This is a genomic window from Kocuria sp. SM24M-10 (genome assembly GCF_001027955.1).
GTDB lineage: Bacteria > Actinomycetota > Actinomycetes > Actinomycetales > Micrococcaceae > Kocuria > Kocuria oceani.
This window is the reverse complement of record NZ_LDNX01000048.1, coordinates 1-55020: the sequence shown is the minus strand read 5'-3', so window position 1 is coordinate 55020 and position 55020 is coordinate 1. Positions and strand designations below refer to the sequence as shown.

At 72.3% G+C, this 55020-nt stretch carries 56 protein-coding genes, 1 other RNA gene and 2 pseudogenes; 17 read left to right on the top strand and 42 right to left on the bottom strand.

What is annotated here, in order from left to right; translation table 11 throughout:
- Positions 1–94: 94 nt before the first annotated feature.
- Positions 95–1552 (bottom strand): GuaB1 family IMP dehydrogenase-related protein, encoded by a 1458-nt coding sequence (locus tag ABL57_RS05790; RefSeq protein WP_047802495.1) that lies wholly within the window; start codon positions 1550–1552, stop codon positions 95–97.
- Positions 1553–1822: 270 nt separating this feature from the next.
- Here ABL57_RS05790 and ABL57_RS05785 point away from each other — a divergent pair, with 270 nt between their 5' ends.
- The 3 genes from ABL57_RS05785 (at position 1823) to ABL57_RS23500 (ending at position 6649) form a co-directional block, all read left to right on the top strand.
- A complete protein-coding gene (locus tag ABL57_RS05785) occupies positions 1823–5710 on the top strand; it encodes a multifunctional oxoglutarate decarboxylase/oxoglutarate dehydrogenase thiamine pyrophosphate-binding subunit/dihydrolipoyllysine-residue succinyltransferase subunit (RefSeq protein ID WP_047802494.1) in 3888 nt (1295 codons plus the stop codon).
- Between the two features lie 127 nt (positions 5711–5837).
- Positions 5838–6437 carry a GDSL-type esterase/lipase family protein gene (locus ABL57_RS05780; RefSeq protein ID WP_047802493.1) on the top strand — a complete coding sequence of 200 codons (600 nt, stop codon included), beginning with the start codon at positions 5838–5840 and terminating at the stop codon, positions 6435–6437.
- Between the two features lie 137 nt (positions 6438–6574).
- Positions 6575–6649: a 50S ribosomal protein bL37 gene (locus ABL57_RS23500; protein WP_095343185.1), complete on the top strand. Its 75-nt coding sequence runs from the start codon at positions 6575–6577 to the stop codon at positions 6647–6649.
- 94 nt (positions 6650–6743) lie between these two features.
- Here the strand turns inward: ABL57_RS23500 and rsrA are convergent, their stop codons facing one another.
- Together rsrA and ABL57_RS05770 are read right to left on the bottom strand one after the other, a co-directional pair.
- Positions 6744–7010: a mycothiol system anti-sigma-R factor gene (rsrA, locus tag ABL57_RS05775; protein ID WP_047802492.1), complete on the bottom strand. Its 267-nt coding sequence runs from the start codon at positions 7008–7010 to the stop codon at positions 6744–6746.
- A 2-nt stretch (positions 7011–7012) separates the two neighbouring features.
- Entirely contained in the window at positions 7013–7681 is a 669-nt protein-coding gene (locus ABL57_RS05770) for a sigma-70 family RNA polymerase sigma factor (protein WP_047802491.1), read from the bottom strand.
- A 336-nt stretch (positions 7682–8017) separates the two neighbouring features.
- On the opposite strand from ABL57_RS05770, the gene ABL57_RS05765 reads away from it, so the two are divergent.
- From ABL57_RS05765 to hisN, 4 genes are read left to right on the top strand one after another with little or no spacing between them, the layout of a single operon-like run.
- Positions 8018–8557, top strand: coding sequence for a DoxX family membrane protein (locus ABL57_RS05765; RefSeq protein ID WP_047802490.1), 540 nt, complete (start codon positions 8018–8020; stop codon positions 8555–8557).
- A 38-nt stretch (positions 8558–8595) separates the two neighbouring features.
- On the top strand, positions 8596–9951 hold the full coding sequence (gene aroA, locus ABL57_RS05760) for a 3-phosphoshikimate 1-carboxyvinyltransferase (RefSeq protein ID WP_047802525.1): 1356 nt from the start codon (positions 8596–8598) through the stop codon (positions 9949–9951).
- Positions 9941–11050 (top strand): ribosome small subunit-dependent GTPase A, encoded by a 1110-nt coding sequence (locus tag ABL57_RS05755; RefSeq protein WP_047802489.1) that lies wholly within the window; start codon positions 9941–9943, stop codon positions 11048–11050. The genes aroA and ABL57_RS05755 overlap by 11 nt, the downstream gene beginning before the upstream one ends.
- Before the next feature lie 53 nt (positions 11051–11103).
- On the top strand, positions 11104–11901 hold the full coding sequence (gene hisN, locus ABL57_RS05750; protein ID WP_047802488.1) for a histidinol-phosphatase: 798 nt from the start codon (positions 11104–11106) through the stop codon (positions 11899–11901).
- A 135-nt stretch (positions 11902–12036) separates the two neighbouring features.
- Here the strand turns inward: hisN and ABL57_RS20630 are convergent, their stop codons facing one another.
- From ABL57_RS20630 to prfB, 4 genes are all read right to left on the bottom strand, one after another.
- The gene (locus ABL57_RS20630) at positions 12037–12795 is read right to left on the bottom strand and encodes a DUF4190 domain-containing protein (protein ID WP_053004778.1); all 759 of its coding nucleotides are present in this window, start codon (positions 12793–12795) and stop codon (positions 12037–12039) included.
- A gap of 187 nt (positions 12796–12982) precedes the next feature.
- Positions 12983–13365: a transfer-messenger RNA gene (gene ssrA / locus ABL57_RS21150) on the bottom strand.
- Positions 13366–13451: 86 nt separating this feature from the next.
- Positions 13452–13928, bottom strand: coding sequence for an SsrA-binding protein SmpB (gene smpB, locus ABL57_RS05740; protein WP_047802487.1), 477 nt, complete (start codon positions 13926–13928; stop codon positions 13452–13454).
- A 395-nt stretch (positions 13929–14323) separates the two neighbouring features.
- Entirely contained in the window at positions 14324–15445 is a 1122-nt protein-coding gene (gene prfB, locus ABL57_RS05735) for a peptide chain release factor 2 (protein ID WP_047802486.1), read from the bottom strand.
- An 88-nt stretch (positions 15446–15533) separates the two neighbouring features.
- Here prfB and ABL57_RS05730 point away from each other — a divergent pair, with 88 nt between their 5' ends.
- Complete coding sequence (locus ABL57_RS05730) at positions 15534–16694, top strand: glucose-1-phosphate adenylyltransferase family protein (RefSeq protein ID WP_047802485.1); 1161 nt, start codon at positions 15534–15536, stop codon at positions 16692–16694.
- Positions 16695–16736: 42 nt separating this feature from the next.
- Here the strand turns inward: ABL57_RS05730 and ABL57_RS05725 are convergent, their stop codons facing one another.
- The 8 genes and pseudogenes from ABL57_RS05725 to ABL57_RS05690 all read right to left on the bottom strand — a co-directional run.
- A complete protein-coding gene (locus tag ABL57_RS05725; RefSeq protein WP_047802484.1) occupies positions 16737–17882 on the bottom strand; it encodes a glycerol dehydrogenase in 1146 nt (381 codons plus the stop codon).
- Between the two features lie 169 nt (positions 17883–18051).
- The gene (locus ABL57_RS05720; protein WP_152683294.1) at positions 18052–18549 is read right to left on the bottom strand and encodes a pilus assembly protein TadG-related protein; all 498 of its coding nucleotides are present in this window, start codon (positions 18547–18549) and stop codon (positions 18052–18054) included.
- Entirely contained in the window at positions 18546–19001 is a 456-nt protein-coding gene (locus ABL57_RS05715; protein ID WP_047802483.1) for a hypothetical protein, read from the bottom strand. Before ABL57_RS05715 ends, ABL57_RS05720 begins: the two co-directional genes overlap by 4 nt.
- On the bottom strand, positions 18982–19413 hold the full coding sequence (locus tag ABL57_RS05710) for a TadE family protein (protein WP_082157250.1): 432 nt from the start codon (positions 19411–19413) through the stop codon (positions 18982–18984). The genes ABL57_RS05715 and ABL57_RS05710 overlap by 20 nt, the downstream gene beginning before the upstream one ends.
- Before the next feature lie 2 nt (positions 19414–19415).
- On the bottom strand, positions 19416–19640 hold the full coding sequence (locus ABL57_RS05705; RefSeq protein WP_075872031.1) for a hypothetical protein: 225 nt from the start codon (positions 19638–19640) through the stop codon (positions 19416–19418).
- Between the two features lie 50 nt (positions 19641–19690).
- Entirely contained in the window at positions 19691–20635 is a 945-nt protein-coding gene (locus ABL57_RS05700; RefSeq protein WP_047802482.1) for a type II secretion system F family protein, read from the bottom strand.
- On the bottom strand, positions 20632–21489 hold the full coding sequence (locus ABL57_RS05695; RefSeq protein WP_047802481.1) for a type II secretion system F family protein: 858 nt from the start codon (positions 21487–21489) through the stop codon (positions 20632–20634). Before ABL57_RS05695 ends, ABL57_RS05700 begins: the two co-directional genes overlap by 4 nt.
- Positions 21486–21854: pseudogene (locus ABL57_RS05690) on the bottom strand (CpaF family protein); the annotation flags it as partial. The pseudogene ABL57_RS05690 and the gene ABL57_RS05695, both read right to left, overlap by 4 nt.
- 114 nt (positions 21855–21968) lie before the next feature.
- Between ABL57_RS05690 and ABL57_RS20625 the strand changes: the two are divergent.
- The 3 genes from ABL57_RS20625 (at position 21969) to ABL57_RS21705 (ending at position 24175) form a co-directional block, all read left to right on the top strand.
- On the top strand, positions 21969–22706 hold the full coding sequence (locus ABL57_RS20625; RefSeq protein ID WP_053004776.1) for a hypothetical protein: 738 nt from the start codon (positions 21969–21971) through the stop codon (positions 22704–22706).
- 106 nt (positions 22707–22812) lie between these two features.
- Positions 22813–23145 carry a DUF4241 domain-containing protein gene (locus ABL57_RS05675; RefSeq protein ID WP_047802478.1) on the top strand — a complete coding sequence of 111 codons (333 nt, stop codon included), beginning with the start codon at positions 22813–22815 and terminating at the stop codon, positions 23143–23145.
- 151 nt (positions 23146–23296) lie between these two features.
- The gene (locus ABL57_RS21705) at positions 23297–24175 is read left to right on the top strand and encodes a hypothetical protein (RefSeq protein WP_152683293.1); all 879 of its coding nucleotides are present in this window, start codon (positions 23297–23299) and stop codon (positions 24173–24175) included.
- A 22-nt stretch (positions 24176–24197) separates the two neighbouring features.
- Here the strand turns inward: ABL57_RS21705 and ABL57_RS05665 are convergent, their stop codons facing one another.
- The 12 genes and pseudogenes from ABL57_RS05665 to ABL57_RS05615 form a co-directional block, all read right to left on the bottom strand.
- The gene (locus ABL57_RS05665; protein ID WP_152683292.1) at positions 24198–24656 is read right to left on the bottom strand and encodes a hypothetical protein; all 459 of its coding nucleotides are present in this window, start codon (positions 24654–24656) and stop codon (positions 24198–24200) included.
- Positions 24657–24893: 237 nt separating this feature from the next.
- The gene (locus tag ABL57_RS05660) at positions 24894–25736 is read right to left on the bottom strand and encodes a phage major capsid protein (RefSeq protein WP_047802476.1); all 843 of its coding nucleotides are present in this window, start codon (positions 25734–25736) and stop codon (positions 24894–24896) included.
- Between the two features lie 219 nt (positions 25737–25955).
- A complete protein-coding gene (locus ABL57_RS05655; protein ID WP_047802475.1) occupies positions 25956–26441 on the bottom strand; it encodes a hypothetical protein in 486 nt (161 codons plus the stop codon).
- A 2-nt stretch (positions 26442–26443) separates the two neighbouring features.
- Positions 26444–26788, bottom strand: coding sequence for a hypothetical protein (locus tag ABL57_RS05650; RefSeq protein ID WP_047802474.1), 345 nt, complete (start codon positions 26786–26788; stop codon positions 26444–26446).
- A complete protein-coding gene (locus tag ABL57_RS05645; protein ID WP_047802473.1) occupies positions 26788–27048 on the bottom strand; it encodes a hypothetical protein in 261 nt (86 codons plus the stop codon). The genes ABL57_RS05650 and ABL57_RS05645 overlap by 1 nt, the downstream gene beginning before the upstream one ends.
- 2 nt (positions 27049–27050) lie before the next feature.
- On the bottom strand, positions 27051–27233 hold the full coding sequence (locus ABL57_RS05640; protein ID WP_047802472.1) for a hypothetical protein: 183 nt from the start codon (positions 27231–27233) through the stop codon (positions 27051–27053).
- A gap of 2 nt (positions 27234–27235) precedes the next feature.
- Complete coding sequence (locus tag ABL57_RS22200) at positions 27236–27400, bottom strand: hypothetical protein (protein ID WP_160310775.1); 165 nt, start codon at positions 27398–27400, stop codon at positions 27236–27238.
- Positions 27397–27627 carry a hypothetical protein gene (locus ABL57_RS05635; protein ID WP_047802471.1) on the bottom strand — a complete coding sequence of 77 codons (231 nt, stop codon included), beginning with the start codon at positions 27625–27627 and terminating at the stop codon, positions 27397–27399. Before ABL57_RS05635 ends, ABL57_RS22200 begins: the two co-directional genes overlap by 4 nt.
- 233 nt (positions 27628–27860) lie before the next feature.
- Entirely contained in the window at positions 27861–29885 is a 2025-nt protein-coding gene (locus tag ABL57_RS20620; protein ID WP_082157249.1) for an AAA family ATPase, read from the bottom strand.
- On the bottom strand, positions 29882–30097 hold the full coding sequence (locus ABL57_RS05625; protein ID WP_047802470.1) for a hypothetical protein: 216 nt from the start codon (positions 30095–30097) through the stop codon (positions 29882–29884). Before ABL57_RS05625 ends, ABL57_RS20620 begins: the two co-directional genes overlap by 4 nt.
- A 289-nt stretch (positions 30098–30386) precedes the next feature.
- Positions 30387–31775 carry a recombinase family protein gene (locus tag ABL57_RS05620; RefSeq protein WP_047802469.1) on the bottom strand — a complete coding sequence of 463 codons (1389 nt, stop codon included), beginning with the start codon at positions 31773–31775 and terminating at the stop codon, positions 30387–30389.
- A gap of 21 nt (positions 31776–31796) precedes the next feature.
- Positions 31797–32717, bottom strand: a pseudogene (locus ABL57_RS05615) (CpaF family protein); the annotation flags it as partial.
- A gap of 392 nt (positions 32718–33109) precedes the next feature.
- Here ABL57_RS05615 and ABL57_RS05610 point away from each other — a divergent pair.
- On the top strand, positions 33110–34057 hold the full coding sequence (locus tag ABL57_RS05610) for a glycerophosphodiester phosphodiesterase (protein WP_053004773.1): 948 nt from the start codon (positions 33110–33112) through the stop codon (positions 34055–34057).
- 10 nt (positions 34058–34067) lie between these two features.
- Here ABL57_RS05610 and ABL57_RS05605 read toward each other — a convergent pair whose 3' ends face one another.
- Both ABL57_RS05605 and ABL57_RS05600 read right to left on the bottom strand, forming a co-directional pair.
- Positions 34068–34484 carry a DUF2304 domain-containing protein gene (locus ABL57_RS05605; RefSeq protein ID WP_047802468.1) on the bottom strand — a complete coding sequence of 139 codons (417 nt, stop codon included), beginning with the start codon at positions 34482–34484 and terminating at the stop codon, positions 34068–34070.
- A gap of 53 nt (positions 34485–34537) precedes the next feature.
- Positions 34538–35203: a glycosyltransferase family 2 protein gene (locus ABL57_RS05600; protein ID WP_238985988.1), complete on the bottom strand. Its 666-nt coding sequence runs from the start codon at positions 35201–35203 to the stop codon at positions 34538–34540.
- 140 nt (positions 35204–35343) lie between these two features.
- Here ABL57_RS05600 and ABL57_RS05595 point away from each other — a divergent pair, with 140 nt between their 5' ends.
- Entirely contained in the window at positions 35344–37416 is a 2073-nt protein-coding gene (locus ABL57_RS05595; protein ID WP_047802466.1) for a DUF6541 family protein, read from the top strand.
- A 76-nt stretch (positions 37417–37492) separates the two neighbouring features.
- On the opposite strand, the gene ABL57_RS05590 is transcribed toward ABL57_RS05595, so the two are convergent.
- The 6 genes from ABL57_RS05590 to ABL57_RS05565 form a co-directional block, all read right to left on the bottom strand.
- The gene (locus ABL57_RS05590) at positions 37493–38260 is read right to left on the bottom strand and encodes an ABC transporter ATP-binding protein (protein WP_047802465.1); all 768 of its coding nucleotides are present in this window, start codon (positions 38258–38260) and stop codon (positions 37493–37495) included.
- Positions 38261–38262: 2 nt separating this feature from the next.
- The gene (locus ABL57_RS05585) at positions 38263–39123 is read right to left on the bottom strand and encodes an ABC transporter permease (RefSeq protein WP_047802464.1); all 861 of its coding nucleotides are present in this window, start codon (positions 39121–39123) and stop codon (positions 38263–38265) included.
- On the bottom strand, positions 39123–41126 hold the full coding sequence (locus tag ABL57_RS05580; RefSeq protein WP_047802463.1) for a glycosyltransferase: 2004 nt from the start codon (positions 41124–41126) through the stop codon (positions 39123–39125). Before ABL57_RS05580 ends, ABL57_RS05585 begins: the two co-directional genes overlap by 1 nt.
- Complete coding sequence (gene glf / locus ABL57_RS05575) at positions 41123–42310, bottom strand: UDP-galactopyranose mutase (protein WP_047802462.1); 1188 nt, start codon at positions 42308–42310, stop codon at positions 41123–41125. The genes ABL57_RS05580 and glf overlap by 4 nt, the downstream gene beginning before the upstream one ends.
- Before the next feature lie 105 nt (positions 42311–42415).
- Complete coding sequence (locus tag ABL57_RS05570) at positions 42416–43594, bottom strand: glycosyltransferase family 4 protein (protein ID WP_047802461.1); 1179 nt, start codon at positions 43592–43594, stop codon at positions 42416–42418.
- A 102-nt stretch (positions 43595–43696) separates the two neighbouring features.
- Complete coding sequence (locus ABL57_RS05565) at positions 43697–44095, bottom strand: hypothetical protein (protein ID WP_047802460.1); 399 nt, start codon at positions 44093–44095, stop codon at positions 43697–43699.
- A 313-nt stretch (positions 44096–44408) separates the two neighbouring features.
- On the opposite strand from ABL57_RS05565, the gene ABL57_RS05560 reads away from it, so the two are divergent.
- On the top strand, positions 44409–44657 hold the full coding sequence (locus ABL57_RS05560) for a WhiB family transcriptional regulator (RefSeq protein ID WP_017833636.1): 249 nt from the start codon (positions 44409–44411) through the stop codon (positions 44655–44657).
- A gap of 72 nt (positions 44658–44729) precedes the next feature.
- On the opposite strand, the gene ABL57_RS05555 is transcribed toward ABL57_RS05560, so the two are convergent.
- The 3 genes from ABL57_RS05555 to ABL57_RS05545 are packed head-to-tail and all read right to left on the bottom strand — an operon-like array spanning position 44730 to position 48376.
- Positions 44730–46295, bottom strand: coding sequence for a sensor histidine kinase (locus ABL57_RS05555; RefSeq protein WP_047802459.1), 1566 nt, complete (start codon positions 46293–46295; stop codon positions 44730–44732).
- A 48-nt stretch (positions 46296–46343) separates the two neighbouring features.
- A complete protein-coding gene (locus tag ABL57_RS05550) occupies positions 46344–47726 on the bottom strand; it encodes a P-loop NTPase (protein WP_238985987.1) in 1383 nt (460 codons plus the stop codon).
- Positions 47723–48376 carry an SAF domain-containing protein gene (locus ABL57_RS05545; protein ID WP_047802458.1) on the bottom strand — a complete coding sequence of 218 codons (654 nt, stop codon included), beginning with the start codon at positions 48374–48376 and terminating at the stop codon, positions 47723–47725. The genes ABL57_RS05550 and ABL57_RS05545 overlap by 4 nt, the downstream gene beginning before the upstream one ends.
- A 238-nt stretch (positions 48377–48614) precedes the next feature.
- On the opposite strand from ABL57_RS05545, the gene ABL57_RS05540 reads away from it, so the two are divergent.
- Entirely contained in the window at positions 48615–48830 is a 216-nt protein-coding gene (locus ABL57_RS05540) for a helix-turn-helix domain-containing protein (RefSeq protein ID WP_047802457.1), read from the top strand.
- 34 nt (positions 48831–48864) lie between these two features.
- On the opposite strand, the gene ABL57_RS05535 is transcribed toward ABL57_RS05540, so the two are convergent.
- A complete protein-coding gene (locus ABL57_RS05535; RefSeq protein ID WP_047802456.1) occupies positions 48865–49428 on the bottom strand; it encodes a hypothetical protein in 564 nt (187 codons plus the stop codon).
- Positions 49429–49572: 144 nt separating this feature from the next.
- Here ABL57_RS05535 and ABL57_RS21700 point away from each other — a divergent pair, with 144 nt between their 5' ends.
- On the top strand, positions 49573–50463 hold the full coding sequence (locus ABL57_RS21700; RefSeq protein ID WP_053004771.1) for a LysM peptidoglycan-binding domain-containing protein: 891 nt from the start codon (positions 49573–49575) through the stop codon (positions 50461–50463).
- Between the two features lie 73 nt (positions 50464–50536).
- Positions 50537–51052, top strand: a complete 516-nt coding sequence (locus ABL57_RS05525; RefSeq protein ID WP_047802455.1) for an Rv3235 family protein — start codon at positions 50537–50539, stop codon at positions 51050–51052.
- A gap of 26 nt (positions 51053–51078) precedes the next feature.
- Here the strand turns inward: ABL57_RS05525 and secA are convergent, their stop codons facing one another.
- The 3 genes from secA to ABL57_RS05510 all read right to left on the bottom strand — a co-directional run.
- A complete protein-coding gene (gene secA, locus ABL57_RS05520; RefSeq protein WP_047802514.1) occupies positions 51079–53820 on the bottom strand; it encodes a preprotein translocase subunit SecA in 2742 nt (913 codons plus the stop codon).
- 191 nt (positions 53821–54011) lie between these two features.
- Entirely contained in the window at positions 54012–54698 is a 687-nt protein-coding gene (hpf, locus tag ABL57_RS05515; RefSeq protein WP_047802454.1) for a ribosome hibernation-promoting factor, HPF/YfiA family, read from the bottom strand.
- Positions 54699–54787: 89 nt separating this feature from the next.
- Positions 54788–55020 (bottom strand): phosphoribosyltransferase family protein (locus ABL57_RS05510; RefSeq protein WP_047802453.1); only part of this gene is annotated, 233 nt, incomplete at its 5' end.

The window sequence follows — 55020 nt, the reverse complement described above, 5'->3', positions numbered from 1 at the left end:
GGGCCGCGGCGGGGGCCGCCGCGGCCGGGCCGGCAACTACTGAAGGAGTCCATGAGGTCTCCAGGGTACCGGAGCGGGACCCGCCGGCGCGTGCTCAGGACCAGCTGACCGGGCGCGCCCTGCCCTCCTCGTAGCCGGAGGCGGACTGGATGCCGACCACCGCGCGCGCCGCGAACTGCTCGAGGCTGGTGGCCCCCGCGTAGGTCATGGAGCTGCGCACGCCCGCGGTGATCTGGTCCACGAGGTCCTCCACGCCGGGGCGCTCGGGGTCCAGGTACATCTTGGAGCTGGAGATGCCCTCCTCGAACAGGCCCTTGCGGGCCCGGGCGAAGGCGCCCTCGCCCCGGGTGCGCTCGCGCACGGCGCGGGTGGACGCCATCCCGAAGCTCTCCTTGTACGCGCGCCCGTCGGCGTCGACGTTGAGCTCGCCCGGTCCCTCGTGCGTGCCGGCGAACCAGGAGCCGACCATGACCTGGCTGGCGCCCGCCGCGAGCGCGAGGGCGACGTCGCGGGGGTGCTTCACCCCGCCGTCGGCCCACACGTGCCGGCCCAGGCCGGCGGCCGCGTCCGCGCACTCGAGCACCGCGGAGAACTGGGGCCGGCCCACGGCCGTCATCATCCGGGTGGTGCACATCGCCCCGGGGCCGACGCCGACCTTCACGATGTCCGCCCCGGCGTCCACGAGGTCCTGCACGCCGTCGGCGGTGACCACGTTGCCCGCCACGACCGGCACGTCCGGCGCCGCCGCGCGGACCTGGCCGAGGGCCTCGATCATCTTGCGCTGGTGGCCGTGGGCGGTGTCCACCACCAGCACGTCCACCCCGGCGTCCAGCAGCGCCCGTGCCTTGCCCCGGACATCGCCGTTGATGCCCACCGCCGCGCCGACCCGGAGCCGGCCGGCGCCGTCGAGGGCGGGGGTGTAGATCGTCGAGCGGACGGTGCCCTTGCGGGTCAGCACGCCCACCACGGTGTCGCAGTCGAGCACCGGGGCCACGTGCGCCCGCGTCTGGGTGAGGCGGTCGTAGGCGGCGGCCAGGACGTCCTCGCCGGAGCGCGCCGAGACCTCCGCGAGCGAGAACACCGGCGCGTCGGTGCGCATGATCGAGCCGAGCTGGGTGAAGCGGTCCACCTCCGTGCAGTCCGCGGCGAGCACCACCCCGCGATAGGCACGGTCCGGGCCGCACACCACCACGGCGCCGTGGGGGCGCTTGTGCATGATGCCGAGGGCGTCGTGGACCGTGTCCTCCGCGCCCAGCACCACGGGCGTCTCGAAGCGCGGGGAGCGGTTCTTCACCCAGGAGGTCACCTCGGCGATGACGTCGAGCGGGATGTCCTGCGGAAGGATGCCCAGACCGCCCCGCCGGGCCAGCGTCTCGACCATGCGGCGGCCGGTGACCGCCGTCATGTTCGCCGCGACCAGGGGGATCGTGGCGCCCGTGCCGTCGCGGGGCGTCAGGTCGACGTCGAAGCGGGAGGTGACCCGGGAGCTGGCGGGGACCAGGAAGACGTCGTTGTAGGTCAGGTCGGACGTGGGGGTGTTGAGGAAGCGCACGCGGACCAGTCTAGCGGGGGGCCCGCGACACGCGCCGCGGCACGGGAGGCGCGGACTAGCCATGCCGCCGCGCAGATCACTAGACTCGCCGGAGGTACGGCCGCGCCCGGTTCACGACCGTCCGGCAGGTCCGGAGGACGTCGTCGGCTGTCGCGGGAGACGGCCGGCGACGAACACCGGCGGCGGGACCGGATGCTGCTGGGACCGACAACGCGGGGACCGGAGAGCCGGTCCTGCGCGCGATCAACCTATGGAAGAGGCGTATTCCCCGTGCCACATCAGCCACAGCACCCCATCCCTGAAGAATTCGCAGGTAACGAGTGGCTCGTCGACGAACTGTTCGAGAAGTACCGGTCGGACAAGAACTCGGTGGACGAGAAGTGGTGGCCCATCTTCGAGGCGATGAGCGCTGACAACGGCACTGCGACGGAGCAGCCGGGCGCCCAGTCCTCCACCGAGCGGACCCCCGCCGCGGCCCCGGCCCAGGAGGCCCCCACCCCGAAGGACCCGGCCCCGAAGGCGCCCGCCCCGCGGGAGGCCCCCGCCCAGCCCAAGGCCGCGGCCGCCCCCCGGCCGCCCGCCGCCCAGCAGAGCGCCCCCAGGGCCGCGTCGACGTCGGCGCCGGCCGCGGCCCCGCCCGCCACGAAGTCCGGCGCGAAGGCCGAGGGCCGCCCCGAGAGCGGCCAGGGCGAGACCGAGTCGCGCCGGCCCATCCCGGCCCAGCCCGCCCGGGCCCGCGCCAGCGCCCCCAGCACGGACGCCCCCGCGGAGGACAAGGTCGTCAAGCTCCGCGGTCCCGCCAAGGCGGTGGCCGCCAACATGGACGCCTCGCTCACGGTGCCGACCGCCACGACCGTGCGCGCGGTCCCCGCGAAGCTGCTCATCGACAACCGGATCGTGATCAACAGCCACCTCGCCCGCAACCGCGGCGGCAAGGTCTCCTTCACGCACCTGATCGGCTACGCCGTGATCAAGGCGCTGGCGAACTACCCGTCCCAGAACGTCGTGTACGACGAGCAGGACGGCAAGCCGGTGGCCGTGCACCCCGCCCACGTCAACTTCGGGATCGCCATCGACATCCCGAACAAGGACGGCTCCCGCAACCTCGTGGTGCCCAACATCAAGGGCGCGGAGGCGATGTCCTTCCTGCAGTTCTGGAACTCCTACGAGGACATCGTGCGCCGGGCGCGCACGAACGAGCTGACCATGGAGGACTACCAGGGCACCACGGTGTCCCTGACCAACCCCGGCGGCATCGGCACGGTGCACTCCGTGCCGCGGCTGTCCAAGGGACAGGCCTGCATCGTCGGCGTGGGCGCCCTGGACCACCCGGCGGAGTACCGGGGCTCCTCCCCGAAGACCATCGCCCGGCACGCCGTCTCCAAGATCATCACGCTGACCTCGACCTACGACCACCGCGTGATCCAGGGCGCGGGCTCCGGCGAGTTCCTGCGCCTCATCGAGTCCTACCTGCTGGGCGGGGACGACTTCTACGACGAGATCTTCGAGGCCCTGCGGATCCCCTACGAGCCCGTGCGCTGGGCCGTGGACAACCAGGTCAACCCCGAGATCCAGGTCAACAAGGTCGCCCGGATCCAGCAGCTCATCCACGCCTACCGCGTGCGCGGGCACCTCATGGCGGACACCAACCCGCTCGAGTACGTGATGCGCAAGCACCCCGACCTCGACATCCGCACCTACGGGCTGTCCCTCTGGGACCTGGAGCGCGAGTGGCCCACCGGCGGCTTCGGCGGCGCGGACGTGCTGAGCCTGCGCACCATCCTGGGCCGGCTGCGGGACGCCTACTGCCGCACCCTCGGCGTGGAGTACATGCACCTTCAGGAGCCCGAGGAGCGCGAGTGGTTCCAGGACCAGCTCGAGCACGGCTACCAGAAGCCCAGCCGCGAGGAGCAGTTCCGCATCCTGGGCCGGCTCAACGCCGCCGAGGCCTTCGAGACGTTCCTGCAGACCAAGTACGTGGGCCAGAAGCGCTTCTCCCTGGAGGGCGGTGAGTCCCTGATCCCGCTGCTCGACGAGATCATCGCCGACGCCGCCGACGCCGGGCTCGCCGGGGTGGGCATCGCCATGGCCCACCGCGGCCGGCTCAACGTGCTCACCAACATCGCCGGCAAGTCCTACGCCCAGGTGTTCCGCGAGTTCGAGGGCAGCCAGGACCCGCGCACCACCGAGGGCTCCGGCGACGTGAAGTACCACCTCGGCACGGAGGGCACCTTCACCTCCGACAACGGCAACGAGACCCAGGTCTACCTCGCCGCCAACCCGTCCCACCTCGAGGCGGCGGACCCGGTCATCGAGGGCATCGCCCGCGCCAAGACCGACGTCCTCGGCGCCGGCCCGGAGGGCGACGGCACCTACCCCGTGCTGCCCATCCAGGTGCACGGCGACGCCGCGTTCGCCGGCCAGGGCGTCGTGGCCGAGGTCCTGCAGATGGCGCAGCTGCCCGGGTACACGGTGGGCGGCACCGTCCACGTCATCGTGAACAACCAGGTGGGCTTCACGACCTCCCCCGCGGCGGCGCGCTCCACGACCTACGCGACCGACATCGCCAAGGGCCTGCAGGCGCCGATCTTCCACGTCAACGCGGACGACCCGGAGGCCGTCACGCACGTGGGGCAGATGGCGTTCGCCTGGCGCCAGGCGTTCCACAAGGACGTCGTGATCGACCTCATGTGCTACCGCCGCCGCGGCCACAACGAGGGCGACGACCCCTCGATGACCCAGCCGCTGATGTACAACCTCATCGAGGAGAAGCGCTCGACCCGCAAGATCTACACCGAGAACCTGGTGGGCCGCGGCGACATCACCCAGGAGGAGGCCGACCGGGCGCTGAAGGACTACCAGGAGCGCCTGGAGCGGGTGTTCGCGGAGACCCACGAGGCGCAGACCTCGTCCATCCCGCTGGTCACCGGCGACTCCGCGGCGATCTCGAACATCGAGCGGCCCTCCGCCCAGCAGGCGGACTCCGGGATCTCGGTGCCGCGGACCACGGCGATCTCCGCGGAGGCCGCCCAGCGCCTGGGAGCGGTGCACGTGGAGGTCCCCGAGGACTTCACCGTGCACAAGAAGCTGCGCAAGCTGCTCGAGCGCCGGGAGGCGATGACCCGCGAGGGCGGCGTGGACTGGGGCATGGGCGAGCTCATGGCCTTCGGCTCCCTGATGATGGAGGGCATCCCGGTGCGCATGTCCGGCCAGGACGTGCGGCGCGGCACCTTCACCCAGCGGCACGCGGTGTTCTTCGACGCCGACACCGGGGCGGAGTGGACCCCGCTCAACCACCTCTCCGGGGACCAGGCCAAGCTGGCGATCTACAACTCCCTGCTGTCCGAGTACGGCGTGCTGGGCTTCGAGTACGGCTACTCCGTGGAGCGGCCCGACGCCCTGACCGTGTGGGAGGCCCAGTTCGGGGACTTCGTCAACGGCGCGCAGACCGTGGTCGACGAGTTCATCTCCTCGGCCGAGCAGAAGTGGGGCCAGCGCACCTCGCTGGTCATGCTGCTCCCCCACGGCTTCGAGGGGCAGGGCCCGGACCACTCCTCGGCCCGGATCGAGCGGTTCCTGCAGCTGTGCGCCGAGCAGAACATGATCGTGGCCAACCCGTCCACCCCGGCCAGCCACTTCCACCTGCTGCGCCGGCAGGCCTACAGCCGCCCGCGCAAGCCGCTGGTCGTGGCCACGCCCAAGCAGCTGCTGCGGCTCAAGGCGGCGGCCTCCCCGATCGAGGAGTTCACCTCCGGCGCGTTCCGCCCGGTGATCGGCGACCAGGGCAGGCTCAACGCCTCCGAGGTCACCGACGTGGTGCTGGTCTCGGGCCGGCTGTACTACGACCTGGCCGCCGCGCGCGAGCAGCGCCAGGACCGCAACACCGCGATCGTGCGCGTGGAGCAGCTCTACCCGCTGCCGCTCGCGGAGATCCGGGAGGAGCTGGCCAAGTACCCGGAGGCCCGTCTCACCTGGGCCCAGGACGAGCCCGCCAATCAGGGCGCCTGGCCGTTCATGGCGGTCAACCTGGTGCCGGAGCTGGACCGCAGGGTGCGCCTGGCCTCCCGGCCCGCCTCGGCCTCCCCGGCCAACGGCTCGGCCAAGCGCCACGCCGCCGAGCTGGAGACCCTCGTCCAGACGGCCTTCGAGCGGGACTGAGCCCGCCCGGGACGGCGGGGGCCGCGGCCCCCGCCGTCCCGCACGTTCCCAGCGAGTCCGGCGCCGGCCCGTGCCCCACGGGCCGGCGCTGCCCATGACCACCGCACCCCCGACCAGAAAGAACGACGTGGAGCAACGAAGGATCAGAATTGTCGCAGTCGGTGACGAGCTGCTGGCCGGCGAGGGCGACCCGCGAGGCCTCGGCTGGTTCGGGCGCGTCATGGCCCGCACCCCGCACCACGTGGCCCCCGTGGCGGCCTACAACCTCGCCGCCCCCGGCGAGGGCAGCGAGTCCCTCAACGAGCGCTGGTTCGAGGAGGCGGCCCGCCGCTTCTCCCCCGGCCACGACAACCGCCTCGTCATCGCGCCCTCCACGCTGGACATCGACCTGTCCATCACGAGCGCCCGCTCCCGGCTGAACATGGCCAACATCATCGACACGGCGTCCCAGCACAACGTGCGGGTGCTCGTCGTCGGGCCCCCGCCCACGCTGGACGGCGAGCGCAACCGGCGCATCGCGGACCTCTCGGCCGCCTACGCCGACGTCACGACCCGCCGCAACCACGTCTACGTCGACACCTTCAACCCTCTGCAGCACCACGAGCAGTGGCGCAAGGACCTGGCCGCGAACCACGGCCACCCGGGACAGGCCGGCTACGGGCTGATGGCCTGGCTCGTGCTGCACCGCGGCTGGTACAACTGGCTGGACCTGCCCCAGCCCCAGTGACCCCGGCCTCCCGCGCATGTGAGACAATGGCGGGCAGTGCCTCGTCCGGCCGCCGCTGAAACTCACCTGAGCACGCGGGAACGGACGCCGACACCCACGATCCGCCGCGGACGGCCGCGGACAGACAGGAGGCTCGTATGAGCAAGCGCGGACGCAAGCGCAAGGACCGCCGCAAGGGCGGCGCCAACCACGGCAAGCGCCCCAACGCCTGAGGTCCCCGGACCCGGCAACGCCGTGACGGAAGGGCCCCGGACCGCTCAGCGGTCCGGGGCCCTTCCGTGTGCCCGGGTCCCGGGGCGGCGGCGCTCAGGCCGCGGGGGGCTCCTGTCGCTGGGCGTGCAGGCGGGCGAGGATCGAGACCCGCAGGTCGGCGGGAGCGGTCTCCGCGCAGGACCGGCGGACCACGGAGCGGATCACGCACTCCAGGTCGTACTCGCGCGCGCACTCCCGGCACTCGAGGAGGTGGCCGTGGATCTCGTCGAGGTCCTGCGCCGGGAGCACCCCGTCGAGGTACTCGTAGATCCGGCGGATCCGCTCGTCCGTGCAGTGTCCGAGGCTCTCGCAGTCGGCCATGTCTACTTGTCCTTTTCCTTCTTCTTGTCGCCGGTCACCTTGGACGTGTCGAAGCCGCGCTCGGCCGCGTAGTCGGCAAGCTTCTCGCGCAGCAGCTTCCGCCCGCGGTGCAGCCGGGACATCACCGTTCCGATCGGCGTGTCCATGATCTCGGAGATCTCCTTGTAGGCGAAGCCCTCCACGTCGGAGAAGTACACGGCCAGGCGGAACTCCTCGGGCAGCTCCTGGAGGGCCCGCTTGACGTCGCTGTCCGGCAGGTGGTCGAGGGCCTCCACCTCCGCCGAGCGCAGTCCCGAGGACGTGTGGGACTCGGCGCGGTGCAGCTGCCAGTCCTCCACGGTGTCGGTGTTCGCCTGCTGCGGCTCGCGCTGGCGCTTGCGGTAGAGGTTGATGTACGTGTTCGTGAGGATCCGGTACAGCCAGGCCTTGAGGTTCGTGCCGGGCCGGTACTGGTGAAACGCCGAGAACGCCTTGGTGTAGGCCTCCTGCACCAGGTCCTCGGCGTCGGCGGGGTTGCGGGCCATCCGCAGGGCAGCGGCGTAGAGCTGGTCCACGTACTCCATGGCGTCCTGCTCGAAGCGCGCCTTCCGGGCCTCCGGGGTCTCGGTGTCGACGTCGACGGGCGGCTCGGTGCGCTGGGGGACAGCCCCCTGCTGGTTCTGCTCGTTCATCACGGACCAGTCTACGGGGATCCGCCGGCCGGCCGGGGCCGGGGCGAGGGTGCTGGCGGCGGTGCTGATGGCTGCTCCTCTCCCCGGCCGTGCCGGTGTGCTCGCTGGACGTCGCGCGTGCCGCCGGGGCTCCGGCGGTCCTGCTGCGGCGGGACGGCCCGCTCGCCGTCCTCCTGCACAACGGAGGTCACGGGCGCGCGTATTCCCCGTCGCGGCGGGTCGCGGCTCGCCCCTGCCCCGGCCCCCGTGGCTAGGATGGGTGAGGCGGCGCCGTCCGCCGCACCAGTACCCGTCCGACCACGCCCCGCGGTCACGCCTGCCGCCCAGGAGGAACCCATGAGCATCGTCCGTCGCATCGCCCGCCCGCTGCTGGCCACCGGTTACGTCGCCAACGGTGTCGAGAGCTTCCGCAACTCGTCCCGCGCCGCCGAGCACCTCGCCCCCGCCGCCTCCGCGGCGGCCAAGGCCTTCCCGCAGGCCGGGCCCGTGCTGCAGAACCCGGCCGTGGTCGCCCAGGGGCTCGCCGCCGCACAGGTCGGCGCCGCCGTGCTGTTCGGCCTGGGCCGGCTGCCGCGCCTGTCCGCCGGGGTGCTGGTGACCACCACCGCGCTCAACGCCTACGCCGACTACCGCGCCGCCGAGGCGGACACCCCGGAGCAGAAGGCCGCCCGCCGGGCGACCGCCTTCAAGAACGCCTCCCTCGTCGGCGCTGTCATGCTCGCCGCCGTGGACACCGAGGGCAACCCCTCCCTGCTGTGGCGCGCCGAGCACCTCGCCGGCGACGTCAAGAAGAACGCCTCCAAGCTGGGCAAGGACACCCAGAAGCAGGTCGCCAAGGCCGAGAAGACGCTCCAGCACGCCGTCAAGCACAGCTGAGCCGGGGTCCCGCCGTCGTGATCCCGTCCGAGGCCCCCGTGCCCGCAACCCCGCCCGACGTGCCGGAGCCGGCCCAGCAGCACGAGCTGTGGCCGGCTCCGTTCGTGGGCGACCGCCCGGTCGTCGCCGAGCTGACGGTGCCGGGCTCCAAGTCCCTCACCAATCGGTACCTGCTTCTCGCCGCCCTCGCGGACGGCCCGTGCCGCCTGCGCTCCCCGCTGCACTCCCGCGACTCCCGGCTCATGGTGCAGGCCCTGCGCGCCCTCGGGGCCGGCGTCGAGGAGGTGCCCGGGGGCGGTGACTTCGGCCCCGACCTCCTCGTGCGGCCCGCCTCCTGGGAGGCCGCCGACCCCGTCACCGTCGACTGCGGGCTCGCCGGGACCGTGATGCGCTTCGTCCCGCCCGTGGCGGCCCTGGGCCGCCGCCCGGTGACCTTCGACGGCGATCCGGGCGCCCGGGTGCGCCCGATGGGCCCGGTGGTCGACGCCCTGCGGGCGCTCGGTCTGCGGGTCGAGGACGGCGGCCGCGGCCGACTGCCCTTCACCGTGCACGGGACGGGCGGGGTGCCCGGCGGGGAGCTCGAGATCGACGCGACCGGCTCGAGCCAGTTCGTCTCCGCCCTCCTGCTCGCCGGGGCGCGCTTCGACGACGGGCTGCTGCTGCGCCACCGGGGCGCGGACGGGCGCGGCGTGCCCTCCATGCCGCACGTCGAGATGACCGTGGCGGTGCTGCGCGGGCTCGGGGTCACGGTGGACGACTCCGTGCCGGAGCAGTGGCGGGTGGCCCCCGGCCCGGTCCGGGCCTTCGACGTCACCATCGAGCAGGACCTCTCCAACGCCGGCCCCTTCCTCGCCGCGGCCGTGGTCACCGGCGGACGGGTCTCCGTGCCGCGCTGGCCCGGGCACACCACCCAGGGCGGGGACCACTGGAAGCACATCCTGCCCGCCTTCGGCGCCGAGGTGGAGCTCGCGGACGGGACCTTCTCGGTCACCGGCCCCCGGGTGGTCACCGGCGTGGACCTGGACCTGGGCGAGGCCGGGGAGCTGGCCCCCACCGTCGCCGCCGTGTGCGCCGTGGCCACCACCCCGTCCCGGCTGCGCGGCATCGCCCACCTGCGCGGCCACGAGACGGACCGGCTCGCGGCGCTCGTGGCCGAGATCAACCGGCTCGGCGGCGACGCCGAGGAGACCGAGGACGGCCTGCTGATCCGGCCGGCCCCGCTGCACGGCGGCACGTTCCGCAGCTACGAGGACCACCGGATGGCCACCGCCGGGGCCGTGATCGGCCTGGTGGTGCCCGGGGTGCGCGTGGAGAACATCGGGACCACCGCCAAGACCCTGCCCGAGTTCCCGCGGCTGTGGTCCGGGCTCCTGGGGACCGGCCGTGGCGCGTAGGGACTCCGCCCGGCGCGACTGGGACGAGTCGGACGTCCGCGTCCGCCCGAACAAGTCCGGCTCCCGGCCCCGCACCAAGGACCGCCCGGCGCACCGGGACGCCGTGACCGGCCGCATCGTCACGGTGGACCGCGGCCGCTACACCGCGGTCCTCGACGAGGACACCGACCGTGAACGGCTGGTGGTGGCGGTGCGCGCCAAGGAGCTGCACCGCCGGCCCGTGGTCGCCGGGGACCTCGTCGGCCTCGTCGGGGACGTCAGCGGCGCCCCGGACAGCCTGGCCCGCCTCGTGCGGATCGAGGAGCGCGCCACGGTGCTGCGGCGCAGCGCCGACGACACCGACCCGGTCGAGCGCGTGGTGGTCGCCAACGCCGACCAGCTCGTGATCGTGGTCGCCGCCGCCAACCCCGAGCCGCGCACCGGCTTCATCGACCGCTCCCTGGTGGCCGCCTACGACGCCGGGATCGAGCCGATCCTGTGCATCACCAAGACGGACCTGCGCGACCCCGCCGAGCTGATCTCCCACTACACCGCCCTGGAGCTGCCCGTGCTCGTCTCCGGTCCCGCGCGGGACGCCGCGGCCGACGACGGCGGGGCCACGCTGCCCCTCGACCGCGCCCTCGTGGAGGCCCTGCGCGCGCGGCTCGACGGCCACGTCTCGGTGCTCCTCGGGCACTCGGGGGTCGGCAAGTCCACCCTCGTGAACGCCCTCACGGGCGCGGACCGGGCGACCGGCGGGGTGAACGCGGTGACCGGGCGGGGCCGGCACACGTCGTCGTCGGCCCTGGCCCTGAGGATCGAGGACGCCTCCCCCGGGTCCTGGATCATCGACACCCCCGGCATCCGCTCCTTCGGCCTCGCCCACGTGGACCCCGACCGCATCGTGGAGTCCTTCGACGAGCTCGCCGAGGCGATTGCCGAGTGCCCCAAGGGCTGCCGCCACACCGAGGCCTCGCCGGGCTGCGCGCTGGACGACTGGGTGGCACAGGGCCGGGCCGGGGACGCGGGCGGGTCCCGGCTGGCCTCGCTGCGCCGGCTGCTCGGCGCCGGGGAGCGCCCGGGCGAGTCCCGGGAGGACAAGGAGCTCGGCATCCAGTGAGCCGGCGGCCGGGCCCGGCCGGGCACGGTACCGGTTCGGGGTAGGTTGGAGCAATGCGCAGCCCCAGCAACTACACCGACGACCTCCGCCTCGCCCACATCCTGGCCGACGCCGTGGACCGTCTGACCATGCGCCGGTTCAAGGCCCAGGACCTGACGGTGGAGACCAAGCCCGACCTGACCCCGGTCACGGACGCCGACCGCGAGGCCGAGCAGCTGATCCGCGCCCAGCTGGGGCGCACGCGCAACCGGGACGCCGTCATCGGCGAGGAGTACGGCACCACCGGCAACGGGGCCCGCCAGTGGGTCGTGGACCCGATCGACGGCACCAAGAACTTCGTGCGCGGCGTGCCGGTCTGGGCCACGCTGATCGCCCTCGTCGACGAGGGCCGGCCCGTGGTCGGGGTGGTCTCCGCGCCCGCGCTCGGGCGCCGCTGGTGGGCCGCGTCCGGGACCGGGGCGTTCACCGGCAAGTCCCTGGCCAACGCCCAGCGCATCCGGGTCTCGCAGGTCGGGCGGCTCTCCGACGCCTCCCTGTCCTACTCCTCCCTGACCGGGTGGCGGGACCGCGGGGTGCGGGACCGCTTCCTCGAGCTCACCGACGAGGTGTGGCGGACCCGGGCCTACGGCGACTTCTGGTCCTACTGCCTGCTCGCCGAGGGCGCGGTGGACATCGCGTGCGAGCCCGAGCTGAACCTGCACGACATGGCCGCGCTCGTGCCCGTGGTCGAGGAGGCCGGCGGCCGCTTCACCTCCCTAGAGGGCGAGCCCGGCCCCTTCGGCGGCAGCGCGCTGGCCAGCAACGGCCTGCTGCACGACGAGGTGCTGGAGCTGCTCACGCCCGCCTCCTGACCCCCGTCCCCGGGTCCGCTCCGCCGTGCCCGGCGGAGCCCGGTGTCCGCGCGCGGTGCGGTGCCGGGCGCTCCGGCACGGGAACGCGTGGGGCCCGCACCGGTCGGTGCGGGCCCCACGCGTCCTCGGCGGCGCTCAGAGGTTCTGGGTGGTGAGTCCCATCTCGCGCTCGATGCACTGCTGGAAGGCGGTCGGGTCCGACGAGTACTGGTTGCAGGCCTCCATCGCCGGGCCGATCTCCCCGAACAGCGCCCCGAAGATCACCAGGAAGAAGATGCTCGCCAGGATGCCCAGGACGCTGAGCACGATGCCGATGATCGGCACCGCCTTGGACGCCCCCGGCGTGCGGCCGAGCTTGCGCACGGCCACGATGCCGAGCACCAGGCCCACGAGCCCGGGCACGAGGCCCAGCACGAACCAACAGGTCAGCAGGGACACGATGCCCAGGATGAGGGCGGCGATGCCCAGGCCCGTGCCCTGCGGCTTCGCACCCCCGCCGTACTGGCCCATGTCGTACTGGCCCTGCTGCCCCGGGTAGCCCTGGCCCTGCTGGTACTGGGCGGGATAGCCCTGGCCGCCGTACTGCCCCTGGGAGTACTGGTCCTGACCGTACTGACCGGCGCCGTACGGACCCTGTCCGTACTGGCCCTGCTGGCCCTGGCCGTACTGTCCCCCGCCGTACTGGCCCTGCTGGCCCTGGCCGTACTGGCCCTGGCCGTACTGCGGGGACGAGTACTGGTCCCCGCCCTGACCGTAGCGCGGCGCCTCGTAGGACGGCCCGGAGGGGGCGCCCTCGATGCGCTGGCCGTACTCGGGCCCGCCCTGGCCGCCGTAGCTCGACGACCCGCCGGCACCCGTGCCGCCCTGGTCTGGCGTGTTGTCGTTCTGGCTCATGGCGTTGCCCTTTCGGTCGTCGGCGGTACACCTCCAGCTTGTCACACCGCCCCCGGTCGCCGCCCATCTCCCGGGCCGGCCACGAGCCGGGCGCCCGGCCCCGGGACCCTCCCCCGGCCCGCCGGCGCAGGAGCTCCGGGCACGAAAAAAACCGGGGAGCGCCTCGCGGCGCTCCCCGGTCGGGGAATCGTGGAGATGGGGGGAATTGAACCCCCGTCCGATGCAGCTTTGTCAGGGCTTCTCCGGGTGCAGTCTGCGTGGCGTTTTATCAGTCCCGGCCCTCGTGCAGACCCGTGGCCGACGGACTCAGTCGCGCAAGTGTTCTCCAGACGCCCGCGACGAACGGCTGGAGCAGTGGCCTTCTAGCTGATGCCAGACCCCGGGTCGAAGGCGAACCCGGGCTGACAGTCACCTAAGTCTGGTTACGCGGCGAGCGCGAGGTCAGACTTTGCGGTGGCGTTGCTGTTGGAATTGGCAACTATTGTTTTACAGAGAGCGTTTACGAGATAACTCTGCGTCCTCGACCCGCTTCCCCTGTCTCAACTCACATCGTCGAAACCGATCATCCCCGTATTCTGTTTCCAAGCACCCCGCCGCAGCGGGATGTTCCAGTCTACCGCGCGGTATGTGGGCGTGCAAGGACTGGGTGCCGGAGCTCAGCCCAGGTTCTTGTACCGCATGGCCCGCTGGGCCTCCCGGTTGTCCTGCTTCTCCCGCAGGGCCTGGCGCTTGTCGTACTCCCTCTTGCCCTTGGCCACGGCGATCTCCACCTTGACCCGTTTGCCGTCCACGAAGTAGAGGGACAGCGGCACGATCGTGAAGCCCGTCTCCCGGACCTTCTGCTCGATCTTGTCCATCTCGCTGCGGTGCAGCAGCAGCTTCCGGCGCCGCCGGGCGGAGTGGTTCGTCCAGGACCCCTGGAGGTACTCGGGGATGTGCACGCCCTCGAGCCACAGCTCGCCGTCGGTGAACTGGCAGAACCCGTCCACGAGCGACGCGCGGCCCATCCGCAGCGACTTCACCTCCGTGCCCATGAGGGCGAGACCGGCCTCGTAGGTGTCGAGGACGTGGTAGTCGTGCCGGGCCTTCTTGTTGTTCGCGACGACCTGGCGGCCGGTGTCCTTCGTGGCCATGGGCCTCCTCCCTCGGGAACGGTGCGGACGGAACGCGGCCCCGCGACGGGGCGCACAGCCGATTCTCCATCCTATGCCACACCGTCCCCCCGCGCCGGGGGCGCCGGAGTGGCCCTGGCTCGACGCCGTGGCCCGGCTCGACCGCCCGCCTCCGGACCGGCGTCCCACCTCTTCGGCGCGCTGCACCTGTGGCCGCGGGCCACGGTCAGCCTCAGATGGCTCGTGCCCGCGACGACGGAGACGCCTCCAGCGGACGCCGACGCCCGCGGTGGGCCCCGCGGGCCTGGTTCCGGATACGGGTGCCGCGGCGGATGGTCGCGCCCGGCCGGACGCTCGCACGTTTCGCGCGAGCCCGACTGGGGCCCGGACTCAGCCGGTCCCGCCGGACCGGGGGCTCAGGCGTCCGCGGGCGCGTGCCGCTGGTCGGCCCGCCAGCGGATGCCGGCGTCGACGAAGCCGTCGATCGCGCCGTCGAAGATCGCGGAGGGGTTGCCCTCCTCGTGGTTCGTCCGCAGGTCCTTGACCATCTGGTACGGGTTGAGCACGTAGGACCGCATCTGGTCCCCCCAGGACGCCTTGACGTCACCGGCGAGCTCCTTCTTCTTGGCGCTCTCCTCCTCCTGGCGCTGCAGCAGCAGACGGGACTGGAGCACGCGCAGCGCGGCGGCGCGGTTCTGGATCTGCGACTTCTCGTTCTGCATGGACACCACGATGCCCGTGGGGAGGTGGGTCATCCGCACCGCGGAGTCGGTGGTGTTCACGGACTGGCCGCCCGGGCCCGAGGAGCGGAACACGTCGACCTTGATCTCGGCCTCGGGGATCTCGATCGAGTCGTCCTGCTCGATGAGCGGGATGACCTCCACGGCCGCGAAGGAGGTCTGGCGCCGGCCCTGGTTGTCGAACGGGGAGATCCGCACGAGCCGGTGCGTGCCGGCCTCCACGGAGAGGGTGCCGAACGCGTAGGGCGCCTTCACCTCGAACGTGGCGGACTTCAGGCCCGCCTCCTCCGCGTAGGAGGTGTCCAGGACCGTGGTCGGGTAGCCGTGGCGCTCGGCCCAGCGCAGATACATCCGCATCAGCATCTCGGCGAAGTCGGCCGCGTCCACCCCGCCGGCGCCGGAACGGATGGTCACCACGGCCTCGCGCTCGTCGTACTCCCCGGACAGCAGGGTCTGCACCTCGAGCTGGGAGAGCGCCTGCTTGACCGACGCGAGCTCCTCCACGGCCAGCTCGAGGGTCTCCGGGTCGTCCTCCTCGGCGGCCAGCTGCACCATGACCTCGATGTCGTCGATCCGGCCGCCCAGCTTCTCGAGCCGCTCGAGATCGGACTGCTTGTGGGAGAGCTTGGAGGTGATCTTCTGCGCCACGGCGGGATCGTCCCACAGGTCCGGGGCGGTCGCCTGCTGCGAGAGCTCGGCGATGTCCCGCCGGATCGCGTCGACATCGCTCACGGCCTCGATGGAGGCGAACGTGGAACGGAGGGCGGAGATCTCTGCCGGGAAGTCAAGGGAGGCCATGGAAGCCAAGATTATCGCATGGGGGCAAATTGCCCCGGGCCAGGAGGCCGCCCCTCTGGCAGGATGAAGCCGAGAGAGAGGACGCACCATGCGCATTCCCCGGACCCTGGCCCTCGTGCTCGCCGGCGGGAAGGGCTCCCGCCTCGCCGCGCTGACCGAGAAGAAGGTCAAGCCGGCGCTGCCCGTGGCCGGCACCTACCGGCTGGTCGACGTCGCGCTGTCCAATCTGGCGCACTCCCACATCTCCGACGTGTGGGTGGTGCAGCAGTACCTGCCCCACAGCCTCAACCGGCACCTGGCCAACGGCCGCCCGTGGGACCTCGACCGCACGCACGGCGGTCTGCAGGTCCTGCCCCCGTACGAGGGCACCGAGGACGAGGGCTTCGCCGAGGGCAACGCGGACTCCATCTACCGGCAGAAGGACCTCATCCGGGACTTCGCCCCGGACCTCGTCCTGGTGCTCAGCGCCGACCACCTGTACACGATCAACTTCCTCGACGTCGTGGACACCCACCTGCAGCGGAGCGCGGACCTGACCATGGTCACCACGGTCGTGGACGAGGACACCTCCCGCTACGGGGTGGTGCAGGTCGACGACGACGGGCGCGTGACCGGCTTCGACTACAAGCCCGAACGGCCGGAGGGGCAGCTGGTGGCCGGTGAGATGTTCCTCTACGACGCGCAGCAGCTGCTGGCGGCCCTGGAGGAGCTGCACGAGCAGGAGGGCCAGCTCGAGGACTACGGCAACGACCTCGTGCCGTGGTTCGTGGCCCACCGCACCGTGGTGGAGCACCGCCTGGAGGGGTACTGGATGGACCTGGGCACCATTCAGTCCTACTGGACGGCGCACCTGCAGGTGCTCGACGGCGAGGGGGTGACCCTCGACGACCCGGACTGGCCGATCCTCTCGGCCCAGCCGCAGCTGGTGCCCGCCCGGATCGAGGCCAGCGCCGACGTGCGCCGGTCCATGGTGGCGGCGGGCTCGACGGTGCGCGGCACCGTGGAGCACTCCGTGCTGGGTCCCGGCGTGGTGGTCGAGGAGGGCGCCACGGTCCGCCACTCGGTGCTGCTGGACGGCGTGCGGGTGGCCGCCGGGGCGAGCCTGGAGAACGTCGTGGCCGACGTCGGCGCCGCGATCCCCGCGGGCGAGCACGGGGGTCCCGGCGCCGTCACCCTGCTCGACGAGGCCGGCGCCGTGTCCGTCACCGAGGAGTTCGACCGCCGGGCGGTCCTGCCCGGCGGTTTCTGAGTCCGCCGGGGCCGGTGCCGGACCGGGCGCCCGGGCCGGTGGCTAGTGGGCGTGGCGGTAGGGCTGCGGCTCGGGCAGGCCGGCGCGCTCGTGCACCCGCCGGCCCAGTCGCTCGATCGAGGTCAGCGCCGCGGCGACGTCCTCCGCCCGCACGGCGAAGGGCATGCTGTGGATGGTCTCGCCCTCCACGGTCGCCGCCCGGGCCACGGCCCGGATCTCCTCGGTGTCCTCCGGGCGCAGCCCGATCTCCGTGAGCGTGGTGGGCAGCCCCACCCGGGTGGTGAACTCGATGAAGTCCTCGATCTCCGCGCTCGGCGCCCCCTCCAGCACCAGCTGGGTGATCGAGCCGATGTTGACCTTCTGCCCGTGGGCCAGGCCGTGGGTCTGCGGTGCCGCGGTCAGCCCGTTGTGGACGGCGTGGGCCGCCGCGAGGCCCCCCGACTCGAAGCCGAGTCCGGAGAGCAGGGTGTTGGCCTCGATGACCTTCTCCAGCGCCGGGGTCACCACGTGGTCCCGGGCGGCGTCCATCGCCACGAGGGCGTTCTCCCACAGCACGTCCCAGCTCAGCCGGGCCAGGGCGGTGCCCGTGAGGGTGGCCGTGCCCCCGGCCATGGTCAGCGACCCCGAGGCCGCGGTGGCCCGGGCCTCCAGCCAGGTGGCCAGGGCGTCGCCGACCCCGGCGGCCAGGAAGGTCGCGGGCGCGTTGGCCACCAGCTGGGAGTCGACGAGGACGAGGTCGGGGTTGCGGGGGAAGAAGCGGTACTCCTCGAACACGCCCTCGTCGGTGTAGACGACCGCCAGCGCCGAGGTGGGAGCGTCGGTGGAGGCGACGGTGGGCACGCTGACCCACCGGATCCCGGCGAGGTACCCGGAGGCCTTGACCGCGTCGATCGTGCTGCCGCCGCCCACGGCCACGGCCACGTCGGCGCCCGTGTTCCGGATGACCGCGGTGAGCCGGTCGATCTCCCCGGCCGAGGGGATGCCGTGGAACGTCTCGCGCGTGGCCGTCATCCCGGCCCGCGTGAGGGACGCCTCCACGTCGTGGCCCACGAACCCCCAGACGACGTCGTCGGCCACGACGAGGGGGGTCTGCCCGATGGCGGAGAGATACTCTCCCAGGCGTGCGATGGCGCCCGGTCCCTGGACGTAGCGCCCGGGGCTGATGACGGAGCGGACGGGAGCGTCCATGGCCTTCTCCTTCGACGACGGTGCCGGCAGGACGGTGCGCGTGCCGTCCGGGGAGTCCTCCCCGGTGCCCGCCAGCGTAGGAACTGCGCGGCGCCCGGCGCCAGGGGCGTTCTCGCCCGCTGAGAACCGTGGCCCGCCGCGTCCACCACGTTGCGGGAGGCGACGCGGCTCACCGCCCGAGCTGGGCACGGGCCTCGCTGGTGGCGGTGATCGCGATGCCCTGGGGCACCAGCAGGTTGACCACCGGCGGGTGCACGACGGCGCTCAGGGTCACCTCGGCGGTGCGCCCGTCCGGGCTGCCCGTCGGTGCGGCCAGGGCCAGGCCAGGGATGGCCGTCCAGGCGCTCTCGGTGTCGAGGTAGCTCGCGGCGGCCCCGGCCACGGCGTCGTCGTCCAGGACGGTGCTGGGCGGGGCGCCGGGCCCGCCGGGGCGCAGCGCCACGAACGTGTCCGCTGCGGCGAGCGCGGCGTTGTCGGCCAGCACCTGCAGCTTCCGCTCCCCCAGGTAGACGGACGTGACACCCATGACCACCACCGTCAGCAGCAGGGAGACCACCGCGAAGCCGATCACCAGGATGGTGACCTGCCCGCGGTCCGGGCCGTCCTCCGGGCCGTCCTCCGGGCCGTCCTCCGGGTCCCGGACCGGGGTCCCGTCCGGCACGCTCACCCGTACCTCCCGGGCACGACCGTGGCCGAGGAGGTGAGCACGGCGACCTCCAGGTCGGTGAAGCCCGGCACCAGGGGCAGCGGGACCTCCAGGGTGGTGTGCACCGTGGCGACCGCGCCGGGGCCCGTGCAGCTCCCGTCGGAGCACTCGAGCCGCACGGCCAGCTGCTCGGGTCCGAAGCCCTGGTCCGCGGCCGCCAGCTGCGCCGCCGCGGACAGGTCGGCGGCGGCGAGCTCTCCCGGCTCCGCCCCGGCCAGCACCTGGGAGCCCTGCTGGGCGGCGGCCACGACCGCGAACGCCCCGGCCTGGACCTGGGCCACCGTGAGCACGAAGTACACGACCGGGACCAGCAGCAGCGTCCCCAGCGCCACGAACTCGACCACCGCGCTGCCCTCGTCCTCGGCCGGGCCCGGCCCGCCGGCGGGGCCCGGCTCAGCCGCCGAGCACGGCATGGCCGCGCACTTCCAGGGAGGCGGGCGGGCCGAACAGCGCCACCACCGGCAGCGGGGAGACGACGCGGACCTCCAGCGTCCGCACCTCTCCCACCGTCACGGGGGAGGCGGCGACGTCCTGGGCGTAGCGGGGCCCGAGGGCGTCGGCGACGATCCGGCGGGTGCGCTCCACCCCGTCCTCGGGCGACCGGTCCGCCAGGGTCCCGTACCGGGCCCCGGCCGCCGCGGCGTCGACGAGGGTGTTGCGCACGTGCAGGGCCAGCGCCAGCTGCAGGGTGCCGGCGAAGATCATCGCCGCGAGACCGGCCACCATGACGTACTCCACCACGGCGTGGCCCCGATCCGCGGCCGCGGCTCCGCCGGCTCCCCGGAACCGGTCCCGCAGCGGCCGGAGCAGGCGTGCGAGCCACATGCTCAGTTCTGACTGACCCGGGCCATGGCGTCCTGGAAGAGCCCTTCCAGGGCCGGCTGCGCCACGAGGAGCAGCCCGGCCACGAGCACCGCCGACATCAGCGTCAGCATGACCCAGCCGGGCACGTCGCCGCGGTCGGGGTCCCCGGTGGCGAGCCGGTCGAGAAGGCCGGTGCGGAGCAGGGCGAGCAGGCCGAGCAGCGCGGCCGGCCGGAGCAGGTGTTTCATGGAGTGTCCTCTCGTGGTGGTGGCGCCCGGAGCCGGGCGCGGTGGGGGTCTCAGAAGCCGAGCTCCAGCACGGCCAGCCCGGGGTACACCGCGAACACGACGGTCAGCGGCAGCACGAAGAACACCAGGGGGACCATCATGGCGATCTCCTTGCGGCCGGCGGCCTCCATCAGCTCGCGCTTGTCGTGGTCGCGCACGTCCTGGGCCTGGGCGCGCAGGACGTCGGCCAGGGGCGTGCCGCGCTCGATCGCGACGACGATGCCGTCGACGAACCGCCCGATCGGGGCGATCGGGGTGCGCGCGGCGAAGTCCTGCAGGGCGTGCACCAGGCCCGCCCCCGACCGGGTCTGGGCCAGCACCTGGCGGAACTCCGCCGTGAGCTCGCCCTCCGCGACCCGGCACACCCGCTCGAGCGAGCCCACCGCGCTCTCGCCCGCCCCCACGGACAGGGCCATGAGCTCGGCCACGGCGGGGAACTCGGCGAGCATCCTCGCCTCCCGGGCCCGGATCCGCCGGCTCAGCAAATGGTCGCGCAGCAGGTGACCGGCCGCCGCCGTGGCCGCCGCGGCCAGCACCACGCCCCCGGCGCCCGTGCCCCAGCGGGCGGTGCCGGCCAGGCCCAGCAGGACGCCCAGGAGCAGGCCCCCCGTCGCGAACAGCAGCTGCTCGGCGCGGAAGTCGGCCGCCGTGCCGGCGGACCCGGCGCGCGCGAGCCGCCGCTCCAACCGCGCCGAGGAGCCGGCGTGCCGCACCAGCCGCCGGGCCAGGTCCCGGGCGACGGAGCCCAGCACCGTGCTCGCGGGGTCGTGCGTCCCGGCGCGGCGCAGCCCCGGTCCGGCCAGCAGCGCGGACTCGACCTCGACCGAGCGCAGCTGGGGGGAGATCCGCACGGCGAAGGACGGCCCGCCGGTCGCCCGGCTCCCGGTGAGCACGAGCCACAGGCCCGCGGCGAGCAGCAGGCCGAGGAGGACCAGCAGGGCCGGGGAGGCGCTCATCGCAGCACCCGCTCGGGTTCGGGCAGCGCGCCGATCCGCAGCATCAGGCGGTAGGCGAGCACGGACACGACCAGCCCGCCCAGCAGCACGAGCGCACCGGCCGGGGTGTCGTAGGCGCGGACGGCCGCGGGCTGGGTGGCCATCAGCAGCAGCACGATCCACGGGGCCGCCACGGCCAGGCGCGCGGCGTTGACGGTCCAGGACTGGCGGGCCTCCAGCTCGCCGCGGGTGCGGGCGTTCTCGCGCAGGAACTCCGAGAGGGTGCTGAGCAGCCTGCCGAGGTCGGTGCCGCCCACCTCCCGGGTCACGCGCAGCGCCTCGACGATGTTGTCCGCGACCGGGTCGGCCAGCCGGTCCTTGAGGAGCGTGAGCGAGCCCTGCAGCTGGCCCGACGCCCGGTAGTCGGCGGCGAAGCGGGCGAAGGCCGGGCGCACCGGCTCGGGGCCGCGGTACTGGAGCTGGATCAGCGCCTCCGGCAGGGACATGCCCGCCCGGATCGCGGAGCGCAGGTGGTCGACGACGTCGGGCCACACCTCCCGCAGCACCGCGGCCCGGCTGCGGGCCCGGTGCCGGACGACCGCTGCCGGGAGCCAGGCGCCGAGCAGGCCCGCGCACAGCCCGAGGACGGCCGCCCCGGTGACGGCGGCGACGAGCAGGCCGCTCAGCGCCCCGGCCCCGGCGCAGGCCGCCAGCAGCCCCGCGGGGCTGACTTGGGGCAGGTCCGCGCGCACGAGCAGCTCGCGCAGCCGCCCGGGCCGTCGGCGCCGCGGCGCCCGTGGCGCCTCCTCCGCCCAGCAGGACCACCAGAGCAGGAACACGCCCGCGCCCATCAGCACGCCGAGCGCGGCGCTCACGGGGCGCCCCCACGGGGTCCGTCCTCGGCGAGCAGGTCGCGCACCCGGTGCCCGGCCCGCTCGAACTTCCATGCCGCCGGGGCCTCCGCGGCGACCGCCCGCAGGCCGTCGACCCCCTCGGCGAAGACCGGGTACGTCTCGATCACGCCGTTCTCCACCCGGTTGCCGATGCCGAGGATCTCGGTGACGCGGCGGCGGCCGTCGGCGTCCCGGTGGCAGTGCACCACGAGGTCGAAGCACGAGGCCACGGTCGGCACCACGAAACCCGTGCTGATGTTCTCCCCCGCGAGCAGCGGCAGGGTGCAGATCTTCGTCACGGCGTCCCGGGCCGAGTTGGCGTGCAGGCTGCACATCCCGGGCAGCCCCAAAAATGTTGAAAGGCACTACAGAAAGTTGCCCCAAGGGATTGTGGACGTGTCAACATCAAGGCACAGTTAGCCATAGCTACACCGCACCGCCCGCCACGCAAGGAGCCAGCCATGCACCTCACCGTCACCTACAGCAACGGCACCACCACCACACACGAGGGCACCGTTGCCCAGCTGTGCGACATCGTTCGCGAGGACCTGCTCGACATCCCGGGTATCACCCCGCAGGAGCTGAACGGCCAGCTGCGCCGCCTGAAGAAGCCGGTCGACGGCGTGCGCAGCACCACGCTGGTGGACGGGGACTTCAAGCCGGTGGTCACGTACACCATCGTGCAGGCACAGCAGTCAGCTGAGGACTCCCCCGCTGCCCCGGTGGCCAGCCAGCCCGAGGAGCAGGTGCCTGCCGGTGAGGACGTGCTGGCGGCGGAGGGCGACGTGCTCACCGTGGCCTATGAGGGCGGCACGAAGGACCACTGGCCCGCCCTGGCTCAGCGCGGCGGCGGACACATCGCCAGCGCCCACGGCGTGCAGGCCGTGGCCGACAAGAAGACGCAGGAGGTCACGCTGTACGGCGCTCCCATCGCCCAAATGGAGGCCGTGGCGCAGCACCTGGGCACCGCCTGGCCCGCTGCCAGCGCGGCGGCGAAGGCGTGGTTCCGCAAGCCGGGCGCCTTTGGGGAGGTCGGGCGGGCCACGCACCAGGAGCGCCAGGAGCGGTTCCGCATCAAGCTGGCCTACCTGGAGGACTTCTGCCGGGGCTACGCCAGCGCCAGCACGGGCGCCGCCACCGCTCCCCCGGCTGGCGCGTCGCAGGGATACAGCGACGGGTGGGCGGCGCACAACGCGTAAGCCAGCCAACACAGCACAAGGGCACCCGGCCACCATCGGCCGGGTGCCCTTGTGCTGTCCGAGCCCCGTGCTTCAATGCGAGTACATCTACAGGAAGGAGCTCATCATGAGCGACACTCCCGAGTACATCGGCGACGTAGGGGTCGACTCCGGCCTCATGTGGCTTGGTGACCCCTGCTACGTCATGGGCGATGACGCCCCGACCCGCGTGCCCAAGTGGGGCGAGTTCGTAGACCGCACGTTTGACCCGAAGTATCAGATTGACGAAGCAGGCGTGTCTCAGCCTGTGGGCGAGAAGCTAGGCATGGCCGTGTCATCCGGTTATGGCGACGGCCTGTATCCGGTCTACATCACGCGCAACAGCGAGGGCCGCGTTGCCACGTTGACGGTGGACTTCCTCGCCGGCGATGAGGACGAGCAGGACGAGTCTGCGAGCTGAGCCAGCCAGCGTAGGACAAGGGCACCCGGCCAATTGCGGCACGGGTGCCCATTCCTTGTGAGCGGTGCTGAGCGCCATTCTGAATGGGCTTACCGCTCGTCTGCGGCGTGCCGGGCACAGGCGCACATATGAGCTGCGAGAAGATCGAACTATGACTGACGCACTGTACCGATGGGTTCCCCCCGGACTGAACGAGGATGAAGCCGAGCAGTTCCTTTCCGTGAAGAAGGGCATCCCCGACGCTGCTCGCGACACATTGACCAGCTGGCTCACCCGTGGCAAAGAGCCGTCTGATTTTATTTCCACGCGATCCTTGACAGATTTCCAAACAGCCTCGGGCATTGACCTGAAAATTGGTCATCGCGCCTATCTTTCAGTGAAAGAATTGCGGGTCTTTTACCGGGCGTTGCCTGAAAAAACGTTGACTTACCTACTGGATTTCAGCATCAGTGAATACCAGGTACGTCCAGACGGAAAGTTTGTGCCCGACAGAGTGACCCACCTGGGGCGCATTTTGCATACTGCCGGATCTGGGTGGGGCATCGGCGAACGGCAAGGGCGCTTCGCTTTGGAGCTTCGCGTTCCAGCAGGCGTCTTGCACACGGTGGACCACGTGCTGTCTAACCAAGACAAGGCCAGCAGCATGCTGCGCAGCGCCTGGGAGAAGGCATACGGCGTGTCCCCGTCGCCCAGCGACGCATACCACGACGCCGTAAAGGCGGTCGAAATTGTTGGCGCCCCCCTGGTGTCCCCGAACAGTGATCGCGCCACTCTGGGCACGATCTTTCGTGATTTGAATGACCAGGAAAGCAAAGGTATATGGGAATTCGTCATGGTGGGATCGAAGAGCACGTCAGCGCTCCAACACCTGATTTCAACAATGAAGTTGCTCTGGCACTCGCAGTCCGACCGCCACGGGAGCGAAGACTATAAAGACGTGACCGTGGAGGAAGCCCAGGCGGCCGTCCTCCTGGCCTCTACGCTTGTCGGCTGGCTGTCGCAGGGCGCGTTGAGGAGGAAGACGCCGTAGGGCTGGCAGTGCCCGGCAGGCCTCATAAGTCGCTGAACTCATCCTCAGCGGTGCGCCGGTCAGCCAGCTGCACCACGGCGGCATCGCGGGGCGCCACGTACCGGATGCGCAGGTCGCGGCGATACTCGTAGGTCGTGCCCAGCACGCGCTCGCGGTTGCGCAGCTCGCTCGCTGCGGACACGCTGCCCCGGAACGCCATGTCGGCCACGTAGGCGGTCGTGAGGGCGAACTGCCAGTCCCCCGCCGACCACAGGCGGCAGTGGGGCATCCGGCCGATGGCCTTCCACCACTCGCGGGTCGCGGGCAGCACGGCCTCAGTCACGCGCTGGCCGTTCACCGTGATCGTGCGCTTGCGGGGCAGCGCCGGGCGCGGGCCGTCGTACGGCTCGTCCACGACCTCCTGCCAGTCCTTGCCGCCGCCGCCTCCCTTGCCACTGCGCAGCACGGACGGGTCCTTGGGCTTGGGGCCTCGAATGGCCATGATCGTTGCTCCTCAGGGAATGTGGGGCCAGCAGACCCGAAATGTTCGAAATGTTCAGTGCCCGGCGAGCCCTATGTCGTACGCCGCTCTGGACAGCCGGTGGGGGGAGGTACCCCCCTGGGGTGCAGAAGCGCCCCACAGCCGCACCGGCACGCGGCACCAGCACTCGGCAGCCGGTGCGGCAGTGGTCCCGGCGCCACACCGGGCACCGGGACCACTGCTACGGGCCAGCCCGGACTACGCGGCGACGCGCAGGATCTTGACGATGGCAGCCGGGTGCGGGAACGCGAACGCGACCCGCATGGTGGCCCGGATGGCCACCCGGTCACTGGTGAAAAAGGCGGACCGGTCCGCCTCGACCGAGGCGTCCTTGCGCACGCCCACGATCACGCGGTTCTGCGGCAGCGCCCAGCTCGTGCCGTCAGCGACGGCAGGCGAGGTCAGCACGGGCACGCCGTCCAGCACCATCGCGCCGGGCTGCGCAGCGTTGTCGGTGAGCAGGCGCTTGGCGCTGGTGCTGGACTCCTTGAGCAGCGCCAGCTCCTCGGCATCGTTGGGGCTGAGCACGAACGCAGCCAGCTGCGCCCCCACGGCAGCGGCCTTGAACTTGGCCGAGATGTAGGGGTCCAGGTTGGTCAGCTCCACGGGCGCCGCCACGGACGACACACCCGCCAGGGTGGCCAGGCCAGCCGGGGCCTTGGCACCGGCATCGTTGAACAGCGCGTGGTCCAGCTTGCGGGCGATGTCGCGCACGAGGCCGCGCCCGATCTCCTGGGCGGCGTCAGGGTCGGTGTCGTCGGCCAGCTCGGTGCTGACCACGGACAGCCCGGCGAGCTTGCGATACGCGGCTTCGGCCTCGTCCAGCTCGTTCTGGGACACCGGGATTTCCTCCCCCTCGCCGACCCACGCGGCGGTCGGGTCGGCGGTGACCAGCGGCACGCGCAGCGCGTTGCCGGTGAGGCCGGTGCGGTAGGCGCCCGCACGGGCAGCGATGGACTCCTCCCCGACGGGCTGCACCACCAGGGACAGGACGTCCTCGGGGAGCCAGGCACGGGGCGCGGTGGAAGTGTTGGTAGACATGATGAAAGCCCTCCTCGGGCGACTGAAACAGTGATTGGACTGTGTCTGCCAGCGGTGCCGGGCCTGCCGTGCTGTGTGCTGGTGCTCGCCGCCTGGGAGAGCTTGACGTATGTGGTTGTGCGGCCTGCCCCGCCTGGGGGCCTGACCGAGTTGAACCATACCCACGAGCACGGACCGCCGCTACGTGCAGCAGCGGCCCGCGCTCGGTGGGCTGGGGCGTCAGGCGCGCAGCAGGTCGCCCCAGCTGGCGCCGCCGTCGCCGCTGCCGCCGGGCGGGACCTCGCGGCCCTTGAGGCTGTCCGGCGCGGGCCGCAGCGTCGTGCCGAAGCGGGTGCTCGTGTCCCGCACGGCGGTGTCCAGCGCGGCGGTGTCGATGGTGCCCTCCGCGGTGAACACGGCATCGCGGTGCCCGGCTGCTCGCAGCGCGTCCAGGGTGACGCCGGTGCTGGCCAGCCGGTCGGCCAAGATGGTGTCCTGGGCAGCGGTCAGCTGCGAGCGCAGCGCGTCTGCCTCGGCGCGGGCCTCCTTGGCGGCAACGCGGTGCCCGGCTGCCTCCTTGCGCACCTTGGCCAGCGTGGTGTCCTCCTCAGAACCGCTCGGCTTCTCCTGAGGAGTCTCTGCCGGCTCAGAGGGGCTGCCGGTGCCCTGGGGCTGCTGGGGCTCCTCAGAGGAAGCCTCGGGCGTGGTGGTGTCGTTGGTGCTCATGGTCAGTTCTCCTCGAATGTCGGGGTAGGGATGGGGTGATCGCGCACGGCCTGCTGGGCGCTGATGTAGTTGCCGATCTGGCGCATCCACGCACCAGCGATATCGGCGTGCACGGTGGTCATGGCCTGCCGGGGCAACTGCTGCCCGGTGCAGGCCAGCCACAGGTCGGCCTCTGCCGCCGTGGCCGGGCGCGTGAAGGCGCGCCCCAGCTGCCGCAGCCGGTCGGCGTCCGCCGCCTGCGTGGCGTCCTCACGGGCGCGATAGAAGCAGTCGGTGGCCTGGTGCTGCCACCGCCAGCCGTTGAGCCACGGGCCGAAGCACTGGGGGCAGTCGGGAACGGGATACATCAGTTGTCCCCCTTGCCGCTCAGGCGGTCCAGCAAGTCCGCGTTCTGCGCCCGCAGCTCGCTGATCACGGCCAGGTTGTGCCGCGCCCTCCGCTTCCAGTCGTCGCGCTCGGCGTCGGCGTCGTTGCAGTGGCCCGCCAGCAGCTGCGCCCGGTTCTTCCACTGCACCGCTTCCTCCTGAGCGGCCCTGAGCGCTTCCTGAAGAGCGTGGCGGGGCGTGGGAGCGCCCGTGGTGCCCTGGGTGGTCTGTTCCGTGCTCATGGTCAGTTCTCCTTGTTTTCGATGATGTCCACCAGGGCGTCAGCCAAGGGGACCAGGTGCTCCTCGGGGACGAACAGCTCGGCGGGCCGGGCGCCCGGGAGCTTGATCTTGATGCGCGCGCCGCGCTGTTCATCGGGCTGGCCCTGGTGCCAGGTGGCGGACCGGACGCGGAAGGTGCCGCTCATGGTCAGTTCTCCTCGTTGTCGGTGGTGGGCTCGGGCCAGCCGTAGAGCAGTCCGCTCACGCTGTGCGACGGGCCGACCGCCGTGGGCACGCCGTCCAGGTCGAGCAGGACCTCGCCGGGCTGGGTGATGGTCACGGGCCGCAGGGCGCGGGGGTCGGGCGCGCTCATCGCTGCTCCTCCTCGCCGGGGCCGGTCACGGCGAGCATGCGGCCTCTGGACTCGGCAGGGACCAGGCCCTCGCCCGACGCCTGGGCGGGCACCACGCGGCGCACGCCGTGCTGGTTCTCCTGGGTCAGCCAGCCGGGGAGGGCGAAGTGCTTGCTGCCCCGCCAGGCCAGCCAGCCCGCAGGGGCGGCGGTGAAGGCCACGGTGGTCCAGATGTGGTCGGTGCTCATGGTGTTCTCCTTGCGATGGGGCTGGCGGTGGAAGCCAGCCAGCCGGGGTTGATCTCTTGTTTTTCTGGCCTGCCGCGCGCCGCTGCGCCGCCCCTAGAGGGGGGCGGGCGCACCGCGCAGTGCCCCTCGGTGGTGCGCGGAGGTGCGCGGTATGGTGCGCCGCGCACCTGGCCCGCGCTATTCCGGGCCAGTAGCTCCCGCCGGAGGGGTGCGCGCAGCAGTGCGCGGGCCGGTCACGGCGCACTGCCGTTTGTGGGTGCGCGAGAGGTGCGCGGCGCACTTGCCGCCCGTTCCCTGGCTGCATCCCGCACGCGGTCACGGGGGATGGTGCAGCCCGCATCCTTCAGCGCCTGGAGGCACTGCCGCTGGCTGGCATCAGCAGGCAGGCCCAGCCGGTCCAACTCCTGCCACGCAGCCATGACCGCGTCGCGGATGGGGTCGCCCACCGTGGTGAAGGTGAGCCGGTCGTCTTCATCCGTCACCGCCGTAACGTTGACCGGCTCGACACCACTGATGCGCAACTTGCCCGGCGCGATGAGCAGGTTGTCGGGGTGCTGCTTGTCGCGCGTGATGTTCAGCTCGATGTCCACGTCGTCGCGCTTGCTGGACGACCCTCGCGCGCCCTTGGTCTCGTCCTTGCCGGTGTTGTCGGTGCGCAGCACGGTGAGGCCCCGCTTCTTGAGCAGGAAGCCGGTGTGCTTGTAGAAGGCCCGATACGTGTCGCTGTCGTTCTCCGGCCCCTCGATCACCCGTTGGAAGCTGTCCAGCACGACCATGTCGCCCCTCTGCAGTCCGTACGCATCGCAGATGTCCGCCACCTGCTGCCCACCCTCGGCGGCGTCGAGCGCGCCCAAGCTGGGCAGGTGCAGGTAGACCAGCTCGTCCATGTCCTGGGGCTGTACGCCCAGGCTGTCGATACGCTCCTCCAGGTCGTCCTCGGTGTTCTCCATGTCCACGTAGAGCACGCGCCGCTGCCGAGGGATGACCAGCCCGGCGAACTGGCTGTCGCCCCGTGCCACCGTCAGGCTGAGTGCCAGCAGCAGCAACGACTTCATCGAGCCAGCCTTCGCCACGAAGGCCACCGATGCGCCCGCAGGCACCAGCCCGGACACGACCCATTCGCGCCGGGGGCGATTGGGGTCCAGCAGCGCAGCAAGGTCCAGCCGGGGAAACCTCTCCCGGACGCGGGCCTGCCGGTCCTCCTCAGACGCCGCAGGTTCTTCCTCAGCGCCCGTGCCGCTGGCCAGTGGGGCGTTGTCGCCCAGCGCGGTGAAGTCCTCCTCAACCTCCTGCCACGGAGCCAGGAGCGGGACACCTGCTGCCGAGCGCACCTTGCCGGGCCACTTGCCGCCGCACTTGGGATCGCCGGCGATCACGTCAGGCACGATTTCCTTGAACCGCGCTTCGGCGTCCGCCAGCGACAGCGGGGACCAGGCAGCGTGACCCAGCCGGGCGAGCGTGTAGGCGGCGTCAGCTGTCAGGCGCTCCCAGCCGCGCCCCTTGTCGTCCGTCTGCCCCTCGGCCCAGTGCTCGGCGCGGGCCAGGGCATCAGCCAGGCCGTCCACGGTGCGCTGCACCCGCTCGTTGGCCTGCTGCCGCTGATGCGGCGTGAGCTGGTCGTAAGGCGTGGCATCGATCTGCGCCGCAGCCGCTGACAGCTCCCTCTCGGTCCCCAGCAGCGCCCGCAGTGCAGCAGCGCCGCCAGCGGTGCCCAGGGTGGGCCAGGAGTCCTGAGGGGCGTGCTCGTACCCCTTGGTCGGCGGCGCCAGCACGAAGGCCGCGCGCCCCTGGTAGTCGATGCCTGCGAGGGGCTTGGCCTTGGCCACGCCAAGGGTGTCCACGTAGAGGTGCCAGCCGCCGGACGGCGTGCGCACCGCGTGCCGCACCGTGGGCACCTGGCCAGCAGCGATCATGTCGCGCAGGCTGGCCTCGCCACCGTGCCTGGGGTCCACGTCGATGACGTCATAGGCCACGCCGCACAGCACGCCCAGGCCGCAGCCGGGCGCCCAGCTGCTCAGCGCGTCGGCGCTGCCCGCAGCAGTGGACCGTTGCCAGCCGGTCGGCGTGCGGTACAGCTTCTTGACCGCCTTATCGTCAATCCAAGAACTAAGGAGGAAAAGCGGGGCACCGGCATTAGCCAGATCATTAGCGAGCAGCACAGCAGGGCAATTCCCGGTAAAGTGCTCAGTGTCGTTGTCGTGCTCTTTGGTCCCCGCCCCGTTCGCACCGGGGCGGGGATTTTCCTTTGCCGTGGTCATCGGGCACCGCCACCGTCCTGCAGCAGGCGGGACAGCCGGGTGCGCTGTGCATCGGTGAGGGGCGGGGCGGTGGCAAGAGCCGCGTTGATCGCCCGCTCCAGCTTGGCAGCAGCCAACTCCTGGCGAGCCTCGTTGGCGGCGGCAGTGTGGCCGTACCGCGTGTTGACCGCCACCCGCGAACGGGCAGCGTGAACGGGGTCTTTGGCAGACATGGGAACTCCGTCGGGAGTTTTAGAGCGGCGCCCCGTACAGCGCTCCTGACATGGAGCGGACGGCGGTTGCCCTGGTATGTGCCCTACGCCCACCTGCTGAGGTGGATTTGCTCGACGGAGTTTGTCCGGCGGGGCGTGTCGGCCCCGCTAAGTCTCACGCATTACCCTGCAACGCTTTGACTAGTGCTCATACCTGACCTGAGCGAGCTTCACATTGCCATGCTTCTAACAGTGGCACAAGCCGAAAGCGTATCTGAGCGTGAATAGCTTTTGGCAATAACCAATCGCGCTATGAACGCCAGGTAATAGCGATGGTGTCGGGGTCGAAGTCCTTGCCGTGGGAGCGGCCCGTGGCCTGGATGGTGACCACGGCCAGGGCGTCCAGCACAGCACGGCGGGTCTCCACGTCGGCGTCCTGCCACCGGGCGCGCACGTCGCCGCCACTGAGCATGCCCGCCACAGCCTGGGACGGCTGAGCGGTGGCCAGCTCGCCAGCGATCATGCGAAGACGGTCCTGCACGCGCGCCGTGATGATGTTCAGCTGCCCCGCCGTGATTGCCCCATCAGCGAACTGCTCGGCGGCATCATCCAGCCGGGCGCGCAGGGCCTCGTCCTCTGTCCGTAGGGCATCTAAGTCCACATCGGGGCGAGCTGACAGCAACGCAGCGGCATCTGGAAAGGACAGCCTGCCAATGACGAGCTCCTCCGCGAAGTGATCGATGGGCGCAGCGGTGCGCACCGGGTGCCCTGGCCCGCCCACCTTGCAGCGGTACACAGTGCGGCGGGTGCCGTCGCGGTTGCCCGCCGTAGCCGACTTCATCGGGGACCCGCACTCACCGCACACCGCCAGCCCGGCCAGCAGGTGCCGCACGCGGTTGGACTGCGACTTGCGCCGGGCAGGGTTCTCCACCACGCGGCGCACAGACTCCCATTCCTCGCGGCTGATGATCGCCGGGAACTGCGACTCCCCCACGATCTCCCCGTGCCACTCGGCCAGCCCGGCATTCCGTGGCCTGATCAGCAGCTGCCGCAGCGTGGCATACGACCAGCGCCGCCCCGTGCGCGTGGTGATGCCACGGTCGTTCCAGTCCTTGATGATCGACCCCAGCGAGCGCCCGGCCAGCACGGCGCGCACGGCGGCGCGCACTTCCTCGGCCTCGGCATCGTGGATGGCTGGCGTGCCGTCGATGGTCCAGCCGAACGGCACCACGCCGCCCAGCCACTTCCCGGCCTGGGCGCCCTGGTGCATCGCCCGCTTGATGCGCTCGGCCTTATGCTCCGACTCGTATCGGGCCGTCGCGCCCAGCATCCGGGCCACCATGCGCCCTGACGGCGTGGACAGGTCCAGCTCCCCCGCCTTCACGGTGTGCGTGGCCACGCCATGCCGCTCCATGACCGCGATGTAGCGCTCAAGCTCCACGGGCGAGCGGTGCAGCCGGTCGGTGTGCCAGCACAGCACGCCGTGCACCGCGCCGGTGTCCAGCAGTGCCAGCATGTCCTCATAGGCAGGGCGGCGGCGCCCGCTGTACGCGCTGATGTCGTTGTCGGTGAAGGTCTGCACCACGTCCCAGCCGAGGCGCTCGGCCAGGGCACGGCAGTCCTCAGCTTGGCGGTCCACGCCGAGGCCCGCTCCCTTGCGGTCCTGGCTGATACGGGCGTATATCACGGCGGTAGGCATGGGGCCAAGCTACGGCATGTAGTGCCCCTTGAATAACTTGGGCAGCCCGCTGTTGAGCGCGATGAGCATGTCCAGGCTCTCCGCCTCCCGCACCTCGCCCACCACGAGGCGGTCCGGGCGCATCCGCAGCGCCTCCTTGACCAGCCGCCGCAGGGGGATCTCACCGGCGCCCTCGAGGTTGGGCTGGCGGCACTGCATGCCCACGACGTCGCGCAGGGGCACTTGCAGCTCGAAGATCTCCTCGACGGTCACGACCCGTTCCCGCGGGCCGATCGAGGCGCACAAGCAGTTGAGGAGCGTCGTCTTCCCAGCCTGCGTCGCACCGGAGACGAGGATGTTCAGGCCGCCGGCCACCGCCGCGTCGAGGAAGCGCGCCGCGCGGGCCGGCAGCGAGCCCAGCTCCACCAGGTCGTCGAGCCGGCGGGCCCGGGCCACGAACTTGCGGATGTTCACCGCCCAGTGCCTGCGGGTCACGTCCGGGATCACCACGTGCAGCCGGGACCCGTCCGGCAGCGCCGCGTCCACGAACGGGGAGGAGAGGTCCAGCCGGCGGCCCGAGGACTTCAGCATCCGCTCCACCAGGTTGCGGATCTGCGCCTCGGTCAGCACCAGGCTGGTCAGCTCGGACTCCCCGCCGCGGGCCGCGTAGACCTCCGCGGGGCCGTTGATCCAGATCTCCTCGATCCGGGGGTCGTCCAGCAGCGGCTGCAGCGGCCCGAACCCCGCCACCAGGTCCAGCAGCACCCGGCGGGCGGCCTGCAGATCCGTCAGGGCCGGCAGCACCCCGCGCGCCGAGCGCTGGTCGTAGTCACGCACCGCGGCGTCCACCAGCTCCCGCGTCCGCTCCAGCTCCAGCACCGGGTCCAGTCCCCGGCGCCGGATCAGTTCGCGCACCTCGGCCTCCACGAGCCCGAGCGCGTCCTCGGAGAGCAGTGCCGCCATGTGACCCCCTGCGCGTGCCCGGCGCGCGGTGCGCACCGGCAGCGCTCCCCCCGGAGCGCATGCACAGGAACATAGGCGAGACGGCGGCACCCGCCACAACCCCGTGACCGTCCCCTGTGGACAGCCGGCGCTGACCTGCGACGTTGTTCCCGACTGCGAACGCACAATCCGTCGCAGGATGCAGGTGCATGGAACGGGCCTGGGTGGCGCGGCTCTCCGTCGGGCGGCCGCGAGCCGCCACCGCCCGCGCCGGCGTGCGCCGCACGCCGCGCGAGCCGTAAGGTGGGCGGGCGGACGTGCCCCGCACCGGACGTCCCCGTCCGAGGTCCGCACCCAGCGCCCCCAGCACGGCGCGGCCCGGGCCATGGCCGCCGTCGACCGGAAGGACCGCCGTGACCCACGTGACCACCGCACAGCACGGGACGCGCCCCGGCGTCGCCGCCCGGACCCGGGCGCTGCTGCTCGCGGCCGTCCCCTTCGCCGGCAACCTGCTCACCGGCGCCGCCGGCGCGGCCCTGGTCCGGCACGTGGGTTCCCCCGCACCGGGCACGAGGGCTCCCGTGCCCCTGGACTGGCCGACGACCTTCGCCCACCGGGGCGGCGCCGAGGTCGCGCCCGAGAACACCCTCGAGGCGTTCCGGGCGGCCGCAGCCCTCGGCGACGTCGTGCTGGAGCTCGACGTGCAGGTCAGCGCCGACGGCACGGCCGTGCTGATGCACGACCTGACGGTGGACCGCACGACGGACGGGACCGGGGCCGTCGCCCTGCTGCCCGCCGCGAAGCTGCAGCGCCTGGACGCCGGGCACGCGTTCACCCCCGACGGGCAGACCTTCCCGTGGCGGGGCCGCGGGGTGCGGGTCCCCACGCTGGCGGAGGTCTACGCGTCCTTCCCGGACCACCAGGTGGCGATCGAGCTCAAGGGCAACCGCCCCGGTGCGGAGGAGGTCGTCTGGCGGACCATCCGTGCGGCGGGCGCCGAGGACCGCACGCTCGTCGCGGCCAACCGCACCACCTCGATCCGGCGCTTCCGCCGGGCCTCGGGCGGCGCGGTCCCCACGGCGGCCGCCGTCACGGAGTTCGCGGCCTTCCGGCTCCTGTGCCTGCTGGGGCGGCAGGACCGCCACGCCCTTCCCTTCCAGGGCCTGCAGCCGCCGGACACCCTCCTGGGGCTGCGGGTCCTCACGCCCCGGCTGCTGCGGACCGCCCAGCAGGCCGGCCTCCGCGTGGACGTGTGGACGATCGACAGGGAGGAGGACATGCGCCGGCTGCTGGCGTGGGGGGTGGACGGCGTCATGACCGACCGGCCGGACCTGCTCTCCCGGGTGGTGCGGGAGGCCTGACCCGCGCGGGTCAGCCGGCGGGGCGCTCCCCCGGGGAGGACTCCGCGAAGGTCTGCACCGAGGCCCGTCCGGCGTGGGCCGGGGCAGGGGCCCACGGCTGCTCCGCCTCGGTCACGGCGATGTGCCGGGCCAGCCGGGTCACGTTGACCTCCTGCTGCCGGTTGCGCAGGGCGGAGGTGGCCTGGGTGATCATGAAGATCACCACGAAGCCGTAGAGCACCAGGTCGGTGCCGCGGCCGATGCCGAAGAACTGGGCCACGCCCGTGAGCAGGTCGGGGAAGAAGATGGACAGGGCCGCGAAGACGAAGAAGGCCAGGCCGACGACCCGGCGGATCGCCTGGTGCTTGGCGTTGGCACCGCCGCGGATCAGCGCGAGCGCGCCGTAGCCCACGGCGAGGACCAGCAGGATCTGCACGGCGTAGATCATGGGGGCGGCTCTTCCCTTCGGTGGTGCGGTGTGCGGACGGGTCGGTGCGGGGGCTACTTCACGAACAGCTCGGCGAGGATGTTCACACCGTTGAGCAGCGACTGCCCCTTGGACTTGGAGTAGTCCGTGTAGATGATCTGCACCGGGTGCTCGACCCAGCGCGGCTGGATGTCCGCGAGCTGGTTGACGATCTCGGAGGCGTGGGCCATCCGGTTCTGGGTCAGCCGGATCCGCGACAGCGTGCCCCGGTCGATGGCGCGCAGCCCGTTGTGCGCGTCGGAGAGGTCCATGCCCGTGGAGAGCTTGGAGAAGAACGCCGCGGTGCGCAGCACCACGCGCTTGAGCGCGGAGACCTGGGTGCGCCGGTCCAGGAACCGGGAGCCGAGCACGACCTCCGCCTCTCCGGAGCGGATGCGCTCGACCATGTCCCACGCGTCGACCACACGGTGCTGGCCGTCGGAGTCGAAGGTCACCACGCAGTCCATCCCCGGGTCCTGCAGGGCGTACTCGAAGCCGGTCTGCAGGGCCGCGCCCTGTCCCAGGTTGATGGGGTGCTGGACGACCACGGCGCCAGCCTCGGCGCAGATGCGGGCGGAGTCGTCGGAGGATCCGTCGTCGACGCAGACGACGTGCGGGAAGGTCCTGCGGAGCTCCCTCAGCACCTCTCCCACGACGGCCGCCTCGTTGTACACGGGCATGACGATCCACGAACGACTCACCCGGACATTCTCGCACAGCACGCCGAACCGACCCGTCAGACCGGCCCTCGGCCGCCCGGCCGCTATGATCGACCCGACCCTTCCCCCCACTGTGAGGACAAGACTGTGCCCGCTGCCAGGCCGAGCTCCGCAGGACCGACATGCTGACGGGCTGGTGGCCGTACCTCCCGGCGTTCCTGGTCTTGCTGGCGTTCCTGTGGCTACCCGGGCTGGCGCTGCTGTGGGCCTTCGGGCAGCGCGGCGGCCGGATCCTGCTGACTGCGCCAGCCTTCAGCGTCGCGGTCGTCGGGCTCACAGGTGTGGTCCTGGACCTCGCCGGCGTCCCCTACGGGGTGCTCTCCCAGGTGCTGGCTGTGGTGGTGCTGACCGCGCTGGCCTGGCTGGTGGGGCGGCTGGTCCCGCGGGGCGGGCACTCGACGGGTTCCTGGGCGGCGGCGCCGGAACCGGAGGACCCTGAATCGCGGTTCGGCGCGGGCCGCCGCTGGTTGTACCCCGCTGGAGCGGCGGCTGGCCTCGTGATCGGCGCGCTCCTCCTGGTACGCCGGATGTCGTCCGTGATCGGCGCCCCGGAGGCCATGGCCCAGCGGTGGGACAACATCTACCACCTGAACGCGATCCGCTACGTCGTGGAGACGGGCAACGGGTCGACCCTGACCCTGAACCGGCTCGTGAACCCGGACAGCGTCATCGCCCTGTACCCGGCGGCGTGGCACCAGCTGGCGTCCCTGGCAGTGCCGCTGACCGGCGACAACGTGCTCGTCGCACACAACCTGACCCTGCTCGCGGTGGCCGGGGTGGTGTGGCCCGCCTCGTGCATCTTCTTGGCGCGCTGTCTCGTCGGCCCCTCTCCGGTCGCGGCCGTGGCGGCCGGCACCGCCGCCGCCGGATTCAGCGTCTTCCCACTGGGGCTGATGGCCTGGGGGCCGCTCTTTCCCAACATCCTCGCCCTGGCGATCGCCCCGGTGTCCCTGGGTCTGACGGTGCAATTGCTCGGCCCGGGAGTGACCGCGGACCGGACGGCGTGCACTCCGGACGCCGCCGGCCGGCTGCGCCTGGTCGTCAGCCTCGTGGTCACCCTGGGGGCGCTGTTCGTCTCCCAGCCCAACGCGTTCCTGGCCCTGCTCGCGGTCGCCGTGCCGCTGGGGGCCACCGCCTGGTGGCTGGGCCTGCGCGCCTCCGCCGGCGCCCGTCTGTTCAGACGCTCGTTCGGGCTCGTGGGGGTCGCGGTGGCTGGGGTGTTCGCGTGGCTGCTGCTGTGGACCGTGCTGAGCACCTCGTTCGTGTGGGTGCCGTCCACCACTGTGGCGCGGGCGGTCGGTGAGGCCCTGTTCTACGGCGCCAACGGGCGGGACGACGTCCCCTGGGTGCTCGTGGCGCTCACCGCGGCGGGGATCTACGCGGCCGTCGCCCGGCGGAGGCTGCGCTGGCTCGTGGTCGCGCACCTGGTACTCGTCTACCTCTATGCCGTGGCGGCCGCGGGCGAGGAGGGCCCGACCCGGCAGTGGCTCGTGGGCGGGTGGTACACCGACTCGTACCGGCTCGCGGCCACGCTACCCCTGACCGCGGTACCGCTGGTCGCCTTCGGGACCGTCCACGTGGTGGCGGGTCTCGCGACGGCCGCAGCGTCGTTCGCCTCGTTCTCCGGCCGGCCCCGGGCCGCCCGCGCGGCCTATCCCGTCGCGGCGCTCGTGCTGCTAGGCCTGGCTGTGCCGTACTCCCAGGTGGGGTCCCTGACGCAGGCGACCCGGTGGGGCAAGCAGTACTACGCGTGGGAGGGCCCGGAGAGCATCCTCAATCAAGCGGAGTACGAGCTGCTGCAGGACCTCGACGAGCTGACCGAGCCGGGGGACGTCATCGCCGTCAATCCCTGGAACGGCGGCTCGCTGGCCTATGCGGTCGCGGACCGGGCCGTGACGCAGTACCACATCGAGTGGCCCGACACCGAGCTGAAGGTGTTCGACCCGGACCTGCACACTCTCGCGACGGGCATCGACGACGCCACCCCGGGCAGCGCGGCCTGCGCGGCCGCCGAGGAGCTAGACGTCCGCTACGTGCTGGACTTCGGCAACCAGTTCATCGTCCCGAACGCCCCGCAGGCCCGGGACTACTCGGGCCTCAACGCAGTCGACCCCGCGGGCGCCCCCGGCCTCGCCCTCGTCGAGCGCGAGGGCCCGGCGGCGCTCTACGAGGTCGTCGGCTGCGACGCTCCCTGAGCTCGTTGCGGACGAGAACGGGCCGCCCGGCTCCCGGAGGAGCCGGGCGGCCCGTCGGCCGTGCCGGTGGAACTTGTCAGCCGGCGTTCTCCGAGGCGCGGAACTGCTCGATCACCTCGTCGATCGGTCCGTCACTGCGGACACGGCCGCGCTCGATCCACACCCCGCGGTCGCAGACCTTGCGGACCACGTCGAAGTCGTGACTGACCACCAGGAGGGTCTTGCCCTCCTCCGAGAGCTCCCGGACCCGGTCCAGGCTCTTGCGCTGGAAGGGCTCGTCACCGACCGAGAGGATCTCGTCGATGATGAAGATGTCCGGGTCGGTGAACACGGCCACGGCAAAGGCCAGGCGCAGGTACATGCCCGAGGAATAGAACTTCACCTCGGTCTCGATGAACTGCTCGATCTCGGAGAAGGCGACGATCTGGTCGAACTTTCGGTCGATCTCCTCCTTGGTCATCCCGAGGATCGCGCCGTTGAGGTATACGTTGTCACGGCCGGTGAGGTCCGGGTGGAAGCCGGCCCCCACCTCGATCAGCCCCGCCACGCGCCCGTTGACCTCCAGCGATCCGCCGTCGGGGCTCATCACGCCGGAGACGAGCTTGAGGAACGTGGACTTCCCGGAGCCGTTGAGCCCCACGAGGGCCACGCTCTCTCCCGGCCGGATGCTGAGACTGAGGTCCTCCAGGGCGCGGAAACGGTTGGAGATGTCCTGGCGCCGACCCCGCGCGAGCCACATCACCGTCTCCTTGAGGGAGCGGGCGTGGCGCAGCGAGAACTCCTTGGCCAGGTGCCGGGCGACCACGGCGGGCTCCTCCGGCGGGATGGTGCGGTCAATGCTCATGGTCACAGCTCCTGCGCGAATCGGCCCTCGAGCCGGCGGAAGGTCAGGTCGCCCAGGACCATGATCACCGCGACCACGAGCAGGGCGACGGGCGTCCACAGGGAGAACAGGTCGGGCGGCACCGTGTGGGCGCCGGGGCTGGTGGTCGGCAACCAGAATGCCGCGTGGGAGAGCTCCACTGCCACGGTCAGGGGATTGAGCATGAACCCGGCAAACCACACCGGGCCCAGCACGTCGCGCACCAGCAGCCACGGGTAGAGCACCGGCGCCGACCACGTGCTGACCATCACGATGAGGTCCACGAAGTTTTCGGCGTCGCGGAAGAACACGTTCGCCGCGCCGAAGAGCATGCCCAGGCCCGCGCCCAGCAGACCCACGATCAGCAGGGCCGTGGGGATGGCCAGCAGGGAGATCCACGTGGGCGACCAGCCCATGATCAGGCACGCCACCAGCATCACCACCAGCTGCGGGAGCAGGTGCACCCCGGCCACCCAGACGGAAGCCACCGGGAACATCTGCCGCGGCAGGTAGATCTTCTTGATCAGGCTGGCGTTGGCCACGATGGAGCGAGCGGCGTTGCCGAAGGACTCCGAGAAGAAGTTCATCAGGATGATGCCGGAGAACAGGTAGACGGCGTAGTTCTCCATCCCGCGCTCCAGGCCCAGGAAGATGCCCAGCGCCACGTAGAAGACCACGAACTGGATGCCGGGCTTCACGTAGGACCACAGCAGCCCCAGGACCGTGCCGCGGTAGCGGATCTGCAGTTCCTTGTCGACCAGCAGCCTCAGCAGGTAGCGCTGCCGGAAGACCGCCGGCAGTCCTGTCCCGGCGGACGGCCTCCGGACGACCGTGGGCGCGGCCATCAGACGCCGATCTCCGAGTGCTCCCGGAAGGTCGCCTCCCATGCATCCATGGAGGTCACCTGCGGCAGGGCCTCCCGGTAGCGCCGCGAGAGCTCAGGCCAGCGCAGGGCCAGCTGTGCGTGCAGCCGCAGGGACTCGGCCAGCAGGGCGCGGGCCTCCCGGGGCGATCGCTTGTACCAGGTGTAACCGGTGCCGTCCGAGGCCGAGACCAGGGCGCTGTCGTAGCGGGTGAGCCGCCACCAGCGGGCGTCCTGGTAGGGCAGGTGCACCTGCGGGCGCTGGTCCGCCTCCTCCTGGGGGCGCACCGCGAGATGGCGCACGAGGGCGGACGCGGTGGAGGTGAGGATCTTCACCCCATGTGGTGCGGAGATCCGCCGGGTGCGGACTGGCCTGGCCGAGGCCACCGCCGGGTAGGCGTCGATGTCGGCCTGGTAGACGGCATCGGTGTGCTGGGTCATCAGCCGGCGCACATCACGGATCCGCTGGGGCAGCAGCTCGTGCAGCGCATCGGGCCCCGCCAGCACGTCTCGGAGGGCCATCACCCGGGCCTCCTCGGCGAAGTACTGCATGGACAGCAGGTGCCGGAGGTCCTTCGCCCCGTTGCGACCCAGGACCTCCCCGCCCCGGTCGAACGGCGAGTGCAGGAGCGCGGCCACGAGCTGGTTGCGCTTGTGGAAGTACGCCTGCCAGCTGATCGTGTCGTCCTTGTCCGCCCAGGCCAGGTGCCACACGGCCACGCCCGGCAGGGAAACGGTCCGGTAGCCGGCCGCCTTGGCCCGGATGCCGTACTCGACGTCGTCCCACTTGATGAACACGGGCAGGGCCAGGCCGATCTCGCGGATGACCTCTGTGGGGATCAGGCACATCCACCACGCGTTGTAGTCGACCTCGACGCGTCGGTGCATCCAGGCCGTGCTGCGCAGGCTGCTGTGCCGGAAGTCGTGGCCGAGCTCGACGCCCTCCCCGGCGGGCCCGTACTGGAAGCTGTACGGGTCCATCGCCTCGCCGAAGTTGTGGATCTTCGTGGGGTTGAGCAGGTCGATCATGTGCCCGCCGACCAGCGTAGGACGCTTGCAGAAGTCGGCGAACACGCTGACCCGCCGCACCGCCTCCGGCTCGATCTCCACGTCGTCGTCCATGAGCAGCACGTAAGTGCTGTCCGCACGGACGGCCTCGTACATCCCGCGCGCGAAGCCTCCGGCCCCGCCGAGGTTGCCCTGGTCGATCACGCGCAGCCGGTCGCCAAAGCGCTCTTGCACCTCGTCGAACCCGGGCTCATCGACGACCTTCTGGTTGCCCTGGTCCACGATCACGACCTGCTCGACCTGCGGCAGATTCCGCTGCTGCTCGACCAGCAGCCGGGCGTTGGTCAGGCAGTAGGACGGCTTGTTCATGGTGGTGATCTGGAGGGTCACGGTGCCCTCGGAGATGCCCGTGCCGTCGCCCAGCCACTGGGCGCCGAGCAGTCGGAGGTCCTCGTCGGCGGCGGCCAGGTCGAACCAGTACCACCCGCCGTCGGCGAACGCCTTGAGCGGCAGGACGGCCTCGACCATGTGCTCCGCGCCGGCGACCTCGTGCTCGGAGACCGGCACGGACTCACCGCGGGCGTTGGAACTGTGCACGCTCACCGTGCCGCGACCGGTGGTGCGCACGCGCAGCACCACCTCGCGCAGGTGCGTGTTGTGCCGCCAGTAGCTGGCCGGGAACGCGTTGAAGTACGTGGCGAAGGAGACGGTGCTGCGGGCGCGCACACGCGCGGAGGTGCGCCCGAGGATCGTCAGGCCGTTCGAGACGGCCGGCCCGGAGGCCACGTTGACCACGATCTGGGGGCGCTGCTCGCCCGTGTCCTCCTGCTGGACCGAACTGCCGGTGTCCGCCCTGGTGTCCAGGTAGAGCGGTTGGGTGGAGGCGCGGTCCTTGGCCGGGAAGACGAGTTCCTGCAGCACCCGGTGCGTGGTGCCCTCGGTGCCGGTCCGGTCGGTGTCCTGGGTTGTCGCGGTCACGCGTCCACTCCCCCGCTCTCGATGGAGGCCCCGCCGGTGAAGTGGGGCTTGAGTTTGTTGTCGACCATGGACAGCGCGGCGCCGATGGCCATGTGCATGTCGAGGTACTTGTAGGTGCCGAGCCGGCCCCCGAAGAGGACCTGGTCCTCGCCCCGGGCGAGGTCCCGGTACTTCAGGAGCTTCTCGCGGTCCACGGACGTGTTGACCGGGTAGTACGGCTCGTCGCCCTTCTCGGCGAAGCGCGAGAACTCCCGCATGATCACCGTGGCGTCCTTGGTGTAGTTGCGTTCGGGGTGGAAATGGCGGAACTCGTGGATGCGGGTGAAGGGGACGTCGGCGTCCGGGTAGTTCATCACCGGGGTGCCCTGGAAGTCCTCAATGGGCAGGACCTCCTCCTCCAGGTCGATGGTCCGCCACGAGAGGTCGCCCTCGGCGTAGTCGAAGTACCGGTCCACGGGGCCGGTGTAGACCACCGGCACCTGCCCGGAGACGGCGGAGCGGGAGTAGTCGTGGCCCTCGTCGAAGAAGTCGGTGTCCAGGCGGACGTCGATCTTCGGGTGGTCCGCCATGCGCTCGAGCCAGGCGGTGTAACCGTCCACCGGGAGGCCCTCGTACTTGTCGTTGAAGTACCGGTTGTCGTAGGTATAGCGCACCGGCAGCCGGTTGATGATCGAGGCGGGCAGGTCCTTGGGGTCGGTCTGCCACTGCTTGCCCGTGTAGTGCTTGATGAACGCCTCGTAGAGGGGCCGGCCGATGAGCTGGATGCCCTTGTCGTTGAGGTTCTGCGGGTCCGTTCCGGCGAGCTCCCCGGCCTGCTCCTGGATCAGCGCCCGCGCCTCCGCCGGCGAGTGCGCCGCACGGAAGAACTGGTTGATGGTGCCGAGGTTGATCGGCATGGGGAAGACCTCGTCCTGGTGGCGCGTGTAGACGCGGTGCACGTAGTCGGTGAAGTCGGTGAAGCGGTTGACGTAGTCCCAGACCCGCTCGTTGGAGGTGTGGAAGAGGTGGGCGCCGTAGCGGTGCACCTCGATCCCGGTCTGCTCCTCGTTCTCCGTGTAGGCGTTGCCCCCGATGTGGGAGCGACGGTCGATGATAGCCACGTTGAGGTCCAGCTCGTTGGCGGCCCTCTCGGCCACGGTCAGGCCGAAAAGGCCCGACCCTACGACGACGAGATCTGCGTTCACGGGCATACTCCTGACATTGGGGTCCTGGTGGGCCCGGTCGACATCCGGCCGGTGGGGGTGAGGGCACGGGCGCGCCGGGCGTGCGCTGCGTACCAAAGTACCTGATCAGTCCGCGAAGCCCTGAAGCAGCCACTCGGCGGCGAGGCGGCCGGAGGCCGCCAGGGAGGCGTTCTCGGCCGCCCAGTCCGCGCGCCGGCGCCTCAGCCGGTCGTTCTCCTCGGCGAGGGCCGGGTCGCGCCACCGGTCCAGGGCGGCGATCATCGCCTCGGCCACCGCGTCCGCGTCGTGGTCCACGGCCGCGCCCAGGCCGTTGTCCTCCACGAGCTCGGCGGCGACGCCGGCCCCGGCGTAGACGACGGGGGTGCCGCACGCGGCGGCCGCGTAGATCTTGGTGGGCTTGGTGAAGTCGTAGCCGATGTTCGGCAGCACGGCACCCAGGGCCGCCACGGCCCCGCGGGTCCACTCGGCGGTCTCGGCGGCAGGACGCAGCCCCTCGAAGACGATGTGGCCGGGGGCCGTGCGGGCGGCGATCTCCTCGACCCGGTCGATGTCGGAGCCGCGGCCGAAGAAGCGCAGCTGCGCGTCCGGATGGGCGCGGAGGACCCGCGGCAGGGCGCGGACGAACACGTCCGCGCCCTGCCACTCGGACATCGACCCGGCGTAGACGAAGTAGGGGGCGCCGGGGTCGGCCACGGGTCCGTCGGGCCGGAAGACGTCGGTGTCGATGCCGTTCTCGGCCACGAGCACCTTCTCCCACGCGACGCCGGTGACGGACTGCAGCTCCCGTCCCATGGCCTCCGAGACGGTGAGCACACCGGCGGCCCGCCGCGCCGCGAGCGTCTCCATGACCCGCATGGCCCTCTTGACCAGCGGCGAGACGTCCATCTTCTCCGCGGCGGTCGTCCAGATGTCCGGCGCGTACCAGATGTAGGGCCGGCCCCGCAGCACCGAGGCGGCGAGCACGGCCATCCCCGTGGTGGGGGGCGGCTCGCTGACCACGAGGTCGGCGCGGGTGAGCAGCAGCCGGAAGAACACGGGGACGTCGAAGCTGAGGTACTGCACGATGCCGCGCACGTAGTCGAACCGGTCCCGCAGGACGGGCCAGCGCCGCACCGGATAGGGCTCGGGCTCGATCTCCGTCCCCGCGGGCGGGCGCGTGGTGAGGACGCGCACCTGCGCACCCCGCTCGGTGAGGCCCCGCGCCAGGGCGCGCAGCCGGAAGGACGCGGCAGCCGGCTCGGGGGCGAAGATGCGGCTGACGATGACGACGCGGCGGGGAGTCACGGGGGAGACCACCTGTTCGGAGCTTCTCGACGGGCAGGGACACGGGCGGGGGCAGGGCACGACGGCGCCGGTTTCGGGCGCTCCCACTCTACTGGCTCGGTGCTACCGCACGGTGCGGCTCGTCCAGGCGAGCACCGTGGGGCGGAACAGCAGGAGGAGCACGACGGCGGCCGGCACGGCCAGGGCCAGGCCGAGCGCCCACTGGCCGCCCTGGAGCAGCGGGAGGGCGAGCACCAGCACGAACAGCTGGACCACCAGCGCCGCGGCCCGCGGCCAGCGGAAGCCGCGCCACAGGCCGCGGCCGACGTGCAGCAGCCACAGTGCGCCGCCGAGGAGCACGAGCACCAGGAAGACCGTCCCGCCCACGGTCAGGGGCTGCTCGAAGAGCAGCGTCCAGACCAGGCGGAGCCCGGCGACGGCCAGGGCCAGGGCCTCCAGCAGCACGATGCCGGACAGCACGGCGATCTCGCGCGGGCGCACGTCCGGGGAGGGGGTGGACATGGTGACGGTCTCCTTCCGGCCGGGCCGCGGGGCGCGGACTGCCGCGCTCCCCCGCCACCATAGTGCGCCGGGCGGCGGCGGGGACGCCCCCCGGCGGGCCCGCCCGGTACCGGCTGTGAGGAAGACCTCACCGACACGGGTGTGACCGGCGCCCCAAACCCCTTGTCCCCCACCCCGCGGCGTGGGAAGGTGGACGACAGTTCTTCACAAGGCCCGTGCGAGTGGGCCTTTTCTCTTGTCCCGGACGCCCCTGCCGCAGGATCGTTCTGCCCTGTGCGCCGGGACCCGTCCTTGAAAGGAGCGATCACTGACCATGGATTGGCGTAGTCGCGCAGCATGCCTGGAGAAGGATCCCGAGCTGTTCTTCCCCGTGGGCAACACCGGACCTGCTCTGCTCCAGATCGAGGAGGCGAAGGCCGTGTGCCGCAGCTGCCCCGTGATGGACACCTGCCTCCAGTGGGCCCTCGAGTCCGGCCAGGACGCCGGGGTCTGGGGCGGGATGAGCGAGGACGAGCGGCGCGCCCTCAAGCGCCGCGCCGCCCGCGCCCGTCGCGCCTCCTGAGGCACCCGCCCGCGACGAGGACGTTCGCGGCACCCGAGGACCGGGACCCCACGGGGTCCCGGTCCTTCGTCGTCAGGGGCCGGGCTGGTCGTCGAGACGGGCCCGCACCGTGACCTCGGTGCCGCCGCCCTGGCGCCGGGACCAGTGGATCGACCCGCCCAGTTCCCCGGCCACGAGGGTGCGCACTATCTGCATCCCCAGGCCCTCCCCGACGTCCGCCCGCCGGAACGCGGCCGCGCCGGTCTCCTCGGGCACGACCGCGCCCATGCCCACCCCGTCGTCGCTCACCACGACCTCCAGCAGCTGGCCGGCGCCCTCCCCGTCGGGCACCCGGGAGGCCTCCAGGGTCACCGTCCCGGTCCGGCCGGCCAGTCCGTGCTCGACCGCGTTCGTGACCAGCTCGTTGATGACCAGGGCCAGGGGCGTGGCCAGGCGGGTCGGCAGCTCGCCGAACTCCCCGATGAGCCGGGTGCGCACCGACTGCTCCGGGGCGGCCACCTCCGCGACGAGCCGGAACTGCCGCTCGATCAGCTCGTCGAAGTCCACGTTCTGCGTGAACCCTTGCGAGAGCGTCTCGTGCACCATGGCGATCGTCGCCACGCGGCGCATGGCCTGCTCGAGCCCGTGCCGGGCCTCGTCGGTGGTCATCCGCCGGGCCTGCAGCCGCAGCAGGGCGGAGACCGTCTGGAGGTTGTTCTTGACCCGGTGGTGGATCTCCCGGACCGTCGCGTCCTTGGACACGAGCTCCAGGTCCCGGCGGCGCAGCTCGGTGACGTCGCGGCACAGCAGCACGGCGCCCAGCCGGCCCGACCGGTCCCGCAGGGGCACGGAGCGGAAGTTCACGCTCACCCGGGCGCCCTCCACCTCGGTGCGCCAGGCGGTGCGCCCGCTGAGCACCGGGGCGAGCGTCTCGTCCGGTTCGACGCCGGGTCCCAGTGCCGGCGGGACGACGTCCATGAGGCGCTTGCCGACCAGGTCGCCGTCGATCCCCAGCCGGCGCAGCGCGGACTCGGCGTTGGGCGAGACGTAGGCCACCCGGTCGTCTGCGTCGATCCGGATGGCGCCGTCACCGACACGCGGCGCGCCGCGGCGGGAGCCCGTGGGCGCCGAGAAGTCGGGCCACAGGCCCTCGTTGGCCATCCGCAGCAGCGCGTCCGCGGCCTCCCGGTAGACGACCTCCTGGAGGGAGGACACCTGCCCGGACCGCCGCCCGGTGTGCACGGTCAGCAGGGCGAGGGTGCGGCCGTTGCGCACGAGCGGGACGATCTTGACCTGGGCGGCCGAGGCCGGCCCGTCCCCTCCCGCACGCAGGAGCTCGATCCGCCGGCCCACCCATGCCGCGCGCAGCGGCCCGGCGAGCTCCTCGGGCATCAGCTCCCCGACCATGTCCTGGTGGAAGACGGTGGGGCCGGTGGCCGGCCGGACGTGGGCGAGGACCCGGAAGGGGCTCCCCGGTGCGGGCATGCCGCGGCCGTTGCCGCTGCCGGCGGAGGGGATGTAGTCCACCGGGAAGCTCAGCACGAGGTCGCCGAAGGCGAGGTCGGAGATGAGCTGCCAGTCCCCCACGAGCAGGTGCAGCCACTCGTAGTCGCCGGGACCGAAGTCCCCGCACTTCCTGAGGGGGTCCGTGAACGCCACGTCGTCTCCGGTCGTCGCGGGCGGAGGAACCGGGCGGTGCCTCCGGGATCAGCGGCGCAGCCAGGCCCCGATCCTGCCGCCCAGCCTAGTACCGCGCACCACCGGTTCCCCGCCCGCGTCCGCCGGCTCGGCGAGCACCCCCGCGGCGAGCCGGCGCAGCGCCGCCCGCACGGGCGAGCCGGCCGCGGTCTCGGCCAGCACCGCACCCGCCAGCAGCGCCTCGTCGAAGGTCTCCGGGTCCCACGGCACGAAGTGCTCCACGGCCGGTCCGGAGCCGAACCGGGCCCATGCCTCGCGGATCCCCAGTTCCGGGGCCCGTCCCGCCGCGGAGCGGCGCAGCTTGTTGACCGTGACGACGAGCCGGGCGCCCGGCGCCGCGGCGGCGACGTCGGACAGACCCTTGACCAGCCGGGGCACGCCGATGGCGTCGGCCGCCCCCACGGCCACGACCACGTCGGCCCGTTCCAGCACCGTCAGCGCCGCCGCGTGCCGGCGGGGCGCCATCGAGTCCACGGTCAGCTCCTCGTCGGCCTCGAGCGCGAAGCCGCAGTCCACGACAGTCGTCCCGAACTCCTGGGCGCACCGCTCGAGGACCGTCGCCACCGCTCCCGAGCGCAGCTCCGGCCACCGGTCCTGACGGGTGAGGCCGGTGAGCACCCGCACGGTCCGCCCCGCGATCGCCACGTCGGCGGCGGTCCGGCGCAGCGCGGGGCCGTCGAGCCGGCCCTGGTCGGCCAGGCGGCAGGCCTGGGCGAGCCCCGCCGCCTCGTCCAGCATCCCCAGGGCGGCGGCCACCGAGGGCCCGTAGGTGTCGGCGTCCGCCAGGGCCGCGTCCTCGCCGAGCAGCGCGAGCTCCGCCGCGAGGTTGACCGCCACGGTCGTGCGGCCGGGCGCTCCGGTGGGACCCCACACCGCCACGATCCGCCCGGACCGGGGCGGGCGCGGCGGCTCCGCGCCGGGCGGGGCGGACTCGGGCCCGCTGACCGGTCCGTCGGCGCCCTCGACGGCGGCGAGCTCGCTGCCGTCGGCCTGCCGCTCCGGCGCGTGCGCGACGACGTCGGCGTAGCCGACGGCACTCGGGGCGGCCGCCGCGGCGGCCACCGCCTCCTCCACCAGGCGCGCGGCGTCGGCCGGACCCGCTCGTTCCGGGACGACCACCGCGCCGAGCCCGGCGAGCCGGCGGTGGTCGTGCCCTTCGAGCACCAGCAGCACGGCTCCGCCGAGCCGGACCTGCTCCAGCAGGCTGGCGGTGAGCTCCTCGGCGCCCTCCGCCACGAGGGCGGCCCGGCCGAGGCCCGCCCGCGCCGCCGCGAGGAGCTCGGTGAGGTCCAGGCAGCGCCGGACCACCGTGACGGGCCCGTGCAGCCGCTCGATGCCGTCGACCAGGGGCCACGTGGAGATCCCGAGGGCCATGACCGGCAGACCCGTCACGGCGCGCCCGCCGGGTTCCACACGAGCGTGACCCGGGCGTCGTTGCCCAGGGCGTCCACGACGTCCTCCATCGGGCCGTCCTCGACGAGCACGTGCACCACCGTGCCGCGGCCCGCCCCCAGCGCGGTCTCCTCCGCGGAGACCGAGGCGATCTCCGCGGCGGGCAGCAGCAGGCGCGCGGGCTCGTGGCCGCGACCGGAGGGCCTCTGGGCCGCGACCCACACGTCGACGCGCGAGCCCGCCGCGGCGTCCTCGGGCAGCGGGTGCTCGACGGGCACCGCGACCGGCTTGCGATCGAGCCGGTCGGCCGTGCCGAGGGCGGCTCCCGGCAGCAGCTGGCCCTGCGGGATCCGCTGCGTCGCCACCGTGCCCGGGGCGGGGCCGGCGCCCGCGGGGACGTACAGGTCGGCGGCGTCCTGGAGGCGGACGTCCACGGCCACGACGTCGTCCTCGGTCACGGCCTGCCCGACCTCGAGGTCACGGGCCGCGGCCAGATAGGGGTCCGTGCGGTTGGTGGCCGTCACCACCGCGGTGACCCCGGCGACGGAGAGCAGCACGAGCAGCAGGCCGGTGAGCAGCCGCGGATCCTTCCAGGTCGGCTTCCTGAACCGGGCCGACGCGGCGTCCGCGCCCCTGACCGTGCCGCTCATCGGCGACCGCCTTCCTCCTGCGTGGGCGGGCCCTGGCGCCGCGCTCGTCGCCCACATTCTGCCCGTGCGGCAGGAGCACCGGAACAGCCCGGTGCACAACTGGGGACAGCCCGCGCCCGTCCCGCACGGGCTCCGGGTCAGCAGGACGGGTGCGTCCCCCCTTGTGGACGGCCACCCGGGGACGGGCGTTCGGTGGCAGACTGGGACCGACGAGCAACGACGTGCGAGGAGGCGGAGCATGGCGCAGCAGCGCTTCCTGACCCTGGCCGACGTGGCCGAGATCCTCAACATCTCCGCCACGCAGGCGAGAGCCCTGGTGCGCAGCGGGGAGCTGCCGGCCATCCAGGTGGGCGGGCGTGGTCAGTGGCGGGTGGAGACGGCCAAGCTGGAGGAGTACATCGCCCGCGGCTACGAGCGCACCGCGGAGGCCGTGCGCTCCGGCTCCCTGGACTGACCAGTCCCCGGGCGGCGCCGCTCCGGCGGTGCGCTCACTCTCCGCTGAGCGAGGAGACGCAGACCAGGGCCGAGAACGGCACCGCCCGCGAGGCGGTCACGCTGCCCCGCCTGCGGTAGTCGTCGTCCGGGTGCAGGGCCAGGTCCACGAAGTCGGCGCCCACCCCGTCGATGGTCCCGTCGAGCTCCCCCAGGGCGCCGCCGCCGGTGAGCCGGATCCGCACCCGCGCCCGTCCCCGGGCGAGCGCCCGCAGCGCGTGTGCCAGCCCCAGGCGCACGGTCACGGTGTCCGCGGCCGGCTGCCATCCCCGGCCCAGGGACTCCCACCACAGCACCGCGCTCAGCGGCACGAGGTGCTCGGCCCCCCGGTCCTCGAGAGCGACCCACCCGGCGCCCAGCGCCCGCACCCGTCCCTCGACCGGGACGGAGCCGGCCAGCAGTGCCCGCACCGGTTCCCCGCGCCGCCGGCGCAGCCGGTCCGCCAGTTGCACCCGCGCGTACTCGGCGCGGGCCTGCTCGGCGGCCTCGGCCTCGAGCGCCTGCTGGCCCGCGGCGGCCAGCTGGGCCTCCATGTCCGCGAACAGCTGCTCCCAGCGCACCCGGCCCTCCCTCCGGCGCCCGGCGCCTCCGGCCGGGCAGGCCCTCAACCTAGGACCGCCCCGCACGGCCGTCAAGGAGTTCCCTGTGCACCGCAGGAGGTGAGGGCCTTTACACCCGGGCGCTGACGGTGCTACCAATGCCCCATGACACCAAAACGTGTCAAACGACACCAAAAAGCATCAAACGAAAGCAACCGTCGTGCAGGTCGAGCGTCGCGCCGGGGTGCCACGGCGGACTCCGCGTCCCGCGCCGCGGCCGAGCTGTGGCCGGCCCTGCTGCTCCCCGCCCTCGGCCTGTCGCTCGCCGCCAGCGGTGCCGTCCTCCTCGGCGGGGTTCCCGGCGGCGAGCGCAGCAGCGGGATCCGCGGGATCACGTGGTCCGCCGCCGCGGAGCCCGAGCAGCTGCTCGGGCTCGCCGCGGCCGGCCTCGGCTGCGCCGTGGTGCTGGTCTGGGCGGCGGCCGCCGCCCTCGCCGTCCTCGCGGTGCTGGCCGGGCACCACCGGTGGGAGCGCCTGGGCCGGCTGTGCGGGCGCTGCTCCCCGGCGCTGCTGCGCCGGGCCGCCGCCGCGGCCCTGGGGCTGCAGCTCGTCGCGGCCCCGGGCGCGGTCGCCGACGACGCGCCCTCCCCGTTCTGGTCCGGGGGCACCGCGGTGCACGGGCCCTCCGCGTCGGTTCCGGACGGACCGGCGCAACCGTCCGCCGCACCGGCCGACCCCGGATCGGCACACCCCGCGCCGCTCCCCCCGCCCGTCGTGCCGGTCGCGCCCTCCGCGCCCTCGACCGGGGAGGCACCGCGATTCCCCGGTGCGCACCCGGCGCCGGCGGAGCGCACGGTCGACGGCGCCGTCACCGTCCTGCGCGGCGACACCCTCTGGTCCCTTGCGGCGGCGCAGCTCGGCCCCGGGGCCTCGGCCGAGGAGGTCGACCGCGCCTGGCCGGCCTGGTACGAGCTGAACCGGCACGTCCTGCCGCACGGGCCCCACCTGCTGCTCCCCGGTCAGCGGCTCGTGGTCCCGGGCACCGGGGACCACTGACCGCTCCGCCCCGACCACTCCGCCTTGAACACTCCGCCCCGACCACCGTCGCACCGCTCCCAGGAGGCCCGTCATGAACGCACCCGCCGCCGGTTCCGATCCTGTCGCCCGGGCGCTCGCTCCCCGGCCGTCCCCGGCCGCGCCGCCGGTCCGCCGGGAGCGCCCGGCGCCGCCCACGGCCCCGGGCGGCTACACCTGGGGCGCCACCCGCGTGGTCGGCGGCACCGCCGAGGACGAGCTGGGCCGGGTCACCGCGCTCGCCCGATCCATCGGCCAGGCGGCCGTGGAGGTGCTCGGCGGGAGCCGGCCGGCGGCGCAGCTGGGCCGGTGGACCAGCCCGGAGATCGTGCAGCGCTTCCAGCAGCGGGCCGACATGCTGCGGCTGCTGCAGGAGCAGTTCGAGGGCAAGGCCTCGCTGCAGGAGCTGCACCGCAACCCGCACGTCCGCCGGTGCCGGGTCTGCCGGGTGGACCGCGGCGTCTACGAGGTGGCCCTCGTGCTGGTCGAGCCGCGGCGCGGGCGGGCCGTGGCCATGCGGGTGGAGCGCCTGGGGCGGGGCTGGAGCGTCACCGAGCTCGAGGTCGGCTGACCCCGCCCCGGTGCGCCCGGCTCCGCTCAGCCCTCCGCGGTCTCTGCGCTGCCGGCCCGGGCGCGGGCCCGGCGCCCCGCCCGGTTCGGGGCCGCGTCGTCCGCGCCGGCCGCCCCGTCCGCGCCGGCGGCTCCGTCCGCGCCGGCCCGGACCGCCGCGGGGGCCGGCTCCACCCGGGTCTGCGTCCCGCCGGTCTCGCCGGGGGCGGTGTACTGCAGGAAGCTGGGCTGGCGCGGGATCTGCAGCTCCACGGGGCCGCCGTCGGCGCCCACGCGCTGACGGCGGATCTCCATCCGGAACAGCGTGGAGACCGTCTCCTCGCGGATCGCCCCCATCATCTCCTGGAACATCGCGTACCCCTCGCGCTGGTACTCCACGAGCGGGTCCCGCTGGGCCATGGCCCGCAGGCCGATGCCCTCCTTGAGGTAGTCCATCTCGTACAGGTGCTCGGGCCACTTGCGCCCGATGACCGAGAGCAGCACACGCCGCTCCAGGTTGCGCATGGCCTCCGGGCCGACCTCCTCCTCGCGCTGGGCGTAGACGAGGCGGGCGTCGGAGAGGATCTGCTCGCGCAGGAACTCGGCGGTGAGGCGGGTGCGCCCGCCGGCCTCCTCCACGACCTCGTCGACCGTGAGGGTCACGGGGTAGATCGTGCGCAGCGACTCCCACAGCCCCTCGAGGTCCCAGTCCTCGGGATGGCCCACCGCGGTGCGGTCCTCGACCGTGGAGCTGACGACCTCGTCGACGAACTGGACGATCTGCTCCTGCAGGTCGTCGCCCTCCAGAACGCGGCGGCGGTCCCGGTAGACGGCCTCGCGCTGGCGGTTGAGGACGTCGTCGTACTTCAGGACGTTCTTGCGCTGCTCGGCGTTGCGGCCCTCCACCTGGCTCTGCGCGGAGGCGATGGCCCGGGAGACGATCTTGTGCTCGAGCGCGGTGTCGTCCGGGGCCCCTGCCATGAGCCGCTGGGCGGCGCCGGCGTTGAACAGGCGCATGAGGTCGTCGGCCAGCGACAGGTAGAACCGCGACTCGCCCGGGTCGCCCTGGCGCCCGGACCGCCCGCGCAGCTGGTTGTCGATGCGCCGGGACTCGTGCCGCTCGGTGCCCAGCACGTACAGGCCGCCGGCCTCGACGACCTCCTGGTGCTCCGCCTTCGTCTCGGCCTCGCACGCGGCCAGCACCTCGGGCCAGACGCGCTCGTACTCCTCGGCGTCGCGCTGGGGGTCCAGGCCCCGCTCGCGCATCCGGTCGACCGCGTTGAACTCGGCGTTGCCGCCGAGCATGATGTCGGTACCGCGGCCGGCCATGTTGGTGGCCACCGTGACGGCGCCCCGGCGACCGGCCTGGGCGACGATCGCGGCCTCGCGGGCGTGGTTCTTCGCGTTGAGCACCTCGTGGCGGACCCCGCGCTGGGCCAGCAGCTTGGAGAGGTACTCGCTCTTCTCGACCGACACCGTGCCCACCAGGACCGGCTGGCCCTTGGCGTGGCGCTCCTCGATGTCCTTGACCACGGCGGCGAACTTGGCGACCTCGTTCTTGTAGACGAGGTCGGGGCGGTCCACGCGGGCGAGCGGGCGGTGGGTCTCGATGGACACGACGCCCAGCCCGTAGGTGTTCATGAACTCGGCGGCCTCGGTCTCGGCGGTGCCCGTCATGCCGGAGAGCCTGTCGTAGAGGCGGAAGTAGTTCTGCAGGGTGACCGTGGCGAGGGTCTGGTTCTCCGCCTTGATCTCCACCCCCTCCTTCGCCTCGATGGCCTGGTGCATGCCCTCGTTGTAGCGGCGCCCGGCGAGGATGCGGCCGGTGTGCTCGTCGACGATCATCACCTCGCCCTTGAGCACCACGTAGTCCTTGTTGGCCCGGAAGAGCTCCTTGGCCTTGATCGCGTTGTTCAGGAAGCCGATGAGGGGGGTGTTCTGCGCCTCGTAGAGGTTGTCGATGCCCAGCCAGTCCTCGACCTTCTCGATCCCGGACTCGAGCACGCCCACGGTGCGCTTCTTCTCGTCGACCTCGTAGTCCGTCTCCGGGTGCAGGCGCTGCACGAGGCGGCCGAACTCGGTGTACCACCGGTTGGCCTCCCCGGAGGCCGGCCCGGAGATGATCAGCGGGGTGCGCGCCTCGTCGATGAGGATGGAGTCCACCTCGTCGACGATCGCGAAGTTGTGCCCGCGCTGGACGAGCTCGTCGGGGCTCCAGGCCATGTTGTCGCGCAGGTAGTCGAAGCCGAACTCGTTGTTGGTGCCGTAGGTGATGTCCGCGACGTACTGCTGCCGGCGGGTCGCGGGGTCCTGGTTGGCCAGCACCACCCCGGTCTCCATGCCGAGGAACCGGTAGACGCGGCCCATCAGGTTCGCCTGGTACTCGGCCAGGTAGTCGTTCACGGTGACGACGTGCACGCCCTTGCCGGTGAGGGCGTTGAGGTAGGCCGGGGCCGTGGCGACGAGGGTCTTGCCCTCACCGGTCTTCATCTCTGCGATGTTGCCGAGGTGCAGGGCGGCGCCGCCCATGAGCTGGACGTCGTAGTGGCGCTGGCCCAGGGTGCGCGAGGCCGCCTCCCGGACCACGGCGAAGGCCTCGGGCAGCAGCCGGTCCAGCGACTCGCCGTCGGCCACCCGGGCGCGGAACGCGTCCGTCTCGGCGCGCAGCTCCGCGTCGCTGAGCTCCCGGAAGCTGTCCTCGAGGCTGTTGATGGCGGCCGTGTAGGACCGCAGCCTCGTCAGGACCTTCTTGTCTCCGGTCCTGAGGACTTTCTCCAGGAATGACGCCACGTGCACACGCTCCTCGGTGTTCGACTGCCGTGTTGGGCTGGTGGGGGGAATTACGGCACCTGCTCCAGTCTACGGGAGCAGGCCCGTCCCGGCGGGCACGGAGGAGCCCGGTGGCGCTGACCACCGGGCTCCTCCGGGGCGGGACCCGGCCGGCTCCCGGCCGGCGGGGTCCCGCGCTCAGCGGTGCGTGCTCAGCGGGCGCCCTCGGTCTGGTACGCCCGGACGCTCTCCTGGGGCTCCTCGCCGTTCTCGCTGAGGCTGATCACGCCGTAGCTCCAGCCCTTGCGGCGGTAGACGGCGGAGGGCTCCCCCGTCTCCTTGTCGAGGAAGAGGTAGAAGTCGTGGCCGACCAGTTCCATGTGGTCGACGGCCTCGTCGACGCTCAGCTCGGCGGCGGGGAACCGCTTGCGCCTGATCTCGACGGGCGTGACCGCGTCGGAGAGGCTCACGCTCTGGTCGAACGCCTCCTGCTCGGCGGTCGCGAGCTCTTCGGGGGTGGTGTAGATGGGTCCGGAACTTGGGACCACGGGCAGGGCGCCGGTGGCCTCGTGAACGGCGGTGGGGCGGTGGGCGCCGCGGTGCACCTTGCGGCGGTCGCGCGCGCGGCGCAGCCGCTCGAGCAGCTTGCTGTAGGCCTCGTCGAAGGCCGCGAACTTGTCGTCGCCGCGCGCCTCGGCCCGCAGGACGGGGCCGCGCCCGGACACCGTGATCTCCACGCCCATGCCCTGGTGGCCCGGCATCGCGTGGTCCTTGGTGACCTTGACATCAATGCGCTGGACCTTCTCGCCCAGCTCCTCGAACTTGACGACCTTCTCGGCGGCGTACTCCTTGAACCGCTCCGGTACGGCGACGTTGCGCCCCATGACGTTCAGTTCCATGATGCCCTCCAGTTGTCGGGGGTGACGTGGGCGGATGGGGCCGCCCACCCGGGAGGATTGTTGCGTCCCGTGACTCAACGTTAGTGGAATCACAGTCGATATTCACCAGCCCCCGGAGGCGCCGGGCGGGAATCAGCGGTGAGCGGAACCGCCGGCGGGCGCACGGCCGCGAGGACCACGGCGCCCACCACGTCCGCGCCGCCGGCCCGCAGCGCCCGGGCCGCCTCGGCGAGGGTCGCGCCCGTGGTCAGCACGTCGTCGACGACGACGCAGCGGGCCCCGGCGGGCACGGCCGCCCGCAGCGACCCCGCCTGCCGGGTGC

Excerpts from the sequence above, each read along its gene's own strand:
- rsrA (WP_047802492.1), bottom strand. The coding sequence starts at position 7,010 with ATGGCCGACTGCGAGAGCCTCGGACACTGCACGGACGAGCGGATCCGC.
- ABL57_RS05770 (WP_047802491.1), bottom strand. The coding sequence starts at position 7,681 with ATGAACGAGCAGAACCAGCAGGGGGCTGTCCCCCAGCGCACCGAGCCG.
- ABL57_RS05765 (WP_047802490.1), top strand. The coding sequence starts at position 8,018 with ATGAGCATCGTCCGTCGCATCGCCCGCCCGCTGCTGGCCACCGGTTAC.
- hisN (WP_047802488.1), top strand. The coding sequence starts at position 11,104 with ATGCGCAGCCCCAGCAACTACACCGACGACCTCCGCCTCGCCCACATC.
- ABL57_RS20630 (WP_053004778.1), bottom strand. The coding sequence starts at position 12,795 with ATGAGCCAGAACGACAACACGCCAGACCAGGGCGGCACGGGTGCCGGC.
- smpB (WP_047802487.1), bottom strand. The coding sequence starts at position 13,928 with ATGGCCACGAAGGACACCGGCCGCCAGGTCGTCGCGAACAACAAGAAG.
- prfB (WP_047802486.1), bottom strand. The coding sequence starts at position 15,445 with ATGGCCTCCCTTGACTTCCCGGCAGAGATCTCCGCCCTCCGTTCCACG.
- ABL57_RS05730 (WP_047802485.1), top strand. The coding sequence starts at position 15,534 with ATGCGCATTCCCCGGACCCTGGCCCTCGTGCTCGCCGGCGGGAAGGGC.
- ABL57_RS05725 (WP_047802484.1), bottom strand. The coding sequence starts at position 17,882 with ATGGACGCTCCCGTCCGCTCCGTCATCAGCCCCGGGCGCTACGTCCAG.
- ABL57_RS05715 (WP_047802483.1), bottom strand. The coding sequence starts at position 19,001 with ATGCCGTGCTCGGCGGCTGAGCCGGGCCCCGCCGGCGGGCCGGGCCCG.
- ABL57_RS05710 (WP_082157250.1), bottom strand. The coding sequence starts at position 19,413 with ATGTGGCTCGCACGCCTGCTCCGGCCGCTGCGGGACCGGTTCCGGGGA.
- ABL57_RS05705 (WP_075872031.1), bottom strand. The coding sequence starts at position 19,640 with ATGAAACACCTGCTCCGGCCGGCCGCGCTGCTCGGCCTGCTCGCCCTG.
- ABL57_RS05700 (WP_047802482.1), bottom strand. The coding sequence starts at position 20,635 with ATGAGCGCCTCCCCGGCCCTGCTGGTCCTCCTCGGCCTGCTGCTCGCC.
- ABL57_RS20625 (WP_053004776.1), top strand. The coding sequence starts at position 21,969 with ATGCACCTCACCGTCACCTACAGCAACGGCACCACCACCACACACGAG.
- ABL57_RS05675 (WP_047802478.1), top strand. The coding sequence starts at position 22,813 with ATGAGCGACACTCCCGAGTACATCGGCGACGTAGGGGTCGACTCCGGC.
- ABL57_RS21705 (WP_152683293.1), top strand. The coding sequence starts at position 23,297 with ATGACTGACGCACTGTACCGATGGGTTCCCCCCGGACTGAACGAGGAT.
- ABL57_RS05665 (WP_152683292.1), bottom strand. The coding sequence starts at position 24,656 with ATGGCCATTCGAGGCCCCAAGCCCAAGGACCCGTCCGTGCTGCGCAGT.
- ABL57_RS05660 (WP_047802476.1), bottom strand. The coding sequence starts at position 25,736 with ATGTCTACCAACACTTCCACCGCGCCCCGTGCCTGGCTCCCCGAGGAC.
- ABL57_RS05655 (WP_047802475.1), bottom strand. The coding sequence starts at position 26,441 with ATGAGCACCAACGACACCACCACGCCCGAGGCTTCCTCTGAGGAGCCC.
- ABL57_RS05650 (WP_047802474.1), bottom strand. The coding sequence starts at position 26,788 with ATGTATCCCGTTCCCGACTGCCCCCAGTGCTTCGGCCCGTGGCTCAAC.
- ABL57_RS05645 (WP_047802473.1), bottom strand. The coding sequence starts at position 27,048 with ATGAGCACGGAACAGACCACCCAGGGCACCACGGGCGCTCCCACGCCC.
- ABL57_RS05640 (WP_047802472.1), bottom strand. The coding sequence starts at position 27,233 with ATGAGCGGCACCTTCCGCGTCCGGTCCGCCACCTGGCACCAGGGCCAG.
- ABL57_RS22200 (WP_160310775.1), bottom strand. The coding sequence starts at position 27,400 with ATGAGCGCGCCCGACCCCCGCGCCCTGCGGCCCGTGACCATCACCCAG.
- ABL57_RS05635 (WP_047802471.1), bottom strand. The coding sequence starts at position 27,627 with ATGAGCACCGACCACATCTGGACCACCGTGGCCTTCACCGCCGCCCCT.
- ABL57_RS20620 (WP_082157249.1), bottom strand. The coding sequence starts at position 29,885 with ATGACCACGGCAAAGGAAAATCCCCGCCCCGGTGCGAACGGGGCGGGG.
- ABL57_RS05625 (WP_047802470.1), bottom strand. The coding sequence starts at position 30,097 with ATGTCTGCCAAAGACCCCGTTCACGCTGCCCGTTCGCGGGTGGCGGTC.
- ABL57_RS05620 (WP_047802469.1), bottom strand. The coding sequence starts at position 31,775 with ATGCCTACCGCCGTGATATACGCCCGTATCAGCCAGGACCGCAAGGGA.
- ABL57_RS05605 (WP_047802468.1), bottom strand. The coding sequence starts at position 34,484 with ATGATCTACGCCGTGCAGATCCTGCTGGTCCTCGCCGTGGGCTACGGC.
- ABL57_RS05595 (WP_047802466.1), top strand. The coding sequence starts at position 35,344 with ATGCTGACGGGCTGGTGGCCGTACCTCCCGGCGTTCCTGGTCTTGCTG.
- ABL57_RS05590 (WP_047802465.1), bottom strand. The coding sequence starts at position 38,260 with ATGAGCATTGACCGCACCATCCCGCCGGAGGAGCCCGCCGTGGTCGCC.
- ABL57_RS05585 (WP_047802464.1), bottom strand. The coding sequence starts at position 39,123 with ATGGCCGCGCCCACGGTCGTCCGGAGGCCGTCCGCCGGGACAGGACTG.
- ABL57_RS05565 (WP_047802460.1), bottom strand. The coding sequence starts at position 44,095 with ATGTCCACCCCCTCCCCGGACGTGCGCCCGCGCGAGATCGCCGTGCTG.
- ABL57_RS05560 (WP_017833636.1), top strand. The coding sequence starts at position 44,409 with ATGGATTGGCGTAGTCGCGCAGCATGCCTGGAGAAGGATCCCGAGCTG.
- ABL57_RS05545 (WP_047802458.1), bottom strand. The coding sequence starts at position 48,376 with ATGAGCGGCACGGTCAGGGGCGCGGACGCCGCGTCGGCCCGGTTCAGG.
- ABL57_RS05540 (WP_047802457.1), top strand. The coding sequence starts at position 48,615 with ATGGCGCAGCAGCGCTTCCTGACCCTGGCCGACGTGGCCGAGATCCTC.
- ABL57_RS21700 (WP_053004771.1), top strand. The coding sequence starts at position 49,573 with ATGACACCAAAACGTGTCAAACGACACCAAAAAGCATCAAACGAAAGC.
- ABL57_RS05525 (WP_047802455.1), top strand. The coding sequence starts at position 50,537 with ATGAACGCACCCGCCGCCGGTTCCGATCCTGTCGCCCGGGCGCTCGCT.
- hpf (WP_047802454.1), bottom strand. The coding sequence starts at position 54,698 with ATGGAACTGAACGTCATGGGGCGCAACGTCGCCGTACCGGAGCGGTTC.